This window comes from Oligoflexus sp. (assembly GCF_035712445.1).
GTDB lineage: Bacteria > Bdellovibrionota_B > Oligoflexia > Oligoflexales > Oligoflexaceae > Oligoflexus.
In genome coordinates this window covers 1-57,099 of the sequence record NZ_DASTAT010000129.1, presented here as the reverse complement: position 1 = coordinate 57,099, position 57,099 = coordinate 1, and the positions used below count along the sequence as shown (strand labels likewise).

The window sequence follows — 57,099 nt, the reverse complement described above, 5'->3', positions numbered from 1 at the left end:
TGCCGGATGGTGTGCTGGCGGATCGCGTGGGCGTGAATGTGGATTTTCGAACCGGCATCTGCCTTGTCCAGGGGGCGAATCCGGATCTGCGGCGTGAGATGCGCCAGGTGCTGATCTACAACAGTGCCAAGGGGCAGATGGATAAGATTCTGAAAGCGCCCGAGGGCCAGTATTTCAGCCAGGCTGTGTTTGGGCAGCGCGGCCGCAAGATCGTGGTTCTGAGCCGGAGCCTTCTGGATGATGGCGTGCAGTCCATTCGCGTGGGGGATGCGGCCACAGGTGAATGGCGCGAGCTGCCGATTGTCCGTGATGGTGAGAAGTCGGGAGAGAAAGCTTCCACTGTCGAAGTCTCTGCGGAGAAGCCGACCGAGAAGCCGGCTCCTGAAAAAGTCGAGAAGGCTGTGCCGGCCGCGACCAAGAAGCTGCCGGATTGAGCCTTATCAGCGGTTGCCCTTCATGGCCCGATGAATTTCCCGCTTGGCGTCTTTTTCTTTGGATGATTCGCGTTTATCGTGGGCTTTTTTCCCTTTGCCGAGTCCAATCTCAAGCTTCACATAGCGTCCCTTGAAATAAATTTTCAAGGGAACCAGCGTAAATCCCTTCTCCGAGATCGCGCGTTCGAGCTTTTTGATTTCCGCAGCATGGAGCAAAAGGCGCCGGGAGCGTCTTTCCATGTGGTTCATGATATTGCCGTGTGAGTAGTGCCCGATATGCACTTCACGCAGAATCGCTTCGGCGTTGGTCAGGTCCACCCAGCCATCGTTCAGATTGCAGCGTCCATCACGGAGAGCCTTGACTTCCGTTCCCTGGAGCGCAATACCAGCCTCGTACTTGTCCCCGATGTTGTACTCGTGGTAAGCCTTCTTGTTGCTGGCGATGAGTTTTATTCCCTTGGCGTCCATAGTATGCCAGGTTATTCCTCTTGTTGAACCGACAAACCAACAGCTCAATGTAAAGCCAAATGCACAAAAGTCCAGTTGAAAATCCAGATGAAAGCGGCGCCTTCCGGCCCCTCGGCCTGCCTGTTTCTTCGTATCATGCGGGGGAAAGGGCTGACGCGTACCTTGCCCGGCATTTTCCTTTCCTTTCGCGAGCCGGCTGGCAGAAGCGTCTGAAGACCAGTGAAGTGCTGGTGGATGGGGCCTCTGTCGGTGTGGCGTATAGGCTGAGAGAAGGGCAGCAGCTCGTCCTTCATCATCCCCAGACCGCCGAGCCTGAGGTCGATCGCGGCATCTATCCAATATGGCGCAAAGGTGCGGTCATGGCTGTTTTCAAGCCGGCTCCCCTTCCTATGCATGAGAACGGGGCGTATCGGAAAAATACTTTTTCCGAGCTGGTGAAGACTGAACTGGGTCCCGAGTGGGCCGCCGTTCATCGGCTGGATCGTGAAACCTCGGGTATTGTTTTATGCGGGGCCACGACCGCGGTGCGGAATCAGCTGGCGCGTTCCTTGGCCGAACGGAATCTTCACAAGGAATATCTGGCGATCACCCATGGCGTGAGCCAGGAAGAGAAGTGGATTGAAAAAGGTCCGATCGGGGATCTGACCAGCAGCGAGATACGGATCAAAAAATGGGTCGTGCCGGAAGGTCAATCGGCGGAGACGCATTTTCAAGTGCTGGAGAGGCGTTCGGATTTTACTCTTTTAAAGGCTCTGCCAAAGACCGGCCGCACCAATCAGATCCGTATTCATGCGGCCTATGCCGGGCTTCATTTGGTGGGGGATAGACTCTTTCATCCGGATGAGCAGGTGTTCCTGGAATGGTTCGTTCATGGGCTCACCGATAACGTCGTGAAGCAGACCGGGTTCCGCCGCTGTCTTTTGCATGCCGAGGCCTTGGCTTTCGTTCATCCTGAGGATGGCAAGGTTCATGAGGTGCGCTGTGGGATGCCGGATGATATGCGGGATTTCTGGGAGCAGCATCGGGCATAAAAAAAGGGGCTTTGCAGCCCCTTCGAAACTTCAAGCCGTAAAGCTTAGAACTTGTAGTAGAGTACAAGGTTGAAGTAAGTGTTCACTGCGGCCACCGCAACATTCTCACCTGTCAGCATACGCTCCTGCGATACACTCACGCCCACGGGAATTCTGGGCTGAAGACCGAGACCATCAAAGCCCAGCGCATAGCTGATGCTGGTGGAGCGCGATGCATTGTGCTGGGACACGCCGTCGTAATAGGTTTCAGGATCGAAGTTCCAGTTGTAATAGCCGAGAACCGAAAGGGTCGAGAGTGCAGGGGACAGAGCGCCGAGGGCATAACCAAGGCGGACATAACCCGTATTCAGAACACCCTTGCGGGAGACTTCGAAGTTGTTCGACACGCCATCGCCATCACCGGGAACGGCAGGGCTCAGGTCAGCGCCTTTCACGTTAGGGTCGGCTTCATTCAGCTTGTCTGGATCGACGAGGCTGTGACGCTTGTAGTTCGGGTTCTTCACATGCAATTCGGTCTGGTTGCTGAAGGAAACCATCAGAGGGTCGATGATGCGGTAGTCATACTTCAGAGCGAGGCCGAGAGTTGTGAAGCCGCTGCCTGTGCGGTTATAGGATTTTTCGTCGTCCGCTTCGCCGGTAGGAAGGCGAACGCCTGCACCCACCGAGAACATCTGCTCCTTGGTGTTATAGACGTTGAAAAGAGCGGCCAGCATGATGTCGCTGAGGCCGGTTTTGCCTTTTTGAGGCTTGGCGGCGTTGGTGATGAGGGAGTAGGCGGCGCGCTCAACCGGAATACCGCCTTTCACCGTATAAACTTCACCTGTGGGAAGCACAAGGCTCGAATCCGTTGGGATTGCGTAGGCTTCGTTGTTGATCTTGTTCAAACAGTCTTCATCGGTCGTGCACTGACCTTGGCTCTGAAGGAAGGGGACGACCTGATCCATCAGTTCCTTGTACTTCTTTGCATAGACTTTGCTCTTCGAGAACTTCTCAGCATTGATCGTCACATCCGCCGAGGCGATGGTGGGGACGAGGAGCTGAAGAGAAATCTTATCGGTTAAACCATATTCAAGTACGTAAGCATTGACGTTTATAACGGCGTCGATACCAACGTCTTTCTTGTTGCCACCTTCTTCAAAAGTCTGATTCCCTGCCACGTTGCGGCGAACGTAGCGGAAACGAGCGACTTTTTCCGGAAGTGTTTGCGCTTCACCAAGCATCACGTACTTGGCGGTTTCAGGATCCTTGCCGCGGCGTTTCAGAACCGCATCAGTGGTTTCCTTGCGGTTCTTGATGCGCTTTTCTTTCAGTTCCTTGACTTTATCTTTAACCTTGTCGCCCAGACCTTCTTCGGTTGGCGCAGTTTCGGTTGGAGTGCTTGGGGGAGTGGTGGTTGAATCAGCAGGTGTTTCCCCAGTTGGAGCCGGAGTCTCGGTCGGAGCCTGATCGGTTGCCGGAGCGGGTTCCGCTGGAGGAGGAGTCGGAGTCTCTTCATCCTGTGCCCACGCGTGGCTTGTGTGGAAGCCAAGGCACAGTCCTAGTACCAGGAGCTTGCTTGTAAGACGAGCCGTCCCACGGTGTGAAGCCACCATAGATTTCATAGAGGGCACTCCAAGAAATGATTCCATAGATGAAGACAGTTTATGTTGATTATAGGGCATGCTCATTTGCATTTCCAGTGGGGGGCTTATTCTTTTTTCATGCGGGACTTTTAGTCGATCCCATTCTGCTTTAGAATGGAAACATCTATAGCACCCATCCTTTCTTGTGCGAGGCTAAGTTATGGCGCTTAAGTTCGGCCGAATGACACTTATTCCGATCGGGATATTGGCTTCTTTGCCCTCGTGTGGCGAGAAAACTGAAAAGAACGAAGGTTTTATTCCGAAACTGAGCGAGATTACGAAAGAGGATGTGCTGACGGACGAGCAGAACGCGGGATCCTCTCTCTGGGCGAAAGTGGTCGATTCTTTAGGCATTACGGATATCGATCGCACTTCGGTTGCTTCGGTAACGGCCAGCTTGAAAGTTCCTTCGACGAAGATTACAGATTCGACCAAGGCGACCGCTTGGGCGGCTGCCAAAGCTGGAAAAGTTGTGGCTGATGCTTCGTCGCAAAAGTGTAGCTCCATCGATGCATTTGTGGATCTTGCCCCTGGGACGAATTATAGCATCAGTGGAAACGGTGCTTTCAAATTGGCTGGTACTGACGGCAAGACGCCTACCAAACTTCTCGATGGCACTCCTCTGAGCGCTGTTCCTGCTACTGCTAAAGTCTATCTTATGAAGTATAAACTTCAGGGTGATACCGCTTCGCGTAATGCGATTGTAACCATTCCTGATTTGACAGGAGCTCAACTTCTTACTGCGGGAGGCTCCACGGTTCAAGGCGCCCTGACAGTAGCTCCTGATTCCACTAGCGGTCATGGCTATCCTGTGGTTTTCTATGCACACGCAGGTGCAACCGGCCTAGCCTATGAAGAAATCGCTCAAACCTTTGGTGACATGCAGTCGAGCCACATTATCGTTGCTCCTGTGTTCCCAGGTGAACCTTTCTGTGTAACCTACGATACGGATGCCACCACAGGTTCAAAAATTCCAACCTGTACCGGTACGAATATTGGTGCAGCGGGTGTCGGTACTTCTGATCCCTATACGAATGACGTCGTTGATCTGATGGGCGCGTATGAGTGCATCAAGGCTAAGTCAGCTGCAACGGATATTCCCGTCCTTACGGCTGCAGGCGCTTCAGCTGGCACTCTCCCGGCTTTGAGCACCAAGTTTGCCAAGATTAGTGCCGATGTCTATGCCGCTGCCGGGACCTTGTCGACTCAGCTTGGTGGAACGGGCACTGCAAACGGTCTTAAAGCTGCAAAAGTCGCGGGAATGGCAACCTATCCTGTTTCCTACGCAGTTGGTTTGGGTCGCGGCGCTGCTGTTGCCAACTTGGCTGTAGCTCGTGGCGGCGCGATTAATTCCGTTATGTTTTCAACTGCAACCGACGAGACTACAGTCGCTGCGCAGACCGCTTTGACGACAGCCGGAGTTACTCCTGGTATGTTCAGCTGCTCGATCGCAGCTGCCCCTCAGTCGACCTTCACCGCAGGCTTGAACAAAATTATTCTGAATTATTGGGTGTCAGGTGGTTCGGATTTCCTGAATTCAAGCAAGCAGGCCGCCCTTGCTCGTATTCCTGGATTTGCCAACATCAAATCCAAAATTGATGCGATCAAAGGCAATGGATCGACGGAAGATGAACAGGCAGCTGCAATCGCCGCTTACATTGAAAGCATCGACACTACCTATCACATGGGTCTGATCCATGGCGGCCTTGCCAACTGGGGTAAAGTGCTTCGCTCCAACACAAAACTATTTGAAGCAGGCTATAAGCAAGCAAGCGACCCGACGGGAGCAGCGGCGGCTTCCACATCAGCAACCGCCACGCTTGCAGCAGCTCAAGGTTCTGGTTTAATCCTTCACGGAACATCGGATATCGTATCGAGTGTCTCGAATAGCCAGCTTTTCTCCGCTATTGCTGTGCAGACATCTACGGCTCTTGAAGCGGCTTCTCCTCGCGTAGTCGGCGGTGTGAACTGGTTGTCACTGGGTATCGCTCCCCCTGCAGAATACCCTGTTGATGGCACGCTTGATGTTGGTCATGTCTCCAATGCCAGCTTCCTGAAAGGCAAAGCTGTCGATGCCACGACCTCGACGATGACTTCGGATTCGAGCTACACCATCTCCAACTATGTTGATAAAACTCCTGTTGAAATCATCACGGCATGGCTTGCGTCCTGCGAAGCCACTGTGAACGCTGCAGCGAATTAATATAAAACAGGCCGAAAATAAAAATCCCCCAGCTTACCAGGGGGATTTTTTATTGGACGCAAATTAGAAACTCCTCTGCGCCCCCCAGCTCTCCGCCGCCCTCTGATGCACAGCCGCAAACGTCTGCCCGATCTGATCCATCAGCCCATCCGAACTCAAATCCTGTATCACCGGAATCTGCTCAATAATCTGTTTAATCCCCTGAATCCCGGCCACCTGAAAATAAAGCACCTGCATCATGTAAAAGCTCTGCTTATAAGCCACCTGTGCTTCCCCGCGATTCAGCTTCAAAAACCCGGCATCAAACGCCTGGGGTGAAAGAAAGGGGAAGGTCGTCGCTGCAAACCTATAAGTCCAGCAGAGTTCAGGGCACTCCGCGACCTGAGCCATCCCCTCCTGAAACCAGGCAGGAAGATTCCGATGCTGAGCATGTTCCGAGAGCACCGCATGCGTGATCTCATGCCGCAGAATCCGCGCAAAATCCTCATCAAAACTTTGAGCCTGCGGAATCGGAATCCGCACCCGTCCATCATAAAGCCCAGCCGTCCACGACGGGCTGTGAGCAATCCGACCAAAATTCTCACTCTGATGAAAAATCACTTCAATCGGCTCGGCCGGGTACGGTAACCCAAGCTGCAGATTCAGGGTCTCAATGGTCTTCTGCAGCACCTGCAGGCTCCCCGTCACCAGCCCCTGATGCTGCACCAGCTGATAACGCAAACGAATAAAGCCCGAGCTGAGTTCCCCCTGCCCGGCGCTTTCCTCGGCCTTGGCGTTCAAACTCGCCTCACGCTTCGCGAGTTCCCGCGTTTCCTCTTCGGTCAAATTTTGAAGGGCGGTCGCACGCTGCGCCAGCTCCCAGGCTTCCGTGGTTTCCCCGAGGGATTCTTTGACTTCAGAAAGAAGAATATAAGCTTCAGGATCGGATTTATTCTTATCGAGGTAATTTTCAAGGTAACTGCTGGCGTTGGCGAAATCCTTCTTCGCGTAAAGACAGTAGCCAAGCCCCTTAAGAGCCAAAGCCTGCGCGGTGTGATCAGGCGTCGATTCCAAAAGCGGCAAGGCCTCATCACAGTTTTTCGCCCGGATCAAAGCCCAGGCCCAACCGAGGCGAATGATAGGCAGCTGCCCCTTGAGCCATTCCCGATAACCATCGCTCAGATTCATATCCGCCAGCTGCTCACGAACCAGGCGATCCGCGTTGGCATAATCCCCGCTCAAAAAACTCCCGCGAACCAGCTTCTCCGCAGCCGCATCGCTTTCACGCGTGTTCGGAGCCGCAGCCATCGTCACCTCGGACGGGGCCAGCTCGGGAATTTTTTCAACAGAAAGAGGAAGGCTTTCCGTCTCGTGGACGGAGGACGTGTACAAACCATTTCGTTTTGACTGGTCCCCCGTCACCGCAAGAGCGGCGACAATTCCAAACTGACTTATGGCCTTTTGGCTGAAATTAAGCTTCAATCAGCTTACCCTGCTTATGAAGAGCGGCAAGTTCGGTGTAGCCACCGAGGAATTTCCCGTCGATGAAAATCATGGGAACTGTCCGATATCCATTATTTTCTTCCGAAAGCTTCTGCCGCAAATCAGGCTTGTCTTCCAGACTGATTTCCTCGTAAGGCACTTTTAACTGAGTCAAAAGTCGCTTGGCTTGCACGCAGTAGGGACAGACTTCTGTGGTGTAGATCTTGACTTCTCGCATGGTATTTTATCCTGATTTAAGGTACGGACAGGTTGCAAACCTTATTCTGGCCCGCATGAGGGAATTCTAATGAGCAGTGATCACCAAAGCAACATATTGTCCGTTTTCATAACCGAGATACTGGCTCAAGCCGCCCTCCGTCCTGAGTTCGCTTTTCTCGGGAAATCACCGAGTGAAGCCAAAGACCGGTTCCTTGGGATCACGCCAGGCGAAAATTCGGCGGTCGCGCAGATCGCGTCCGATGGACTCAATCTCGATCAGAAAAGTGCGCTGGAAATCCTTCTGCAGAAGGAATTGGCGGAACATGGCCTCTCGGCCACGATTTATTTCAAGCGCAAAAATTCTTTCGCGGATCGCATGGCGGCTCCGCAAAATCCCGGCACGCAGCCACCCCCGAATCGCGTGGGCCCTTTCGGTGTGAAGATGCAGCTGCGGCCCATCCCCGGCGTGAAAAAAGTCATCGCCGTGTCGTCAGGCAAGGGCGGAGTGGGTAAATCCACAGTGTCGGTGAATCTGGCCGCTGGACTCGCCGCGCAGGGTCAGGCCGTCGGGCTGCTCGACGCGGACCTTTATGGTCCATCAGCGCCCCTTATGATGGGCATTCATGGTCCCTTATCCATCTCGGCCGATCAGAAAATGATCCCTCATGAAAAACACGGCGTGAAGGTGATGTCCTTTGGTTTTATGTCGGATCCCTATCATCCTGTGATCTGGCGTGGGCCCATGATAGCCAAGGCCTTGGAGCAGCTCTTCTACCAGACCGTCTGGGGCGAGCTCGATTATCTCGTCATCGACCTGCCGCCGGGCACTGGCGATGTTCAGCTTACCCTTATCGAAAACATCCCGCTCCATGGAGGGATCGTGGTCTCGACTCCGCAGGCTGTCGCCTTGCTTGACGCCCACAAGGGTCTTTCGATGTTTGAAAAGCTCAAAGTCCCTGTGCTGGGCCTGGTCGAAAACATGTCTCATTTCCAATGTAGCTCATGCGGACACCTGGATGACATCTTTGGGCAGGCGCAGATCGAGGCCTTTGCTGAAGAGCGCAAGATCCCGATCCTAGGTCGCATTCCTTTGCACAGAAGGATACGCGAAGCCTCTGACGGCGGCATTCCCGTGGTGAATCTGGATCCGCAATTCGCTCTTTACTATATGCCAATCATCGAAGCGGTTCTGCGGAGTTAGGCGGGAATTCGCGCGCTGTCGGGATCCTTGACACCTGATTAAGTCCCGGCTCCTCAAGACACTGAAATGACTTGTAAAGAAGAGCGAAAGCGATTTGCAAAAATTTGGGGTGCAGTCAAATCAGAGGTTTGTGCATCTGGCACGGCCGCTGCAATAACTCTATCAGCCGGGTACCATCCCGGATGAAAGTTGGCTGAGTTTTCCCTAAGGTTTGAGAGAAAAAAGTTCAAACTACCCCGTTGTTGCTGCTCTTAATGCTCTTCTGAATCGCTGCAAAATACTGACCTCCGAACTCAGCCAGCTTTCATCCAACCCGGTCCTTACTTCGCTCCCAGTTGGACCGCCAGACTCGTCAGAACTTCCCGCAAAGAATCATCCTCCTTCGGATAATCCCCTGCTAAAAGCAGAATGCGTCCATCCGCTCCCTGAATCTTGTAAACACTGATCGCTTTCACAGGTCCAAAATCATCCTGCGCGCTCACAGGAATCTCCGACCACTGATTCGGTTTCGCGGCCTTGGCCAGACGTTGATAGACAGCGCTTTTTCCCTGGGCCGCTGACTGCGCTCCGCTTCGCCATGTGGCCAGGGCCTCGGTGGTCTTTCCAATGTTGACGAGGCATCCCGTTCCGCTGATCTGCGGCAGATACTCGCGCGCGATTTCAAGGGCCGTATCGCGATCAAAGCACAGGCTCATTCTCAAAAGCGCTTCGTTGGCTTTCGCAGTTGCCGTCAGAGAGGCGAGACTGCCGTTGTCGTCAGCTGGAACAAGGCGGCCCCCCGCACGCGCAGACGGCGTGGGCGCTTCGATCGGAATGTCATCCAAGGCCCCGTCCGAGGCAAAATCATCTATCGCAGGACCCTGCTCGTCAATGGACTCATCATCGCTGAAGCCCATGGCCAAGTCCTCAAGGGGGTCACTTATTTTCGCAGCTGGAGATTTTTTCGGTTTTTCCTTGTCAGCCGCGGGATTCAGATGAATGTTCGTATCTTCCGCCGTGTCGGCGCTGAACTCAAGGTCTTCATCGACCGCTGCATGAAGATCAATGCGCGTATCTTCCGGTTCATCATCGAAGTTGGGATCCCGGAATTCAGGCTCCGAACCTTCTTCGTGCACGGCCTTCCGGAGATGGACGCTGGTTTCCTCATCATCATCCGCGAATTCAAGTCCGGTCAGGTCCTCGGGCTCGTCGCCCAGGCTTGGCGTCATATCGGGTTTTTGGGCCATGCGAGTGGACTCGACGGGAGGCTTGAGTCTCGGGCCGGAAGGCTTGGCCGCCACAGGAGGCTCGGGTTCATCCAAAAGCGCAGAGGCATCATCACCGAAACTCAAATCATCAAGACTGGAGTCCTCGTCCAGTTTTTCCGATTCCGCGTCGGCATCCAGACTGAGGTCAGGCGTGTCACCGAGCAGGTCGTCTCCCGAATCATCGTCGCCGCTCGTTTCAAAGACAACGGCCGCAGCGGGTGATTCCTCATCAGAGGCGCTCAGCTCATCATCATCATCAGAAAATTCATCCATGGCCTCGGCTTTGGCAGCCTTCTTCGTCGGGGCTTTCGGCTCGTCATCCCATCCCGGTTCATCGGACAAGCCGCCTGCTGCGGATTCATCGTCCAAACCAAAATCGTCCATGGCTTCCTCATCGGCTGCCGCTGATTCATCATCCAGCCCAAACTCGTCCATGGCTTCAGTCCTGGCCGTTTTCTTCGCAGGCTTGACCGGCTCATCTTCCAGCCCGAAATCATCCGACGCGTCACCGCTCGCGGACGCTTCCTCATCAAGTCCGAAGTCGTCCAGCTCGTCGCTTTTCGCAGCTTTCTTAGGCTTGACCGGCTCATCATCCAGCCCGAAATCATCCGGCAGATCGGAAGCCTTGGCCTTCGCCTTTGCAGGAGGAGCAGGTTTCGCAGGGACATCATCGGCATCTGGCCACAGGTCATCGCCGATGTCGCTCCCAGCTTCCAGACCCTCCAACTCATCGTCGGAAGGAGCGGAAACGCTCCCCTTTTTCTTCGGCGCGTCATCGAAGTTATCGAAGGGATCGTCGACATCCAACCCGGCATCATCAATGGAGTCCGCATCAAGATCGTGGCCTTCCCCGGGTGCCAGCTCCAGGTCACCGCCTGAATCTTCCAGATCGATATCATCGAAGTCGCTGTTGCCGACGCCTTCATCCAAACCGCTGGCATCAATGCCGTTCAGATCGGAATTGTCATCCATGGCATCCATTTCATCATCGAGCGAAACCTCTTCCACCTGCTCTTCGCTATAGCGTTCCAAGGCCCCGCCGCGCGCTTCCGGAATTTCCACATCGCCTTCGTCGACAATCTTCTGCTTGATCCAGGCCGCGCCCGCATGATTCCGCAGAAAGTTCGACAAGGCCGTCGGCCGGGGCTTGAACTCGGGATTGAGTCGGCTCAGGCCTTCATGAATCTGGGACAGGGGCGCAATCACCGGGACCACTTCGAGCCCTGTGAAAAATTCCAGCTGCTTCAAGGTGCTCTTATCCAAAGGATCGGCAACAGCCACAGTGATGCGATGATGATCGACTTCAAGTGGCAGGACTTCGAGGCGTGACACCATGCGTCGGTCCACCTGCTCCACAATGCCGGGATCGAGGCGATCCAGCAGGTTTTTAGGTGCGACCACATACTTCGTGCGTTCCGCAAAGAACGCCGAGAGTTCATCTTCATCGAGAAGCCCAGTCGAGAGGATGCACTTGGCAAACGCCCAGCTCCCCTGACCACAGGTCTTGGTTATCGTGACGCGGTCCTGTTCGGTGAGAAAACCCTCTTTGACAAGAAGCGCGCCCAGACCGGATGCTCCCATAATCCCCTCGCTCCTCGGATGAATGACGCGAAAGACCCTGGCACAAGGCTCCCAGGGCCTGTAACAGCAGGACAATTCCAGGTGGATTGTGCTAGGCAAAGAACTTTAAGATCTATACTATCACATTTTTGCAAACTAGCGCTTTTATGCGTTAATTTGGCCGAAATAAAGAGGAATGTATGTCCAGCGAAAAGTCGAAAGAGTTGAATATCAAGGGACCTGATGCCTTCCAGGTCAAAGTTGGTGATTTTCTGGCCGGTATTGCCCAAAATCCCAAACCGCTTTTTGCCGTCATCGCTTTGCTGCTGGCCGCGCTGGCTGCTGGATATGGCATTCGTTATTTCATCGCGCATAAGGCCGACGGTCGTCGCGCCGAACTTTCGAAGATCGACGCCGTCTATGAAGACGAATTGAAAAATTACAACAAGCAGCGCGAAGCGCTGGAAAAACAGCGTGATACTTTGAAAGCCGCCCAACCGAAACCGGCGGCTGATGCCAAAGACGCCAAGCCCGTGGAAGACACTCCTGAAATCAAAGCCCTTGATCAGAAGATCACGGCTCTGAAACCCGATCATGCGGCGTCGTCGGAACAGTACAAAAAATATTTCGAAGAGCATAAGACCTCGGCCGAAGGCTGGGTGGCTGGCCTTCGTTATGCGGCCTTTGCCGCCGAGCAGAACAAGCTGGAAGACGCGCAAAAGGTTTTGGAAGAGTTGACGAAGAACGCCAAGTCGCATCCTATACTGGAAACACAGGCTCTGATGATGCTGGTGTCCATCCAAACCGATCGCGGTGAGCTGGATAAGGCACTTGAAAGCGCAGATCTGCTGATCAAAACCGTGGGCGATGATCTCAAGCCTCGCGCGCTTCTGACCAAAGCTCAGATTCAATATCTGAAAAAAGATTATGCGAATACCCGGACGACTGCGACCGAGGTTTTGACCAAGTATGAAAACAGTCCGGAAGCCGATCGCGCCCGCAGCCTTGTGGCTTTGCTCCCGGAATAACAAAGGTCGTTTCATGAAAAGCCTTCGTCTTGCTCCCTGGATTTTAACGCTCGCCTTGCCGGCTTGCACCCATACCGCAGCAGATACCCCAGCGGCAGCTCCTGACGCTAACGCTCCTCAAGCTACGGCCGCGGCCGTGCCTGAGGCTGTTACAGGCGATCAACCGGCATCCACGGCTCCCGTTGCGGGTGCTGCAGTGGAAGCCGGGCCTTCGGTTCCCGTCGCGACGCCTTCTGCGAAAGCTCCGGACGTTAAAGCCGGGACTGCACCAGCGGCGCCTGCGCCTCAAGCTTCGGTTTCCACGGAAGCCCAGCCCTGTTTGGACGTGAACACGCCGACCTTTACGAACTGTCGTCCGTTCCGTACCGGCATGATAAAAATGGCCCCCGAACTCGACGCCCAGAAACCGATAGGCGCGATCGATGAATCCGGCTGGACCATGGCCACCGATGTTCTGATTGGATCGGTCGATCCCGAGTGGGTCAGCGCCTACAATCTGAAATCGAAGTCCTTCGTCTGGTGGCTCAAGATTCCCGAGAGCATGACGGCTCCCGCGGATGTCTACGGCAGCTGGGCGATTATTCCTTTGCGCGATGGCCGTCTTTTGAAGGTGGAAACACAAACCGGCAAGCAGCTGTGGGAAACCCGCCTGAGCCGCTTTGTGACTGCGAAGACGACTCTGTCTGGAAACGTGCTCCTTGCCTATAGCACGGATCAGAAACTCTATGCGATCGACTTCCAAACGGGTCAGCATCTTTGGGTCTATGATACGGGCACCACCGCGAACCTTCTTCTGCGTGCCGGGGCTGGCCCCGTGGTTGCGGGATCGGAAGTGATCTTCGGCACCACCGAAGGCGATGTGCGCTCGGTGAGTTTGAACTCAGGCAAGGAAAACTGGAAACTGGATCCAAGCCGCGAGGACTTCCGCTTCAAGGATGTCGTGGGCGAGATCGGAATGGGCAATCATCAGATCTATGCAGCTCGGAGCGATGGACTGGTCTTCGCAGTGGATATACTCAATAAGCCGAATGATGTGCTGTGGAAGGAAACGTTTCCAAGCGTTACGGCCTCCGCTTATCGCGATGGCACCTATGTCGTCGGCTGTATCAATGGGGATCTGATCGCCCTGCAGGCCAGCACAGGCCGCCAGCTTTGGAAGGTCAACCTCGGAGCTTCCATCAAGACGATTACGATCGGGGAAAAGGCCATTTTCGTCGGCGGAAGCCAGGGCCGCATCACTGCGGTTTCGGGTGCCAATGGTCAGATCCTATGGCACGATGATCTGCAGGGCGTGCTTACGCGGCAGCCGATCGTCGTGGATGATGAGATCTACTTCGCAACCGGGCTCAAGGTTCTTTACAGCTATAAAGTGATGTAAAAAAGAAGGGGCTTGAAAGCCCCTTTTCTTATGTCTTCAAACAAGATCGTTCCGACCGCGGGCTTTCAATTCTTCCACGATCTTCTTCACATCCTGAGCCCGACTTTTCGGGCAGACCAGCACAGCACCCTTGGAAACCACGACGACCAGATCCTTGACGCCAATACAGGCGACGATTTTGGTATCGCTGTCGACGGTGATGCCTTCGCTATCTATGGCAATGACGTCACCATAGAAGAGATTGCCCTTCTCGTCGGTGGGGAAGCATTGATCCAGGGCATCCCAGCTGCCGACATCCTTCCAACCGATATCCGCTTCCACGACAGCCACGCGCTGGCTTTTTTCAAGAACGCCGTTGTCGATGGCTATGCTGGGGAGTTCATTATAGGTTCTTGCAAGTTCATTGCGAGGGACTTCATTGAAACTCCCAACGCCATACCCCTCAAGAAGTTGACGCAGCGAATGAAGTGATTGCGGCAGAAAGCTTTCAAGCTCATCAAGAATGGTATCAATACGCCAGGCGAAAATTCCTGAGTTCCAAAGAAAGCGTCCTGTTTTGATATAGGATTCAGCTGTGGCCCGGTCCGGTTTTTCACGGAAGCTGTTGACCTGATACACAGGAGCCTCGGGTCGCAGTCCCTGGCCCTTCTCGATGTAACCGTAACCCGTCTCGGGATACTCAGGAGTGATGCCAAGCAGAGTAAGTTTTTCCGCAGTCGCGGTCTGTATCATGCGATTCACAGCCTGCGTAAAGGCTTCGTGATTTTTAATCAAAGCGTCCGCATGGACAGAAATCATGATGGGGCGAGGGCCTTCCGCAGGAGCCATGCGTGAAATTTCAAGGGCAGCGAGAGCGAGTGCATGGGCTGTATTTTTCGCGGCTGGTTCAGCAAGAAAGTGCGCGCAACGTCCTTCGGCCTGGCGGCGCGTTGTTTCCATTTGATCCTGATGCGTTACGATCAGTCGTCTTTCCGGTGGTATCAAATGGTCCAGACGTTCGAGAGTTTGGACAAGCATTGTGGCGTCATTTGAGCCAATGCGACACAACTGTTTTGGTTCCAAATGCCGGGATTTTGGCCAAAATCGTGTGCCACTTCCACCAGCCAGGATTACTGCGTAAATATGGGCGTCTAGAGCTGTCAAGTTTGGTCTCCTCGCAATGCAGCGAAAGCTTCAGCGTGACTCCAGTTAAGAAGTCACATTGTAGTCCGCACTTGCGGAAAGGAGAAGGCGCTTTTTCTCAACGCTCATCAGGCAGTGTCGTCACATTATAATCGGCGGGCCGGGATTGCATGAGATGCTTCTTCAAAAACCTTCCCATGGCCCTCAGATACCGGGGCGCGGTGGGCACTCCAATCAGCGCTTCCGTCATCTCAATCCCGAAGCCTCGAATCACCTGGGCTTCACCTGACCCCCGGGTCGAGAGACTCTGAAACGCATCGTTGTAAACTGACGACAGCCACCAGAGTCCATAGACGCACATGGGACTCGTAGGATGGTTCGAAATGAAATCCTGCCAGCTGCTGATCAGCTCCTCCGTATCCCCTTCCAGGCTCAGCGCCAGCCATTCCTGTTGAACAGGAGAAGCCATCTCGGCTGTTTTCAAAAGCCGATCCTGAGTCAGGTCGTAGTCAAAAGCCGTAAACGCGAGATCGGTTTGGATCCGCTGCGCTTCCACCTTGCCGGCCAGGCCTTCATTGATGGGAATAGCCAGAAGGTTCTTAAACGAATAAAACTCCTTCGGATTCAGCTCCTCCGAACCCGCGGGCGCCAGCAGAAGATAAATCAGACCAGGATCATGGCTGATATGCGACAGCGAGCCATAGAACAGCCAGTCTTCCGGCAGATCCTTCCAGAATTGTTTTTTGATATCGGGCAGCATGTTGTGAATGCTGTTATCCTTCAGATTCCAATAAAAAATACCATCCTCATAGCGCTGCGATCCAAAAGCGGTGAAGACGACTTCCATGCCGCTCGGCAGCCACAGGAATTCCTCGACCATATCGTGGAAGGCCACCATATAAAAATCCGCGTTTTTCGGACTGCGGATCAGGAGCTGGCGCAGATGAAACTGCGGTTGAATCACAACGCTCGCGATCAAACCCGTCTCGGGGGACTGGGTGCCTTCCAAAAACGCCGGCTGATAAAACTGGGGAATGCTCTCCTGCAGGCCTTCGGCTTGAATGAAGGTCTCCGCTTTCTTGGAAATCGTGCTGATCGTGGGATCGACGCTGGTCTGGGGCCGGTTCTCCTGCTCGTCACGGCCGAAGGATTTGATCAGGTAATCCGTTTCCGTGAGCGGCAGATACTGAAGGCGCATCCCATAGTTATCATAGGGCGCCAGGCGCTGATTATGGGCTTCCGCAAGGGCGCGAACTTCCGCCAGCTGCAGGGGAAGGCGATGGTAATCCTTTTCGAAGCGTTCGATCCAATGCTGGAATTCTGCGAGGGTAGTTCGGGTTTTATTCCATTGCAAAAAACCGTGGGCAGCACTCAGACTGAGTGTGGTCCAGAAAATAGGAATGAACCAGCTGACGCTGAACGGGACTTTTTGCATGATTCCCAGATAGTGTATTATGGTAAGGGGATACTACCTTCACGTTATCATATTCCTGATTGAAGACAATGAAAAAGGCGGTGCTATGGGACAGTTCGTGCGCGCGCTCGGTCTGAGCGCAATTCTCCTGGCCACACGGAGTCTGTTCGCTGCTGAAATGGGCAACCTCAGCACGATTCAAACAGGCGAAAGCTCTCTTACGACCGTGACTGAACCGAAGGATGTGGCGCGCGTTCGCATCCCGCTGCGCTTGACCCGCTTTGAGCCCATCGTCGTGCAGAACGCGCAGGGCACGCGGCGCATGGAGCACAAGGCGATGGCCCCCGTGCCCTATACGCTGCGCGCCACCATCAATCGGAGCAATCATTTCTATTTAGCGGATTGGCACATCGAGACAGTTCCGATGAAATGGGAAAAGGAAACCCGCAATTGGCAGGTGGAAATCAAAGTCTATAAGCGCTATGGCCAGGAGCAGGAACTCGAAGAGTTCATCGGCACCCACTCCATTCAGGGCCGCCTTCTGGGAAGCGACAAACTCTTCACCCTGGAAGCCCAGAGCCGCCAGCAGTTCAATAACAAGCGCGGCAGCCCCGTCCTTCTGCTCGAAACCGGCTCCATCGCCGTTGAAAAGGGCAACGTCGCCCGCCGTACGCCCTGAAAAAAAGGCGTCTTTCCCCTTCGTTTCCCATCAGCTAGGATCGCTTCACCCGCGCGTTTCGCGGGTGGGAGTGACCCATGAGCGTCTATGAAGATATCGGTGAAGAACGGCTCGGCAGGATCGTGCGGACCTTTTACGACAGGGTCTTTCAGGATCCGATGCTCGCGCATTTCTTCATGAATTTGGACCATGAGCACCTGATCGCGATGCAGGTCGATTTTGTGCGCAGCATGCTCGGCGGACCGCAGCGCTATCGCGGCAAACCGCTGGAAGTCATTCATGATCCCATGATCATTCGACCGCCGCACTTTCGCAGGCGTCAGCGTATTCTGCAGGAAACAATGGAAGAGCATGGCCTTACGGCCGAGGTGGTGGCGTACTGGCTGAAGCAGGAGGAACGTCTGAAGCCTTTGATTATGAAGGATCAGACGTCCTGCGCCGACCCTTGAGCGTTATCTCAAGAGACGGCGAAGCAAGGAATCAATGCTGGGCCGCGAACTCTTTCTCGTCGGCCTTGTCACGGAAGAAGACCCGCAGAGGGACATCCCCGTATTCCAGTTCGGTCCGGAAGCGTTTGACCATATAACGCTTATAGGACTCCTGAATCTCATCCGCCACGTTGCACTTCACGACGATGGTCGGCGGGTTGATCGCAACCTGCGTCGCGAAATAGAACTTCACGCGCTTATTGTATTTTCTCAGAAGGGCAGGGGTGTGCTCCTGCACGGCACGCTGCATGCAGTCGTTGATCCGCGAGGTCGGCACGCGCTTGGAATAGGCCTCGACCAGTTCCTCGACCTTCGCCATGATCTTGTGAATGCGCTGATTCTCAAGGCACGAAGCGAAGAGCACAGGAACAAAGGGCATGTCCTGCAGCTTGTTGCGGATATTGACTTCATAGTTGCGGGCGGTGTTGGTTTCCTTTTCAGGCACCAGATCCCATTTGTTGACGACGATCAGAATCGGCTTGAATTTCGCTGCGGCCAGCTGAGCCAGCTTACAGTCCTGATCAGAAAGTCCTTCCAGGGCATCGATTACCAGGACGACGACATCCGCATCTTCCATGGCGCGAAGACTGCGCAGAACGCTCAGACCTTCCAGCTTATCGAAGATCTTTTTCTTCTTCCGAATACCGGCGGTATCGAGCAGGATATAGTTGCGCTTGTTATAGACGAGCGGCGTATCGATCGTATCGCGCGTCGTGCCCGCGACTTCGCTCACCAGCACGCGTTCTTCGCCGCACATGCGGTTCAGGATCGAAGACTTGCCGGCATTAGGACGGCCAATCAAAGCGATTTTAACGGCATCATTGTCTTTCAGCTTCATGGTCTTAAGACCACCAGCCTCGTTCAGATGCTCCTGGACTGTTTCAGAAAGCTCCCAGATGCCGCGGCTATGCGCAGCACTGATAATGTGCAAGTCTCCGAGTCCAAGCTCATGGAATTCCAGAGACAAACTTTGTTGCTCCTGGCCATCGATCTTGTTCACGACGTATTCCACGCGCTTGCCGAGCTGCTTCAAAAACTGCACGAGCTCGCGATCATGCGGATGCAGGCCCGTCTTCGCGTCGAAGACCATCATCACAAGGTCGGCATCGCGAATCGCCTGCTCAGTCTGCTCCCAAACGATATTGCGGGCAAAGGGCTGGTAGTAAAGATCATCGGTTTCGAAACCGCCGGTATCGACCAGGATATAACCATGGCCCAGGTCTTCATCGGTGGTGACGGCACCGTAGATGCGATCGCGCGTGACACCGGGACGGTCATCGACGATAGCCGTGGTGCTGCGCGTGAGTTTATTGAAAAGGGTCGACTTCCCAACATTGGGCCGGCCGACGATGGCGACGATTCCTGCGATCATGATGCAAACCTCTCCGTGTAGGCGAAGGGCATTTCCTGAGCCTTTGGTGGGTGAATAAGCCTTGGGCTTCAGACATTCGCTGGTTCATTGGACCAGGAGATACCCTCTAAACCTGATTGTTTCAACTCTGTCCATTTCTGTAAGGCTGCCCGGGCCGCTTCCTGCGAGGCGGATTTTTTGGAGGGGCCGTGTCCCATGCCCAGGCTCTTGCCGCGAAATAAAACTTCCACTGCGAAATCCAGCTGATGATCCGGACCTTCGCGTTTGATGACCTTATACACGGGTGCTTCCTTGAAAGCACCCTGAGTCAGCTCCTGAAGGCGGGATTTATAATCCTGCTGCGTCAAATCTGTCAGGGAAGACGTCAGTATTTCTCTGTATAAATCCAAAATGACGCGACTCACCGCATCAAAGCCCGAATCCAGATAAATCGCGCCGAAGAAAGCTTCCAGAGCATCGGCCAGGACTGAATCCTTATCGCGGCCGCCGGCCCTTTCCTCGCCGGGGGCCAGAAGAAGGCAGGACCCGATCTGCAGATTGCGACTGATGCGGGCCAGGGTGCTTTCGTTGACCAACGAGGCGCGAATCTTGGACAGCTGACCCTCGGGAAAACCCTCAGGCCGTTGCAGGAGAGCCGCGCTTAATACGAGGCTCAGCACGGAGTCGCCGAGAAATTCCAGGCGCTCATTCCAGGGCATGGGGACCGCTTTTTGGTATTTTTTCTGAACAAAGCGCGCCGCTGAACTATGAGTCATCGATTCCAGAAGGAGCCCGCGATTGTTAAATCCATAGCGAATCCGCCGACAGAGCTGCTCCATCATTCGCAGCTGAGCCGGGAATGCATCCTGGGCGAGATCCAATACATCAATAATATTCAATTGTTACAACTCCGGAATCGAGGGCGGCGAGCGGCCTGTGTGTTCGAATGCGCCATTATAGGTAGGAATAGGAAAGAATCAAGGCTTTCTTGATGCTTCCTCACTATGCGAGGATGGGGCCTTGCAACCAGGCAAGAACAGGCCTGGAGCAACGTGCTATACTGATGAAATAGTCATCCCTAAAAAGAGACCTGCAACGTGAAACGCTTTCTTCTTCTTCTATTCGGTCTTGGCCTTGGTTTCGCTGCTGGAGCTTTCTGGTTTTATCAGTCCTTGCCGGCCTGGTCCGAAGCTGCGCGTGAACTTGAGCAGCCCGTTGTGATCAAACTGGACCGCGGGACGCGCCTGTCTGAATTTGCGCGCACGCTCGAACAGGAGCAGCTGATCGATCACGCGCCTCGCTTTCGCTATTGGATTAAATTCTATCGCGACTATGGTCGTTTTCAGGCCGGTCAATATCGCTTTGAAGGATCCGTTTCCCCGAAACAGATCGTCGCGACCATCGAGTCCGGCAAAACCTGGCAGCCCCTGGAGCTGCAGTATGTGGTGCCCGAGGGCTTCACGCTCAAGCAGATCATAGATCGCCTGGTCGCCCATAAAGTGGGAACGAAAACGGAACTGGGAGCGCTCGCCAAGGATCCGGAACTTTTGCGCAAATACAACATCAAGGCTGAAAACGTGGAGGGGTATCTTTTCCCTGCCACCTATAGCTTCGTAAAAATGCCGACGCCCCGTCAGGCTTTTGAAAAAATGCTCGATACCTTCTTCGTCCAATTGCCGCCTGGGATCGAAGATGAGCTGGCCGCGCGGAAGCTCAGTCTGCATCAGGGGGTCATCTTTGCTTCACTCATAGAACGCGAAACGCAGCTCGATGAGGAGCGCGAGATGGTCTCTGAGGTGATCTGGAATCGCCTCAAGGATGGTGAACCCTTGGGTATTGACGCAGCTCTGATCTATGGCATCGTTGACTATCAGGGCGACATTAAAACCGTGCATCTCAAAGATGGCAAGAATCTCTACAACACGCGTATTCATAAAGGACTGCCACCGGGGCCCATCGGTGCCATTTCGATGACTTCGCTGCGAGCCGTGCTGAATCCGACTCGCCTGGGTTATCGCTTCTACGTCCTCGGTACAGATGGGACCAGACAGCACCGCTTTTCCAAGACCATGGAGGAGCATACTGTTTATGTAAAGCAGTTGATCCAGGCTTCCCAGAAACCATAAAATGTCTCAAGAACGCCGTACCATGAGGTGACAACTATGCCGAACAAAACCAAGAATGGGAAAAAGACCGCGACACCACCCGCACCCAAGCAGTCAAAAGGCGATGAGTCATCACCGAAGGATGGCCGCATCCATCATCGCGTGCCGGTGCAATTGCTGGTGGATTACCGGGCGAATGGCCACTATCTCTTCGACTTCTGCCGTGACCTCGGGGCCGGTGGAGTCTTTATCGAAACCAAAAATCCGCTGAGCCACGGAAGCGTGGTTGAATTGACCTTCACACTTCCCGATTCCAAGGAAACCCTGGAAGCCAAGGGCCGCGTGATCTGGGTGCAGACCGAGGTGCCTGACAAAAATTTGACGCCTGGCATGGGTGTCCAATTTGAAAGCTTTACCGCGGAGCAGCGCAGTCTTTTGCAAAAATTCGTCGATCGTTATTCCAACCAAAGCCCCAACAGTCCTTCGGGAAAATCCGCCTGAAATCTGCTATGAACTGGAATAAGGCCCGGAGTGCGGGCCTTGCGGCAAGCTCAGGGGCGCAACCTTGAGCCATTTGCCGTGAAAACAGCCCTTGGAAATACCCAAGCTGATTTGTTAGGATGCCTCACGTTGTAGGGACAAGGGGGAGTAGCATGCATTTGATATGGAAGAGGCCTGATGGTTTCCATGGGGCTGCGCCTCAGGATTTTTCAGTACTCGAGTTGGGTGGCCATTCACGACTTTGGCTGCATAACGTCGACAAGGATCAGTACCCCTTTCGCATCGCAGGCGGTTGGGAAGAGAACGAAGGCACGGTGCTTCTCAATAACCTCGTCAACCTTTTACCCAAGGGCGACAAGGAATGGATGGAGTATCTGAATCGCGCCTATGATCACTCGATGAAAGATGATCGCAAAGCTTTCGTCGATGAAATGACCGTATGGCTGCGGGACCTGACCAGCTGTGCGAAGGGCGATACCTGGGAAACGGAAATTCTGCAGCAGGCGCTGCGTCTTACCGTAGATAAAATCAGCGCTTTGCGCGATGGCTTCATCAAGCAAACTTAAATCCTTCGTAGCGGATGGCCCCTGCGGGTCGTCCGGCCTTCTTTTGGTACGAATTCCCAAAGCTCGGCGCAGACTTGCCTCGCGGTTTCGCGAAGCTTCTGCCCTGACGTAATAATTTGCCCGCCTTTGCCCGCTTTTCTAAAGATTTCCCTTCAAGCTTCCGAATCTTACATGACGTGTCTGACTGGTCAGGCATGCAGAGCAGGAAGCCTCTATGAAAAGAACAGAAGTCCTTGCGATCCTTGGTATTTTGTCCCTTTCAAGCCCGGTCCTGGCCCAGGGCGCTGCCGATGAAAGGGTGATGATTCATAGCCTCGGCGCAAGCCAGAAGGCTGACTTCGGTTTCGCGGATCGAGGGATCGCTCTGCAGAAAGGCCCCCTGCGGCCCATGAGCCTTCGCGGGAAGACGGACGCCATGCTGCAGAACTGGGGACTGAATCCTCGCATCACGACTCGTCAGAAGAGTTATTCCGGCCTGAACCTCGCGGCCGGCAAGGCGATCGAGACTGTGGATCTGCGCTTCTCGGTCGATGGTATTCCGCTCTGCCAGTACCAGATCAAATCCCATGAGACCGTCGGTGGGGATATGGCCGTTTTCGGCAGGATGCCCAAGCTTGACGTGAACGCCCAGTACGATCTCGCCAACTGGCCCGCGGACAATCTTGTGCGCAATATCGTGGCGGATACGCTCGCTCAGAACGGTATCGCGACCAACTTCACGAAAAATCACGCCGAAGCCTGTCTTTGGGCGGAAAACGGTCAGCTTTATCCGGTCTGGGTCTGGGAAGTCGAGGCCGATCGCCTGAACTATACCGTGGTCGCCGATGATCTGCGCAGTTTCAAATTCCAGGCCAAGCATTTCCATGCCACGGGCAAAGCCCGAATCTATCCCCACAACGTCCTTGACCTTGAGCTGCAGGAATTCACGCTGCGCTCGATGAAAGAAACGGGATACCTTGAAAACGCCTACTTCGTCACCGAAGTGGATTCTCCTTTCACCTATGCGACCAGCGCGAATTCGGATTTCACAGCCTTCGGTCCGACCTCGGATGCCTTCGAAGAGATCTCGCTCTTCACCAACGCCAACCGCGCGCTTGAGTGGCTCGAAACCATGGGCTACAAAAATTTCGGCACGGTTCCCATCCGCATTCAGGTGCATGCTGAATTCCAGGGTGATACGAATAACGCCCTTTATCAGCCTGGCGCCACCTTCGATACGATTTTCGTCGGCGATGGGGATGGCACGATCCTGCAAAACCTCTCTACCGATTCCGATGTCGTGGGTCATGAACTGGGTCATCATGTGGTCTATCATACTGTTACGGAAATCGCCGGCGAGTCGCTTGTTCTGCATGAAGGCCTTGCCGATTATTTCAACTTCGCCCGCACCGGTAATGCCTGTCTCGGCGAGAGCATCTGTCCTGATACCGCCTACGGCAACAAGATCTGCTATGTGCCCAAGAAGTGTCTCCGCACCGGCGAAAACGCTTTGAAATACGGTGGAGCGGATCTGCCGCGTGAAGCCCATCAGAAGAGCCAGTTCATCTCGGGCATGCTCTGGGATCTTTATGCGAAAGACGGCATCGCTTTGGAAGACGTCACGCACATGGTGCTGAAAGCGATCGATCTGCTCGTCGACGATAGCGGTTATCAGCACTTCGTCGTCGGCATGATGCTGGCTGACAGGGCCCTCTTCCAGGGCGGCAAATGCAGTCTGATCTATAGCCGCGCCGTGGAGCGGGGCCTTGCGCCGTTTTTGACCGACATCACCTGTGATTCCGTGCAATCGACTCCTGCCGGAGCCACGGCCGTCACCGATGTCAGCGGCGTGGAAAAAAGCGGCAGCGTGGCGAACACCACTCCGACCGTCGCGGGCACGACCTCGCGCAGTTCGAAGAAGTCGGTTTGCGGTGTTCTGATGGGATCGTCCGCAAATGGACAGGTATTTTCATTCCTGCTACTATTTATTCTACCTTTGATACCAGCAATGATTCGTCGATCCACTCGCAAATAGCGGTGTGGGACCTCTGCCTGTCCCATACCGATGAGGAGCCAAGGAATGCGCCCTCTCTGGACTATGGGACTTCTACTCGCCACGTCTTTTTCAGGGAAAATCTTCGCGGCCAAAGCAGTCACCATTGATGTCACCGTGCACTGGGAAGGCCGTGAACTCCATGCGCCCAACGTCGATGCCCTGGAACGCATGCGGAAGACTTTTCCGGATATCCCCCTGACTCATTTCGTGAATCCGGCTTATTTTTTGGATGAAGCCAAAGCCGCTGATAACTTGAACGCGATGCAGCGCGTGTTCGGGACTCAGGATGAAGTGGGACTTTACCTGGCACCCGTGGAAAACCTCGTCCAGGAAGCCGGCGTGATCCTGAAGCTCGCGCCCTCGTTCTGGGGTTATGCGGACGAAGGCGAAATCTGTGAAAATGATTGCGGCCTCGATGTGCCGCTGACTGTCTACACCCGCGAGGAAACGCTGCGGATTCTTTCCGCCGCCCATCGCACTCTGATCCAGGCGGGTTTTTCCAGCCTGAAGAGCTTTACTGTCCGCGGTTGGATGGAAGCTCCCTTCCTGACCCAGCTGGCCGGGTCCTTTGGCTATCGCTTCGATCTTTCACCCGTCGATCCCGAGCTTGTTGCGCCCAAGCTTCGTGAATTCCCGCTGAGCGCGTGGGTGGCGGAACGCTGGAGCATGCTCGTGCAACCCGATGCAAAAGCCCTGCAGGCTCTTGCCGGCAGCCATCCTTTGGTTCTGCCCGTACCGCAGCGCGGCGGGATTATGGAACTGAATGAGCAGCGCGAGATCCTCGCGCGTTTTGATAAGCAGCTGAAAGAGGGGAGGGAGGACGAGGTCTTCACTCTGGCCCTTTCCGCCGAGGCTGCCTTCCAAAGCTGGCCGAAGCTTCGCATGGTCCTGCAAAGTCTTCAGGAAAAGGCCAAAAAGCAGGGCATCACGCTGCGCTTCACGACCGTCTCGGGCGTAAAAAACAGTCGACCAACGGCCGCAAATATGCGTATATCGCACAGGTTCTCCCGTCAGGCGGAGGCCAGAAAGTAAGGGAGAGCGCCCGTGTACGTTGATGTTCATAGTCATTTAACCCATGAAGATTTTGCGAACGACCTGCCCGAGGTCATCGCGCGTGCGGAAGCGAGCGGACTTAAGGCCATCGTCGTGAACGGGCTGGAGCCTGCCTCCAATCAGCGCATTCTGGAACTGGCAGAAACCTATCCCCTTATCAAACCTGCGCTGGGAATTTATCCGATCGACGCGGTCAATGATATCGTTTCCGATCTGCCCTTTCCCATCCGCAAATTCCATGTGCCCGACGCGGTGGCCGGCATTCGACGTGAAGTCGCGGCGGGTCGCGTCTTTGCCATTGGTGAGTGCGGCCTGGATGGTTACTGGGTTGGAGAGGAAACCTTCGCGGCTCAGGAGAAGGTCTTTGAAGAACTCATAGGCATCGCCCTTGAATTCGACAAGCCTTTGATCATTCACACGAGAAAGCGGGAAGAGCGGGCCATGGAAATACTCGCGGCGCATGGCGTCAAGCGGGTGGATTTTCATTGCTATGGCGGCAAGAGCAAGCTCGCTCTGCGGGCTGCCGAGCAGCATGGCTGGTATTTTTCCATACCCGCCAATGCACGGAAAAACGAGTCGTTCCGAAAACTCCTGAAGGAACTTCCCCAGGAACTCGTGCTGACGGAAACCGATTGCCCTTACCTTGCGCCGGAGCGCGGCGAACGCAACGAACCGAAGAATGTCGTGGGAACCGTGGCTTTGATGGCGGAACTGCGGGGCTGGTCCGAAGACCAGGCCCGCGAGCAGATTTGGACGAATTTCAAGAGGCTCTTTCAGGTCTGATCAGATCCAGATCGCAAGGCCGAAGCTCAGGCTATCCGTGCTGGTTTGAATTTCCTGAAGATCAAGGGAACCACCGGAAGCCGAGTGGCGGATGGTGGAGTGCTTGCCTATCACCTGAACCGAAAACATCTGGCTCAGGAAATAATTGAAGCCCATATTGTAGTAGTGTCCGGTGCCGACATAGGCGCCGCTCTTATCATAATTCTGATAGTCCATCTGCGAGGCGATCACGCCCAGACCAAACTGAATGTTGGTGATGGGGGCGCTGAAGGCAAAGGTGATTTCACCCGAGAGTTTGCTGCCGCGCATGTTTTCAAGGCTCGTATCCCGTGAACGCATATTCAAAAGCGTATGGGACAGGCTGAACTGCGTGAACTTGAAGAGTTCGATGCCGACTCCATTGCGAATGCCATAGCCTCGCCAGGTTTGATTCACGGCTTCAGGCTGACTTTTAAAGGACTTTTGAACCTTGCCGAATTCACCATCCACGGACTGAAAGAGAAATACATTGGCCCGTTCTGACGAACGGTTGCGATCGACGAGGGAATGCGACTGAGCCTGGGCCATCTGGGTGCCCAGGAGCAAGGCCAAGCCTGCCAAATAATTGCGAATACTCATAACTTCCTCTCCACAAACAGCAGTTCCATTTCAACCGGATAGAGCAGCGACGGGGACACAGGATACGGAGCAATATCCATGCCTATATGACTTGTCAATCATGACGGCGAGATAATAATTTTAAAAACTGTTTAAAGACGTGACAGGTGGGCGTTTGCGGAAGTCGTTTCTGAATTTTGAAGTCCCGTATGGGTCCTTGCGTTTCTTTGAGGAATCCGTTAAAAACCAACCCAATTTCCAGGTGATTCAACCACTTATCAGCGTCCCCAAGGTGGTCCATGGATTTCTGTGAAATTTACTTTGATAACGGTTTTTCACCGTCCTTGTAAACGTCCTAAATTATCCACAGTCTCTGTGAATAATATGGGGTCCATACCCTTGTGCCCCGCGCTGCTCCGGTAGTCGATGGGAAAGATGAATTTTTGCGCAGCCATCTTGAGCCCTTTGAAAGCCTCTTCTATCAAGCCCTGCAGGATGTTAATTAAATCTGAAGTGAGTCTCACTCCGTCCGCAATCTGACATTTCTGAAGGAGTATGCGTCATGGCGCGCTACACAGATATCCGTGTGTCGTCTGTACTTGGCAATTCCCAATTACTCGATGGGGGGGCGATGTTTGGAAATGCGCCCCGCCCCCTCTGGGAGCGTTGGGCCAAACCGGACGCGTTGGGTCGCATTGGACTGGCTTGTCGCTGCATGCTGCTGGAATGGGGCGGTGTCAAGATGCTCTGCGAAACGGGAATCGGTGCTTACATGGAACCGGCTCTTGCGGAACGCTACGGTCTGGTGGAATCCGATCATCGTCTTCTGGCCAATCTCGCGACGCTTGGAGTGAAGCCGGAGGATATCGACTACGTGATCCTCTCCCATTTGCATTTCGATCACGCAGGGGGTCTTTTGCCCGCCTACGCGGATATTGTGAAAGGGCATGATGAGCTGGTGTTTCCCAAGGCTAAAATCGTGGTGGGGCGCGAAGCCTGGAATCGCGCGCTCAAACCTCATCCGCGGGATCGCGCCTCGTTCATCCCAGGCCTGAGCGAGAAGATCGAGAAATCGGGGCGTCTGGTCATCGTCGAGGGCGATTCCCTTCCCGAATTCCCAAGGGAGCAGCTCTTCTTTCGCTTCAGCCATGGTCACACGCCCGGGCACATGCATACGGTGGTTCGTGGACCGAAAGAGACCATCATTTTCGCGGGTGATTTGATTCCGGGCAAGGCCTGGGTCCATCTGCCGATCACCATGGGCTACGATCGCTTCGCCGAGCAGGTGATCGACGAAAAAGAGGAACTCTATTCCGTCGCCGTTCCGGAACAGTGGAATATTTTTTACACGCACGATTGGAACGTGGCGGCGAGCCAGGTGATCCGCGATCCCAAGGATCGCTACGTGCCGACTCATGAGCACGCGGAGCTGGTGCGTTATACTCTTTAGGGATCCGGCATTTAATAAGCAGGCAAAATCTTCTACTCCGTCAAAGGATCTGCGACAATGGATAGTATTCATTGTCAGATTTGGACGAGAAGGGGAAGCCTGCATGGAGATAGGCAATTTTGTGCGTTCGGAACGCAAAAGGCAGGGTCTCACCCAGCAGCAGCTTGCGGCACGTTCCGGGGTCGGACTGAACTTCGTGTATCAGCTTGAGAAAAACAAGGCTTCCGTGCAGCTGGATAGTGTGAATCAGGTGCTGCGGGCGCTGGGTTATCAGATTGGTGTGATCCGCGATTTCAGGCCCTGGGATCAGGACTTTGTGCAAAGGGCCGGCGCAACCGCTGCGGCTGATGATGAGGGGCTAGAAGCGGGTGATCGGTTCCTTCCTCCGACTGATCTCTGATCCGCTCCTGCAGCGGCCGCTCCCTTGAAAATGCAGACGCCGGACCGAGTCCTGATAAAGATTCATGAGGGCCTGGCCGGGCTGCATGCTGGCGAGACTCGTGGCCACCTTCTGCATGCGTTCCTGAAGCTCCTCGCTCAGCCGGCCTTCGCAGTAGCTTTCCTTATAGTGCCGATTCGGGCTTGGCAGGATCGAGGATAAAAAGAGGGCTTCGGCCGTGGTCAGCTGCGCCGGTTCCTTGCCGAAATAGGTTTGGCTCGCGCGTCGAATGCCGTAAACGTTCGGACCGAATTGAATGATGTTCGCATAGACTTCCAGGATGTCCTGCTTATCGAGGGTCTGTTCCAGAGCCCAGCTGATCAGAAGCTCCTGCAGTTTCCGGCTTAAAACTTTTTCGTGGCTCAGGTAAAAGTTTTTGACCATCTGCATCGTAATGGTCGAACCTCCGAAGAGGACCTTTCCGGCTTTCAGGTTGGCCTGAAACGCGGCAGTGAGAGCACTGGTCCTGACCCCTTCATGCTGCCAGAAACTCGCGTCCTCGGCGGCGATCACCCCACGCAGGAAATCTTCCGAAATTTCGCTGATCGGCACAAAGTCCTGACCGCGCATGGCCTGGACGCGGGCGCGGATATCAGACTTCGTGAACTTTTCAGGAACATGAGCGATCCTGCAGGCAAAGTCCTGCTTGCCGCTTGGAAATTCGATGGCCCGGCCTTTTCGCGGAAGGAGTTCGACATCGGCTGTGAGTTCGATCTGGCCTTTGACCTGAAAGCCCTGCAGAAGGGGAAAGGCATGCCGGGGCAGGATGTCGAGAATATCCTGGCAGTCGGTTTCCGCAAGTTTCCAGTCGAGCCGCCAGGGATCGTCCATCATGGGTTTCAGAAGATCATTCTTCACGAGGGTGAAGGTGCTTTTCATCTGGGCTTTCTGCGCGGACTGCAGGACATAGATCAGACCGCGCCGCACGGAAAGCGAGCCGCGATCGGGATTGAAGTCGCCCTGCGCGCGGATGGTGAAGGGCCAGGGGCCCACTTTTTCGCCGCTCAGGAGCGGGTGGTTGATTTCAAGATTATTGCTGGCGATTTGAATATCGAAGTCAAGGTCCTGAGCTTTTCTCAGGCCGGACATTTCGAGTTTCAAAAGGAGCTCCAATTTATCCTTGGGCTCTATGGAACGCAAATAAGGCTGCCAGCGCGAAGGTATGCCCATGCGCTTATGCCGAAGTTCAATTGAGTCAAAGTCTTCGCTGATCGCGCCCTGAAGCTGCCAGGGTTCGCTGCCCTGTTCGCGTGCGGTGACAAAGAAGGGCAGCCGGCCCTGTTTGGGCTGCAGGATAAGCTGGCCGTCAAGGCCCTGCAGGATTTCGCGTCCGCGATAGTGAAAGCCCTTCAGCTGCATTTCCACATGCTGCTCCTGGGCGGACAGGGAGGCGTCCAGGCGATTGATGGCGAGTATGGATTCACGCTGCGCATCCAGAACTTCCAGCTTAACTTTTCGCAGCTGGAGGTTTACGCCCGGTTTCAAAAGTCTTTGCAGGCTCGTCAGGGAGGCTGCACCGGCCTGCGCCGCGGAAGGTGCTGCGCTGCCGTTCCCGGCTGCGACCGCTGCGGGAGACCTCAGCAGAGTCACCCGCGCATGATCGAGTATCACCCGCTCTGGTCGGCCAAATCCCGGCCCTGGCCAGAGTTTGAATGCGACGTCCACGGTTCCGAAAACCCGCATGCGTGGGGATGAGCAGGAGAGTCCTTCGACGCGAAAGCCATTCCACGCGAGGCTGATGTCATCGTAGTGGATTTTAAGATCGGTTTGTTTCAGGATACTGGCGAGTTTTCGAGTTGCGTAAGCCTTGGCCTTTGGTTTCAACCAGACTTCGGTAGCCAGAACAGCAAAGCAAAGCCCTGAAAACAGGGCCAATCCTGTCAAAATTTTTGCGGGACGCAGCATGGGATTCCGTGGAGGAAGAAGTTGGTGCTTCCATTATAGCACGCCCTCCGCCCCCACCGTCACCCAGTGGCTTCCGTCACCCCGCTTCGCGGGGCCAGGATCAACCTTTGACGACGAAGTTCAGGATCTTTCCAGGAACATAAATTTCCTTCACCAACTCCTTATCAATCATATGCTTCGCGACCGAATCCAAGGCCTTGGCCTGCGCAAAGACCTCGGCTTTATCCGCAGTCTTCAGCACTTCTATCGTCCCCCGCATCTTTCCGTTCACCTGGATCGAAAGCGTCACGGTATCATCCACGCATTTCGCAGGATCAAACGACGGCCAGGGCACATAGGTCATCGACTCTTTCCCGCCGTAACGCGACCAGAGTTCTTCCGTCATGTGCGGCGCATAGGGATTCAAAAGAATCATCATGGCCTTGGCTGCATCCGGACCGATCGCAGGCTCCTTCATGCCCATATTCACAAGCTCCATCATCGCGGCGATCGCCGTGTTGAAGCGCATGTGCTCGGTATCCTCGCCCACTTTCTTGATGGTCTTATGCAGCTGCTTATCAAAGGCTTCGCTCGGCGTGCCTTGTTTTTGCGCCAGCTCACCATCCTGTGTGACCATAAGACGCCAGAAGCGCGCGAGGAAGCGGTGCGTACCCACGATGCCATCTGACTTCCAGGGTTTCACAGCTTCCAAAGGCCCCATGAACATTTCATAAAGCCGGAACGCATCCGCGCCCCACTGCTCGATGACATCATCGGGATTCACGACGTTGCCGCGACTCTTCGACATTTTCTCGTTGTTTTCCCCCAGGATCATGCCCTGGTTGACGAGCTTCTGGAAAGGCTCCTTGGTGGAAACCAGACCGGCATCATAAAGAACCTTGTGCCAGAAACGGGCATAAAGCAGGTGAAGAACCGCATGCTCCGCGCCGCCGACGTAAAGGTCGACCGGCATCCAGTACTTTTCCTTTTCCTTGTCCCAGGCCGCGTGCTTGTTCTGAGGATCAATGAAACGCAGATAATACCAGCACGATCCCGCCCACTGGGGCATGGTGTTGGTCTCGCGGCGCCAGGTCCTGCCGTCGCGCTCGTATTTCAACCAGTCCTTGGCTTTTCCAAGCGGCGATTCACCATTCTTCGTTGGCTTATAGTCATCCAGATCCGGCAGCACCAGCGGCAGCTCGGCTTCGGTGATGGCAATCTCGTTGCCGTCTTTATCAAGAGCAATAGGAATGGGTTCGCCCCAATAGCGCTGCCGGGAGAAGAGCCAATCACGCAGCTTATAGGTAATCGTGCGCTTGCCGATGCCGATCTTTTCCAGATGCTGCACCATCGCTTCGATGCCCTGAGCCTTCTGCATACCGTTCAGGAAACCGGAATTGACGATCGTGCCATCACCCGTATGCGCGGCCTCCTCGATCGGTTTATCACCGCCGTCCAGGACCCGCACGATTTTAATACCGAATTTTTTCGCGAACTCATGATCCCTTTCATCATGACCAGGAACGGCCATGATCGCGCCGTGACCATAGGAAATCAAAACATAGTCGGCGATATAAACCGGAATCTTTTCATTGTTCACGGGATTGATCGCATACGCGCCTGTGAAGACACCCGTCTTCTCGGTGCTGGTCATGCGCTCGCGTTCGGCCTTGTTTTTCGCATGCTCCACGTAATCACTGACGGCTTTTTCCTGCGCCTTAGTCGTGATTTTCGCAACGGCGGGATGCTCAGGAGCCAGAACGAAGAAGGTGGCGCCGTAAAGCGTATCCGGGCGCGTCGTGAAGATCTTGATCTTCTCGTCATGCCCATCGACAGCGAATTCAATCTCGGCGCCCACGCTCTTGCCGATCCAGTTGCGCTGCATTTCCTTCAGGGATTCCGGCCAATCCAGGCCGTCCAGGTCCTCAAGGAGTTTATCCGCATAGGCCGTGATCTTCAGAATCCACTGGCGCATCGGTTTTTTCACGACGGGAAAGCCGCCGACTTCCGATTTGCCGTCGATCACTTCCTCATTCGCAAGGACAGTGCCGAGCTCTTCGCACCAGTTCACAGCCTGCTCTGCCTGGTAGGCGAGGCCTTTTTCATAGAGTTTCAGGAAGATCCACTGGGTCCACTTATAGTAATTGGGATCCGTGGTATTCACTTCGCGGTCCCAGTCATAGGACAGGCCAATGGACTGAATCTGACGGCGGAAGTTATCAATATTCGTGATGGTGGTATCGCGCGGATGGGTTCCCGTTTTCACCGCGTGCTGCTCGGCGGGCAGACCGAAGGCATCCCAGCCCATGGGGTGCAGCACGTTGAAGCCCTTCATGCGCTTATAGCGAGCCACGATATCGGTGGCGGTGTAGCCTTCGGGGTGGCCGACATGCAAACCTGAACCGGAAGGATAGGGGAACATATCAAGCACGTAGTACTTGGGCTTGGTGGAAAGGTCAGGCGTCTTGAAGGTCTTGTTTTTTAACCAGTGATCCTGCCATTTTTTTTCCACGTTCTTGTGGTTGTAATCGTGTTGACTCTGCTCCATAAAAGGCCGCCTCCTTGGGTCGATCGCGATTCCAGAGGACACACCTTAGCATCGGAGCCGGGACTTGTTCAAAGGGAGATGGCGAGTGGCAGCCGGGGCTCTGGCGTGCCTGACCCCGGGCTTCACATCAAACTGGCATCCTTCAGTTATGCTGAAACTTGAACTGGATGTAGGTAATGAAAAAATCGAGGACCAGAATGGTGACGTAGGAAGACACCACAGCCTGCGTGGTGGCACGGCCCACCCCTTTGGCGCCGCCGCGAGCGCGGTAGCCTTCAAAACAGCCGATCGAGGAGAAGATAAAGCCGAAAAGGGCCGCCTTCTGCATGCCCATGAAAAGATCTTCCGTATCGACGATCCATTCCAGCCTGGAAAAAAAGTCGGCGACGTCAATCTCGTAAAAGCTTACACCGACCACAAACGATGTTACGACCCCGGCGAAGACCATGAGGATGGCAATCAAAGGCATGGCGATCATGCTGGCCAGGATGCGTGGGGCCATGAGATAGGCAAAGGGGTCGACCGACATCACTCGCATCGAATCAATCTGCTCGTTCACCTTCATCGAAGCGATCTCCGCGGCCATGGCCGAGCCCGCCCGCGCGGTTACGAGGAAGGCTCCGACGATCGGTGCCAGCTCACGAGCCAGGGCAAAGCCGGTAGAAGCCCCAATCAGGGATTCCGCGCCGAAGATGGCGAAGATTTCACCCAGCTGAAAGCCGAAGATCCCGCCGACCATCACGCCTGCCATCACGGCAATCACAAAACTGCGGCTCCCCACAAATTCCAGCTGGGCCAGAAGAAGCCGGACATTGATGCTGGGGGGCACCATCCGCATCAGGGATTGCCCGACAAAAAGCATATAATTCCCGAAAAGATGGACAGTCTTCTCAACTATCCCGCCGATAAAGTTGGTTGCGGGTACAATTGGCACCGACTTACCCCCGTCCTTGGTTTTGTATGTCCACTTGACTATAATGCAAGAATAGCCCCTCGCGACCCCATGGAGTTTACCCGTGAAAATCATCGGCAGTCTCGGCGTTCTCGTCCTGCTTCTGATCAGTCAGTCTCTGCACGCGGTGTGCGCGAGTCTGGTGCGTGGTCAGGTTATGCTTGATATCCAGTCCTGCAGCAACGTTGTGCCTGAACAGGCCTTTGCGTCGTCTGAGCCTAAGTATAACTTCATCAGGGATTTACCACCACCCCAGCGTAAGGCATTTCTGGATTCCTATCGCGGCCTTTCCGTCAAAGCAAAGGTGGCTCGATCCTTTGCCGTGCGCAGTGGTTTAAGTCCTGAGCAGGGCGCGCTTTCAGGCGAAACCATCAAGGCCTTCATACCTCCGCAGACTTTGAATTGCGGCGCAGTCCATGGCAAACGCGTGCAGGCCGTCATGGATGAAGTCTGCTGCGAAGGCGGCGGGGACGCGCCCTGCCTGCTCGGGACGAGTTATATGCTGAAGAAGGCGGCGGTGCTCGGCGGCGCCAATTCCAAAGCCGGGCACAGCGACAGCCATCTGTCCAAAAACCCTGAATACATTCAGGCCCAAAAGCTTCTGGCTCAGAAGGACTATAAGAAAGGCACAGCGATTCTTGAGAAGTTGAACTTCAATGATCAGCTCGATGTGCAGGGAAGGTTCCTGCTGTCAGCCGCATATCGCGACATGGACAAGTGCCCCAAGGCCATCCCGCTTTTGGAGATGCTCTATCAGAAGTTTGAAAAGAACGATTTCTGGACCGACGACGAACCCTATATCCGCCGCGCGAACTTCCTTTATGCCCGTTGTCTTTCCATGCAGGAAAAATCAGGTGAGGCGGTGATGATCCTGCAGGGGTTTCTGGTCGAGCCCAGGAAATTCAAGAAGGAGATCCTGGAGTCGCTCTCTCATCCGGACTTCGGCTATATCAAGACATCCAAGGCCTATTTGGAATATAAGGCTGCGGCTCAGCGCGCGCTTGCGGAAAGGCACTGAGCCCTTGCGGTCCTATTGATTCCTGGTGATCAGAAACTCCTGAAAGGCCAGCATCGCCTGATTTCTGTGGCTGATGCTGTTCTTTTCCTTCGCTCCCAGCTCGGCAAAAGTCTCGTCATAACCATCCGGCACAAAAATCGGATCATAACCGAAACCCTCGGAGCCACGCGGGGCCGCGATGATGCGACCTTCGCAGCGTCCTTCGAAATAATGCGCCACGCCCTCGGCATCCAGATAACACAGAACGCAGACAAAGCGGGCCCGGCGCTGCTCTTCGGGAACGCCATTCAGAACGCGCAGGAGTTTATAAAGGTTATCCCGGTCGGTCGCGCCTGGGCCGGCGTAGCGCGCCGAGTAAACGCCCGGCGCTCCTTCCAGCACATCCACTTCCAAACCCGAATCATCAGCCAGGACAGGTGAAGGGGTGCGCGTGCGCAGCGCCTTGGCTTTGATCAGCGCGTTGGCGCGAAAAGTCGTGCCGTTTTCATCCCAGTCGAGCTGCGGGTCCAACTCACTGCTGGGCGCCACCCGCCATTCTGCGCCCAAAATGGCCTGTATTTCCTGCGCCTTATGCGCGTTCCGCGTCGCTAAGTAAAGTGTTGGCATCTGGTCTTCCCGCTGTGGTAAATAAGAGCGCTCAAAGTACTCAAGCTATCTCACCTGGAGGTCCTCGTGAAGGCCGAAGATATCATCTCCCGCATTCAGCAAAGCATCCCGTCCGCTCAGATTAAAGCCTATGATATGACAGGTGGCGGCGACCATTGGCAGCTCACCATCCAGGCCAAGGAATTCAATGGCCTCAATCTCGTTGAGCAGCATCAGCTGGTCTATAAAGCCTTGGGTGAGTGGATGCATGGGCCGATTCATGCCCTGAGTTTGAATACGCGGGCTGCGGATTAATGGGCCCCGTAAGGCCCCAAAGCTAGTCGGGACGCCGGCTCTGGCGACGAACCATCTCCTGCATCTCGGCTTTCTTTACCAATTGGTAGATTTCGGGCGAGTTTTGCAGCCAATGAAGGAGAGTTTCCTTGAGTTCCGCTTCCATAGTGGGTAATACGGCAAAGATACCCATTTCACGAAAATAGCTCACAATCATTTTCTGAAGCTGTTCTGGCTCAACACGCCAGTTTTCCGTGACGTTGGTAATGGATTTCTCCGTAAACCGCGTGGCCACAAAGATTTCGATTGGTAAGGGTTCGGTGAGCATAGCAGCATTCTCCTTCTGCGCTACATCAACTTATTCATCGGAATAATGATGAGTAAATAAAGCGTAGTCCCTTGTCGGCGAACAGTGGCGGGGTTTGCACGCGTGTTTGCGGAGATTGTTTGTGTTTCCCTTCAGTTTTGTATAAGAATTCAGCAAATAGCAGGTTTCGCGTGATCCACAGCCAGGAATAGGCCTCGGTTAAGGCAGAGAGGGGCCCCCTGGTGTTCCAAGATGGGCGCGCACACGTTAAGGGGGTAACATGGGAACTCGGGCTGAAAAAAAGGCAAAGACACGCAAGAACATCATCGGGGCTGCGCTTTCTCTCAGCACAAGCAATGGATTTGCCTGTTTGAGTTTGCGCGAGGTAACACGGAGCGCTGGCATCGCGCCCACGTCGTTTTACCGACACTTCAAGGACATGGAAGACCTGGGACTCGCCCTGGTCGACGAGGTGTCACTGACTCTTCGTCAACTTCTGCGTCAGGCTCGTCGACGCGCACGCGTTCGTCGTGGTGTGATTCGGACGTCCGTGGAAACCTTCATGGAGTATCTGGAGCATAACGAACAGCATTTCCGGCTTTTGATCGGGGAACGCCTCGGTGAGCAGAAGGGTTTCCGCAAGGAGATCAAGAAAGAAACAAGACGCTTCGTCGAGGAACTGGCCGAGGATATTCAAAAGGAATCGGAAGCCTCACGTCGTGAGATCATCAACCCTGATCTGGTGGCGGAAACCATGATCACGGTCGTGTTCAATATCGGAATGGAAGCCCTGGAATTCCCGCCCAAGCAGCGCGTTGAATTTGCAGAACGCATGGTGCAGCAGCTGGAGATGATCCTTCTGGGCGCGGAAGCGATGTCGAAAGGCTGGAAAGCCAGTTCGGGTGAGCGTTTGCCCCGAGCCGCGGTCGCCGACTTCGGTCCCATGGTGGAAGATGCTGAGTACGCAAGGGCACCCATGTAACATGAAGTGAGGCCTGGGATGACCTGGCCTCTTTTTTAATGCTGGGGATTTAAAAGATCGAGATGGGCTTTGATGCAGCGGACGTGCTCCTGAAGCTGACCGCGATCGCGGTAGGGCGCTTCATTCAGCGCCAGGAAGTAGCGACGCCTTAAGGCCTTTTCCAGGCGGATGCAGCTCGTTAAGTTGGTGCGCCTTGCCATGTACTCGGGCAGGTGGCGTCCGATACGGCTGGCAAAAAGAGAAATTTCCGACGGAAAAGAAAACTTTTCTTTATCCGGGATTCCCCGGTTGCTTATAATCATCACAGTCAATGCTTGAGCGTGGTTCTGATGTTCCGTGGCAAAACGCTCCGCGTCGATGGACGGAATATTCAGGGCGCAATGCTGATAAAGTTCGACCGCCCCCAGTTCCATCAGAAGAGTCTGATTGAGGAGTCGGATGTAATCATTATTTTCAAAGAGGCTGACGTTGGGCATCGAACGGGATCGGGGAAACCGCAGGGTGATCATCGACCCCGCATCCTGAGCAAGCCATCCCAAAGAGTTCATGAGCGACCTCCCGAAAGAGCAGTCCTTATAGCGCATGCCCGTCAAAATTTCAAAGTCTTTCTAAAAATGAATTATATCGGGACATTAAAAGAGAAAGACGGGCGGCACAATGAGGGCCGTGCTTCCAAACTAGCTTGCTTCGATCTATCACGCAAGAGGCAGAGCCGCCCGATTGCCTGGCTGGCGCTCTTGAGCTAAGGTTATCCGCATATCTCTTAATTGAGGGGATTTTACATGTCATTCGAAGATGAACGCAAATTTCTGCATGATGTCGCCAATCCCCTGTCGATTGCTCATGGCAATCTCAAGATAGCCCTTCGGAAAATGGATGGCCTCAAGGACCAGGGGGCCGAATATCGGGAAGTCCTGGAGCGCCTCACCAAAGCCATGGAAGCCTGTGAAAAAATGGCAAAGCAGGTCGGCGATCGGCGCCAGACTCTTCTGGATAAAGAACAGAAGCCAGCGGCCAGCTGACGATGGTTGCCAGTTGACGATGGCTGCCCGACCGCTGAAGCTTCTACGAAGCTTTCTTGGCAAATTCCTGAATCAAGGTCAGCAGGTGATTGAAATCAATCGGCTTGGTTTCATAGGCGATGCATCCCACGGCGATCGCCTTCTCGCGATCCTCCTGGAGGCCATTGGCGCTGACGCCGATTACCGGAATATCGCGGGTTTCATGCGACTCTTTCAGCTTTTTGACAGCCGTCCAACCATCCATGACCGGCATGCGCATATCCATCAAAATCAGATCGGGTCTTTCGCGAAACGCCATCTCCAGGGCGGCTTCGCCATGGGCTGCGGTGAGCACCTGGAAGTTTCGCTTTTGCAGTCTCCTGACGAGCATATCACGATTCATTTCGTTGTCTTCGACGACGAGGATCACGAAAGCCATGGCAAACTCCGGCTTCTTCAATAGGTCCAGCCACTTAAGCTAAACCGGTATAATAAGTATACCTTCCTTTATTGTCCCAAATTCATGAACAAATGGAAACCATTCTAAACTTCGGCAAGGCTTATCCCGATAATCTCTGCAGGCTAGAGCATGAGAGCTAATTACAGGTTGAGTGACAATGGACAGGGTTTGTCTTTTGGTAGACATCGATCTTCAAGGGCTGGATCAGACCTGGGCAGAACAGGCTGAAGGCCACTCCTATCCATTGAAGCTGAGCTATGTGACCATGGACGAAGTGCGTCCGATGTTTGAAACAGGGTCTGTCGGGGCGATGATCATTTTCGCGGAAAAATCCCATCCCGATGTCATGGGCTGCCTTGAGCTTTTCAAAAAATACGTGGGTCCTCTCGCCGAATTCCAGGCGATCGTTGCGAGCGACCCCGATCCTGAATACATGTCCGAAGTTTTTGAATTTGGCATTGAAAAATTCTTTCTGCCCGAAAACTGGGCCCCTGAAGTGGAGGCTCTCTGTGAGCATGTGGCCACACGCCTCACCGATCGCAATGGCATCGAAAGCAAAGCCATCAAACTGAATCATAGCATTGTCTATGGTGACCAGGCCCAGATCAATCAGTCCCAGGATGCGCTCGGTGATGCGCATAGCTGGGATTATGTCGCGGCCTATGTGAAAGCCAATGCCCTGCAAGCCGTCGGCAAGTTCAACGAGGCGGCGGAAGCCTTCCGTTCGTCCCAGAATATGAACAAAATGTTCCGTCAGGCTTCGAGCGGTCTGGGCGAAAGCCTGCTAGTTCTTGGCAAAGTGGACGAGGCCATCGAAATTCTGGAGCGTCTCGAAAAGCAGAATCCGCGCCATGTGGAACGCAAGGCTCATCTGGCGACGGCCTATATGGAAAAAGGCGACAAGGCCAAGGCCGAGTCCCTGCTCGCAGAAGCGGAGGCTATCTCTGCGGATCATCCGCGCCTTCTCGAAGCGCGCGCCGAGATTTTGCTGGTGGAAGGCAAGGTCGGCGAGGCCTTTAAAATGATGGACAACCTTCATGATGTGGGGCCTTTCTTCGCGGCCAAGCTGAATGAAATGGGCATCAAGCTGTCCCAGCAGGGCAAAGGCAAGAGCGCCATGGCCCTTTATAAAAAAGCGCATAAGATCGTGCGGCATGAGCTGCAGTATAAGATCAGTTTGAATGCGGCCCTGGCCTGCTACCGGATGGGTGAATATCAAATCGCCCTTCAGTATCTCACCAGGACGGAAAAAGAGTTCGGAGGACGGTACGAGAAGGTCGATAAGATCCGCGGGGCTATCAAGAAGATATTGAACAAGGGAACCGCGAAACAAGTGGGCTAACGGGAGAACGGCGCAATGGAGTTCGCCAAAGGACTCACACCACACACGATACTCATACTCGTTGACAAGCCTGAAAAGATTGTCACGATGGGCGCGCTGTTCAATAAAATGAACTTCAAGGTCGTGACGGCCGTCAGCCTCTATGATGCGCTGAAACAAATTGATCAGGAGATGCCGCATCTCATCATCTGCGATGCGATCATCACCGATGGCACGGCCGGCAACCTCTATGACCGCATGCAGCAGCAGCCCCTGTTCAAGGATATTCCCGTCCTCGTGCTCGTGGCCAGCAAGACCAAAGAGCAGCTGGGGCCCTTGAAGGGCCGAAAGTTCGCTGGCTTCATGCTCGGTAAATTCGACGGAAAAGCGCTGACCGCCAAGGTGAAGGAAATCCTGGATGGTCATGGCGATATCTCACCCTTCTTTGTCGCCGCGGAGCAATGCCAGCTCGCGGGGGATTGCACGCTCGCCATCAATGCCAAGGTTATTGGTCGGGTCGGTGATCAGATGGTCTGTCAGTCAGAATCGGAAGTCGACGGTGAGGCTGCGCTCCTGGTTCAGCCGACGGATAAGGCCAAAGGACCTGCGCTTTTGAAAATGGGCAGCAATGTTCACCGCTCGGGCGTACTTTATAACCTCTTCCCCATGAACGTGGTGCGTGGCAGCGGCAAGAGTTGGATCAGCATGCTGCCCGAAATCAATCTGGATCATATGGAAACGCAAGCGGATGGTCGCCGGGTGATGTTCTACGATCCCAAACCGGAGCGTTTCGAACAGTTTAAAAAAGTGCTGGCCGGTTATGATATCGAATTGGTCTATGCCGGCAATTTGCAGTCCGCCGCGGCCATGATCATCCGTGAAGCGGATGGATCGCTCGGCTGCGTTTACCTGGACGAGCTGCCTGCCAATTCCTCTGGCATTGCCATCAAGGAAGCGATTGCCAAGATGAACGAGAAGGCCCGGCCACCTGTGATTGCTGGCACGACCTCGCTCAATGCCAAATCCACCAAGGAAATCCGTTTCCTGAAAAAGCCCTTTGGCCTTGGGATGCTGGTCGAAACAATGGATCAGGCCATCAAATCCAAGACGAATTTTGCGGAAGGCGCCAGCGCCAATATCGAAGTGCAGTATCAAACCCCGGCCAGGCTCCTCGGCCTCGACGAAACCGGGGGTATCGTGCAGCTGAAGTTCCCGGTCGTGAGCGGCAGCAAACTCTTTCTGCAGCATGCTGTACTGAATGAGATGTTGGGTGGTCAAGCCGAGGTTCGCATCATCAGCGTCAACCGACTGGAAAACAGCAATGTCTGGCAGGCGAAGTTCGAAAGCCTGAGCGCTCAGGGCAACAAGTCCCGCTACTGGGAACGCCTTTCGAAACAGATCGGCCAGAGGCTGATCAGCGAATCCGCTTAATCCCCGAAAAAGGTCTGAGCCCTTCCCATCAATTTCCGAAAAGCTTTGCGATCCTTCTCTTCAATCGCGTGCCGATAGGCGTCCAGCAGGGTTTGAAATTCCTGGAGCAGCATCGGCGTTTCATCATTCAGGGCCTGGATGTCGTAATAGAGGTCCTGATTCTCGGCCACGACTTTGCCTGTCACATGGGTTTGCTGCAGAAAGGTCGTGCCGCCCATGCTTTTCAGCTTCTGCAGCGATTCACCCGAATCGCTGAGGACACCGGCATATAGGAGGTTGATCAGATGCGAGGAGCCGAGGACATAGCTCATCACGCGATCATGCTCCTGCAGGTCAAGGGTGATGAGCTGCGCTGAAGTCTGCTGGAAGTGCAGCTGCATGACCTCTTCCGACACAAGGTTTTGAGCTGTGCAGAAGATGATGTTCTTGCCGGCCAAAAGTTCCGCATCCGGGCCGAACATCGGATGAATGGAAGCGATGCGAAGACCCTGGGCCGCCGCCTCCAGAACCGAGTCGATGACAGGGGATTTCAGCGAGCAGATCTCGATGATCAGGCCCCGCGGTTTCAGATCGATGAGTTTTTTCAGAATGTCATCGGTCGCTGTCATCGGCGTGGCCAGCACAATCAAATCAAAATTGTTGATGCTGGACGCGAGGTCCTGAACCAGCGGATAATTGTGCTCGGTTGCGCTGTCCGGATCGTGAACGGAAACAGAGAAGCCCATGGATTCATAGAACTGGGCAAACCATTGACCCATCTGACCGCCGCCACCGATCACGACGGCTTCCTGGCCCAAACCTGCGGGCATGGTCACGCTCTTACGCTTCAGCTCGTCCTGCCTGAGCACGGAATATTTGATGATGGTCGTCATCAGATCCTCCGCCAGCGAGGGATAAAGTCCAAGCTGCGCCGCCTGATCGCGTGATTTTTCTATGATCTGCTTTTCAACCCGGAAGTCTTTGACCGGGAGATTATGCTTTTGCTTATACGAGCCAATTTTCTGCGCGAGCTGCATGCGTTCAGCGAGCAATTCCAGAATTTTTGCATCTATATCACGGATGCCCTGGCGCCAGGGTTCCAGCTCGTTTTGATGGCTCATGGAGTCCTCTATTGTCCAGCAATTTGACAGGCGTAAGCGCCTTGGGATGAAACCTTCTCATGATTCCACGTTAACCTTTGAAAATCAATGGAAGGGATTTACTCACAACTGGCCTTCAAATTGCAAAACACAGTGCGGTAGGTCCTGCTGTGGAGGCTCCTGTGAAGATGCTGAGTGGACTGCGGAATTCGATCCTGACATTTTTGGCTTTGATATCAACACAAGTCTGGGCGCAAACGCCAACCCAGTGCTTGCAGGAAAACGTCGCGCTGGAACAAAGTGCCGCCTGGCTGCAGGCGCTGACCGCGATGCCCACACCCCCTTTTGTGCCTTTGATCACCCGCGGCGAGGCCCGCTTTGTGAATACCGCGGCCCTTCTTTCGGAAGTCGCCCCTGTTTCACCAAGGTCTATTATTCTCAATGATATTGAAGAATTACGATTCATATCCACGACCCTGGCCGGCACCCCGCTCGTGCTGATTTTGAAATCAGCCCCCGATTGGACGGCTGAAAAAAGTCGTAAGGTCGTGGCCGTAGCCCGCACCCTTAACATTTCCCTCTCTTTGGTGTGGCTCGACGAAAGTCAGGTTCCCGCGCTGCTGGCCAGCACCATCGCAGAAGCAAACGGCCGTATCATTCGCCTGAATGAACTGACCCGGGCTGTCCTTGAAAAATTCTGCGTGGCGTCCTAAGTCCCTGTTTCGCCGCGTTCACGAGCGGCCACCACTGCCTGCCATGAGACAGCTTTTCGGACATGTTGCGTCCGAATCGCCTCGCTGCCATCCAGATCCGCAAGCGTTCGTGCGACCCGCAGACTTCTGAGGATCGCGCGGTTGGAAAGTCGCAACGGGATAAAGATATCCATGAGAGCTTCAAATTGCTGAGCCGAGCAGGCCGAGGCTGCCGGCATCTGATCGGCGCTGATTTCCGCATTGGCGCGAACGCCGAGTCCCGCATGACGGGCGGCCGCGAATTCCGCACAGCGCGCGACGCTCTCGCGCAGTTTCCCCGTTTGACCTTTCGGTGCATTCCCAGGACTTGCAAAGAGTTGGATTGCCGGTTGCTCCAATTCCGGTACATTAAAATGAATATCAATCCGATCCAGGATAGGTCCCGAGATGCGGGCCCAGTAGGCCACGAGACGATTGCTGGGACAGCGGCATTCATGACGTTTGGATCCATACCAACCGCAGGGGCAATTGTTGCAGGCCGCAAGGAATTGAACACGCGCCGGCCACTGACATTTTTTTTGAGCCCGCGAAATATTCACAAGGCCATTTTCCAAAGGTTCTCGTAAAGCCTCCAAAAGATCGCGGCGAAATTCCGGCAGCTCATCCAGAAAAAGAACGCCTCCATGGGCAAGACTCAAATCACCCGGTTCCACTGCTGTTCCCAGGAGGGCCTGCGGACTTGAGCTATGATGCGGATGACGGAAGGGAGGCCGCCCCTTCAGGATGGGAATGGGTACAAAGTTTTGATACATGCTATAAGTTTGGAGCGCCTGAAAATGTTCCTGCCGATTCATGGGCGGAAGTATGGAAGGCAGCCTCGTGATGAACATCGACTTGCCGGCGCCTGGACTTCCCCGCAGAAGAAGGCTATGCCGCCCTACAGCACAGGCTATCGCCAGCTGTTTCATCTCGGCCGGCAGATGCATATCGTCGAAATCCACAGACTCTGCCGCCTTTTCTCGCTCCTCATGATCCTCATTTCGCCGCAAAGGTCGTTGGTCCTCGTAAAGCCAGGCGAGGACATCGCGCAGCTGCTCGAAGAATAGAAATTCGACGGAGGTCTGCGCGTCGGTGAAGAGCCTTTGCATCGCCTCAATCTCGGGAGCATTCGCGCTCGCCAGGACGATGCCTTTCAATCCCAGTTTGATGGCGGCCAGGGCTAAAGGCACAGCAGCACGGATCGGTCGCAGCTGACCATCCAGGCTGAGTTCCGCTGCAAAAAGATAATCCGCGGCCGTATGCAGAGGCGGCTTTTCACTGGCAAGGCAGGCGAGGCTCAGGGCAATCGGCAGATCAAAATGGTTGCCTTCCTTGCGCAGGTCAGCCGGAGCCAGATTGATCAGAATACGTTTATGGCCCAGTTTGAATCCCAGCTTTTCCAGCGCGGTTTTGGCACGTTCCTTTCCATCCCGTAGAAGATCACTGGTATTGCCGACCAGCTGCAGGCCGGCAAAGCCGCTCGTTGTGCAGCATTCCACGTCAATGATGATGGGATTCGGACCTTCCAAAGCGGCGGTCCGAGTCAAAGTCTGCATGCGGAATCCTCCTCGGCGCTGACCTTAGCGGGATCTCGGGGAAAAAGGAGCTGACATCTTCCCGTCCTTACTGACATTGAATGCGACCTTGTGCTAGTCTGGGGGGGCTTTTCGACCTGTTTGTCCGAACCTTTTGGAGTTATCAAAAGTATCATGACGGTATCATCCAATCCTTTGTCTTCGATTGATTTCGGCCGGACGACTCTGTCCCAGGCTTTGTATAAGGCGCTTGTCACCATCACGGACAACGCGGTTCCGGATGCGATCACACCGGCTCTTTTGTATGCGGCTTTGGAGCGCCCACCCGAGGCGCACCTCGGTGATTACGCCTTGCCCTGTTTCCGCATGGCCAAGGATTTGAAAAGAAAGCCGCCCGAAATTGCCGCCGCGCTTGCCAGTGCTTTGCCCGAAGCCAATCCGGAGTGGATTGAGAAAGTGGATACTGTCGGTGCATTCTTGAATATCACGCTGCGGCCTGCGGCCCTGGCGAAGACCCTTGTGCCCTCGCTGCGGCAGGGCGAATATTTTTCGCGGCTCAAGGCGGTCGATCGTCCTCGGGTGATGATCGAGTATTCACAGCCGAACACCCATAAAGCTTTTCATGTGGGTCACATGCGGAACGTGGCCCTTGGAGATGCCTTGGGTCGTGTTTACGAAGCCTGCGGCTATCCCGTGGTGATGGCCAACTATATCGGGGATGAAGGCGCGCATATCGCCAAGTGTCTCTGGTATATTCACAAGACGAAGCAAAAAGCTCCAACCGAGCGTCGCGGCGAATGGCTCGGGGAAATGTATAGCCAGGCGACCATAGCGCTCGAAGATGCCCCGGCTGATCAGCTGCCTGCACTGAATGCGGAAGTTTCCCAGGTCCTGCGTTCCATCGAATCCAAGCAGGGCCCTGTCTATGAAGAGTGGAAGGAAACACGCGAATGGTCGCTCGCTGACTTCAATGAAATCTATAACTGGATCGGCGCGCGCTTCGATCACTGCTTTTATGAATCGGAAGTGTCGGAAGAAAGCCAGCGCATCGTCGACGATTATCTGAAGGCCGGGGTTTTCGCTCCTTCAGATGGCGCGATCGGACTTGACCTGAAAGAGGAGAAACTGGGCTTCGTCATCGTCCGCAAAAGCGATGGCAACACCACCTATGCAACCAAGGATCTGGCCCTGGCCCGAGTCAAGTATCGGCAGTTTCAGATTAAAAAATCCATCTATGTCGTCGCCTCGGAGCAGAACCTTCATTTCAAGCAGGTCTTCCGCACGCTGGAAAAAATGGGTTTCAGCGAAGCCAAGGATTGCTTCCACCTGAGTTATGGAATGGTCACGCTGCCTGACGGCAAGATGTCTTCGCGGAAGGGCAACGTCATCAAATTCCGCGATCTGCGCGAGCGCATGGAGCAGGAACTCGACAAGAACCTCGATAAATATCGCGGGGAATGGAGCGAGGCCGAGATCAACGACATTCGCCGGAAGCTCGCGGTCGGTGCCATCCGCTACGGGATGATCTGCTCTGATCCGGCCAAGGATATCGTCTTTGATTTGCCTGACTGGCTGTCATTCGAAGGCAATACCGGCCCCTACCTCATGTACACATACGCCCGGACCCGCTCCATTCTGCGCAAGGCGCAGGAGCAATCCTTCACCCCCGATCATGCGCATCTTGAGCTTTTGCAGGGGCCTGAAGAACGGGAGATGCTCCGTTATTTGAATGATCTGAACAGCGTGATTCAGCAGACTCTGGATCAGAATAAACTGAGTCTTCTCTGTCATCACGTTTACAATACCTGCAAGGTCTATAACCGCTTCCTGGCCAACGTCCAGGTGCTGAAAGCGGAATCGAACGAAGCCCGTAGCGCGCGTCTGGCCTTGCTCGATGCTTTGAGCCGGGCGCTGAAATACAGTCTTGAACTCCTGGGCATCGAACCACCGGAAAGGATGTGATTCATGGATCGACTCAGAATCGCCGGGGCCAGCATCAACCAGACTCCCATGGATTGGGAAGGCAATGTCGCAAGGCTCACGAGCCTGATTCGCGAGGCCCGGGTACAGAAAGTTCAGGTGATGTGCTTTCCCGAACTTTGCATCACCGGCTATAACTGCGAAGACACTTTCTCTTCGGTGCACACGGCCCGCCGCTCGGTCCTTGCGTTGGAGCAGCTGATCCAGGAGACGGAGAACATGACCGTGGTTTTCGGTCTGCCTGTCTATCATCGCGGCAGCATGTGGAACTGTGCGGCAGTGGTGCAGAATCAAAAGCTGCTCGGGATCAATCCGAAAAAACTTCTGGCGCGGGAAGGCATTCACTATGAATCGCGCTGGTTCCGCCCCTGGCCGTTTCATCGGGTCGATACCATTTCCCTTCTGGGGCAGAACGTTCCCTTCGGAGATGTGACCTATCAACTCGGCAATCTGCAGCTCGGCATTGTGATCTGTGAAGAAGCCTGGTCAGCGGAAGGAACCGCATCGGACGCGTCCCTGAGTCGCTGCGAACTCGTGGTGAATCTGAGCGCCTCGCATTTTGCCCTGGGCAAGGCCCGCGTGCGGGAAACGCTGGTCGCTGATGCCAGCCGGGCTTTTCAGGTTCATTATCTTTATACCAACCTTCTGGGTCTGGAGGCCGGCCGCTCCATTTACGATGGCGAGATCATCCTGGGCGAATGCGGCCGTATCAGCAGTCGCTCGGAACGTTTTCAGTTGAGTGACGGCTGCCTTTTGATTCGCGACGTCGACCTGGACATGGCCCGGGTGTCCAAGCTCAAGAGTCGATCGGTCCTGGACAACAGCATTCCCGAGGAAACCGAACGCGTCGTCGCAGGTCAGCCCATCATAAGTCTGGGCAAGACCGCGACGGAAATTCCCCAGGCTTATTTGGGAAACACCGTTGATCCCTATAACAGTCCCGAACTCGAATTTTTGCAGGCCGAAAAACTGGGCCTCTTTGATTATCTTCGCAAATCAAAAAGCAAAGGCTTCATGATCTCGCTCTCGGGCGGCTGTGACTCCAGCGTCATCTCCGTGCTCTGTGCGCACATGATCACGGAAGCTTTGAAAGCCCTGGGCCCCGACGGTCTAAGTCGCCGATTGAATTGGACGTTGCCGGCGGGCGACGCGAAGGATCCGAGGAGCTGGATTCGCGAGCGAGTCAGCACGATCTATCAAGGCACGAAGCAAAGCGGTGATGTCACGCGCGCTGCTGCTCATGAATTGGCCAAGGCCCTGAACACCGATCACTACGAAGTCGCGGTTCAGGATCTGGTTGATGCATACGTAGGCAAAGCGGAGGCCTTGGTGGGGCGATCCCTTGAATGGCAAAAGGATGATCTGCCTTTGCAGAATATCCAGGCGCGGGTTCGTGCGCCCATGGTCTGGCTGATGGCCAACCTGAAAGGCTTTCTTCTTCTGGCGACCAGTAACCGCAGTGAAATCGCTGTGGGTTATGCTACCATGGACGGAGACACTGCGGGCGGGCTGGCGCCGATCGGCGGCATCGACAAGCATTTTCTAAGGAAGTGGCTGCGCTGGGCCGAGCATGAATGCCCGCTTGGTTTGGGCCGCATTCCCGCCTTAAAATTGGTCAACGAGCAGGAACCCACAGCCGAGTTAAGGCCGCAGGCCGCGGGGCAGAAGGACGAACTCGACCTGATGCCCTACGAAATTTTGAACGCCATCGAAGCCGCCTTCGTTCGTGATAGAATGGAACCAGAGTCCTTACTCAATACCTTGAGAGAACGGTTCACAGCCTATTCCGAGAAGCAGCTGCGGGATTTCCTTGCACGATTCTATCGTCTTTGGAGTCAGAACCAATGGAAGCGGGAGCGTTATGCCTCATGCTTCCATCTGGACGATTACAATCTGGATCCAACGTCATGGTGCCGTTATCCCATCCTTTCGGTCGAATTAAAGATCCCCGATTGAGCCCCGGGCAAGGGGAAAACTGCAGACCCTAAGTTCTCGATAATATGGCTGAAATGGAGGGATTCCGGGGCCGCCTTGGAATCCTTCTAAAGAATCGGGCTCACAAACCCGAAATGTCTTCATAAGCCTTTCGTCGAGATTCAAACAATTAGGGGAGTCTGCAAAGATGAAGTTCACCTCATTCAAAAACCAAAAAGGCTTCAGCCTTGTCGAGCTGATGATCGTTGTTGGTATCATTGGTATCCTTGCCACCCTCGCTCTGCCTCGCTTTAAGCAGTTCCAGGCCAAAGCGAAAATGGGTGAAGCGAAGAATATTCTTTCGCACATCTTTACTCTGCAGCAGACTTACTCCCTCGATAACAACCAATACCGAACAGTCGAACCACTGGGTGCAGGTCTTGGCTCGCCTAACCAGGGCAATACCTGTATCCCAACAGTCGGTGGCGGAGCGGAGTTGATCGGCTTCCGTCTTGACCCTTGTCAGAACAACGCTCCTGTTCCGCGCTATCAGTATTCCGTGCCTACAGCAACGGCATCGGCTTTCATTGCTCAGGCCATCACAGGCGCCGCCTTGAACAACCGCGTGTGTCCCGGTAACCTCGCCCACCATTATGCAATCAACCAAACCAACGTCGTTTACGGTGGCACTGGCACAACGCCCATCACGATCCAAAACCAAAACACGAACGCTCCTGAACCTTCTGTTGGTGCTGTTTGCCCCAACTGATTTCATGAGAACGATTTGCAAGAGCCGGCACCCTTTGCCGGCTCTTTCTTTTTGCCAGCCGATTTGACCCGAAACCCCTCCGCCTTGTGCTTTTCCTTCCAACTCGCTATAGCTGGCTTTGTCGTGCCTTGCAGGCTCCCCCGGAGCAGGGTAGGATGCGGCGAAACCATCAGAGCCTTCCGCGTAAGCAGTCGAAAAGGCTAATTTCCAAGCGGAGGGCCGCGAGTCCAAAGAAGGAGCGGTACTATGGCCTTGATTCCCTTGAGAGCATTGCTTGACCACGCGGCAGAACACAACTACGGCGTCGCCGCCTTTAACGTGAATAATATGGAACAAATCCAGGCCATTATGGAAGCCGGTCGGGAAACCGATAGCCCCGTGATCATCCAGGCCTCGCGCGGCGCGCGTAAATATTCCCAGGACGCCTACCTTGTCGGCCTGATGAAAGCCGCTGTGGAACTCTATCCCGAGATCCCCATCGTGATGCACCAGGATCACGGCAACAGCCCGGAAACCTGCTTTTCTGCCATCCGTAATAACTTCACATCGGTGATGATGGACGGCTCGCTGAAAGAAGACGGCAAAACCCCTGCTGATTTTGAATACAACGCCCGCATCACCAGGAAGGTTGTGGATGTAGCCCACGCGTTCGGCGTTTCGGTGGAAGGTGAGCTGGGTTGCCTGGGTTCCTTGGAAACCGGAAAAGGTGAAAAGGAAGACGGCCACGGTTTCGAAGGCACCCTCAGTCATGACGAGCTTCTGACCGATCCTGAAGAGGCTGTGCGCTTTGTGGAGCTGACCAAGGTCGATGCCCTGGCCATTGCCCTGGGTACCAGCCATGGTGCTTATAAGTTCACTCGCAAGCCCGATGGCAAGATCCTCGCGATGGATCGCGTGCGCGAAATCCACCGTCGTCTGCCCAACACGCACCTTGTGATGCATGGTTCGTCGTCGGTGCCTCAGGACCTTCAGGATATCGTCAATCAATTCGGTGGCAAGCTCAAGCAAACCTGGGGCGTGCCGGTCGAAGAAATCCAGGAAGGCATCCGTCACGGCGTTCGTAAAATCAACGTCGACACCGACAACCGCCTGGCAATGACCGGCGCTATCCGCAAAGCCTTTGCCGAGAAGCCCGAAGAATTCGATCCTCGCTATTACAACACGCTGGCACGTGAAGCGATGAAGAAGGTCGTGAAGGAACGCATGATCCAATTCGGTCAGGCGGGCAAGGCCTCGAAAATTCGTCAGGTGACCCTGGCGGAAATGGCGAAAATCTACGGTTAATGACCCTTGAGGCTCGGGATCCGGGTTCGCCCTGGTCCGGGGCTTTTCAGGGCCGTCAGGAGACAACGTATGCTATGGACCCTCTGGGTTGGCCTCGGCGCTCTCTTCGCGGCGATCGGCGTGGGCCTCGGTGCCTTCGGAGCCCATGCTCTGAAAGTGCGGCTAAGTCCCGAAGATCTTGCGATTTTTGAAACGGGCGTCCGCTATCAGATGTACCACGCGCTGGCCTTGATTGGCATCGGCGCAGTGGCCATGCGGATCGATTCGGCCCTTGTGAAAGGGGCGGGTTGGGCCTTCGTACTCGGCATTCTGGTTTTTTCCGGGAGCCTCTACGCTCTGGTCGGAACCGGCGTGCGCACGCTCGGAGCCATCACGCCTATCGGTGGCGTCGCTTTCATTGCCGGCTGGTTGATGCTGACAATCGCGGCCTTTAAGGCGCAGTTTTGACTAAAATGCGGGGCTGAAAAAGCCCTCATTTTTCGCAATCGCGGTCCACGCTTCCGGAAAAGTCTCTGCTAGAAATTGTGACGTACAGCACAATCTATCTGGGGGAAACTCTATGGAACAGTCCAAAGTGCAGTCTGCAATCACTTCCGAAGCCAACACCACATCCGCGAATAAAATCAAAGTTCTTCCCGCTGCCGTCATCAAGGAAATCGAGCAACAGAATAAAGCCCGTCGACTGATGGGACTCAGCGCGATCGATATCAAGATTCGCAACTGTCTGCATTGCGGTGGTCTCTTTCAATCCGCCGGTCGTCGGACCTGTGGCTGCAATACCATCCATACGTCCAGCCTTGCGGGCGTCGAGATCATTTGATGAAGCAGCGGGTTTGTCACAGCCCGCTTCGTTACCTTCCGCCCGTGTATTTCCGAACAGCCTGAATCAAGCTCGCTCGATCGATCGGTTTCACGAGGTGATCCTGAAATCCTGCGGTCAAACTGATTTCGCGATCGCCCGTCATCGCATGGGCGGTCAGAGCCAGCACCGGCTTGCCATAGTCATGGGACTTGAGATAGCGCATGGCGCCCACGCCGTCGAGTTCCGGCATCTGAATATCCATTAGCACGATATCGTAGTCATGCTCGGTGGCAAGTTCCACGGCCTGAATCCCGTTGGCCGCGGTTTCGATGAACGCGCCTGCCGATGTTAGAAAACTGCCGATATAGGTGCGGTTGTCAGGATTGTCATCCACCACGAGAATGCGAAGCCCCTTCAGTTCCTGCGGAACGAGCTCTTTCAAAGTTGAAGGCGGAAGGGCAGCCGCCTCGGATCGCGGCGCCGCGTTTCCCACATCAATCGTGAAGGAAAAACTGCTGCCTTCCCCGACCACCGATTTCACCAGCTGCAGATCCCCGCCGAGCGCCTGCGCCAGACCACGGGACACGGCAAGCCCAAGCCCTGTGCCTCCAAACCGTCGCGTCGTGGACGAATCCGCCTGCAGGAAGGGTTCAAAGATCCGGGCCTGCTGCGCCTCGGGAATGCCCATCCCCGTATCAGCGACGGTGAAGCAAAGCTGGGCACGACCGCCCTCGGCACGAACGGACGACATGCGGATTTCGATCCGGCCGTGATCGGTGAATTTGATCGCATTGCTCAAAAGGTTGATCAGGATCTGCTGGAGTCGCGTGGGATCTGAATGCACGAAAGTCGGCAAATGCCCGGCTGCAGCCAGAATCAGGCGCAGATTTTTTTCCTGGGCTTTCAGCTCCAAAAGGGAAATGACCTCCTGAACGAGAGGGATCACTTCGAAATCAATGTGCTCGACTTCCAGTTTTTCCGATTCGATCTTCGAAAGGTCAAGGAAATCATTGATCATCTCTGCCAGAAGTTGTCCATTGCGCACGATACGCTGGAGGCAATCCGTTCGCTCTTCATCGTTGACCGTCTCTTCCGCCAGAAGTTCAGCAAAACCAATCATGGCGGCAAGAGGAGTTCGAATCTCATGGCTCATGTTCGCCAGAAAGCGGGATTTGGCCTGATTTGCGGCTTCGGCTTCACGCCGGGCCGCGCGTTCACGTTCGTAAAGGCGGGTCCTTTCAAACGCATGGGCGCACTGATCGGCGAAGGTCAAAACGAAGCTCTGAAAATCCAGAGTGCAGGTCCATGGATCCTGGAATTCAAGACTGATGACGCCCAAAAGGTCCTGATTCAAAACCACTGGAATCGCGCAGAGACGGTCCCTCTCATTTTGAGGGAACACAGGATTGCCCCGTGCCGCCTTGCGCGCGATCTGCAGATGGTCATCCAGCGCCTCATCCGCGGCATGGGCCAGGATCAATTCCAGTTCCGATTCCGGGCCCCGATAGACGCAGATAGAGTGGGCTTTTAGAATCTGGCCTGCGAAGTCCCGGATGACTTCAGAAAGCTGCTCCAGAGTGATCGACTGGGCCAGCTGAAGTCCAGCATCACGGAGCTGCGTGGCTTTGATCTCGGCTCTCTTCTGCTCGGTCGTGTCAATGACCGTGCCGCTGATCCTTAAGGCTTGCCCTTGTTCATTGAAGAACACTTCGCCTCGGCCTATCACCCATTTCACAGTGCCCTCGACAAGAATGCGATGCTCGTTGCGAAACTGCCCGTCCCCTCGGGATTCCAGAGCGTCCCGAACCAATTGCGAGGCCTTTTCCTTGTCGTCTGGATGAATTGCGCGGAAGTAATCGTCGATGCGCACCGGAAGATCGGATGAAAAGCCATAGATCTGCTTGGCCCGATCGGACCAGAACAGTTCGTTGCTTGGGATATCCCACTCCCAAATGCCGATTCCGCCGGCATCCGACGCCATGCGCAGGCGCTCTTCGCTGCGCTGCAGAAACTCGCGATTTTTGACTTCGCCTGTGACGTCTTTTTGCATGCCCCAGGCACAGATGAGCCTTTGATTTTTGACGATGCCGATCAGATTGTTACGAAAATGCAGAATGCGGCCGTACTTGTCATGTTCCACGGAGTCCACATCGGAAAGCTTGTAATCATTCCGAACAAAGGCCTGAAGATAGAGCTGGTTCTCTTCCTTTTCGGGAATCAGGAATTCATTCAAGCGCACACCGATAAGTTCGGAGCGATCCGCATAGCCATACATCCTTGCCATAGCTTCATTGCATTCAGCGAGGTAGCCGTGGTTCAGCATTTGGTGAATCTGCTGCGCTACGGGCAGACGGATATCAATGGGTTCATCGAGTTCAAAGCGCCAGATTCCTTCATGGCTTTGTTCCACGAGCTCCCGATACCTATCGTAACGTCTTTTCACCTCGTCCCTGAGTTCTTTTTGTCCTGAAATAGCCTGAAAAGGAGAAGGCGAACGCGGAAGAGGGCGACGTACAGCCCGAAACTTTTTCATATTAAATACCTTTGACAGGGCGGCAAGGTGCCCGCTTATGACTGCCCCGATGATACGCTTGTGAAGTCGGTGATCGCCATATACTAAGGTCAAAAGGGAAGCCTTGGCAACCTCGTCTTCCCGGAACCTTGCGTACCAGCATCAGGTCGACATCTTTCGCCCATCTTCAATCTTTTTGAAGCGCCCTAAACTGGAAGTGGAACCCTGCGGAAAGCCAATATGCGTCTTTGGTTTCTGATCGATTAGGAAGTTTTCGATCCTGGTTCCCCTTATCGGCTGATCGAGGCTTTTCTCAGCACTTCGTAACATCGAACATTGAAGCGATTCGCGCGCGCCATCAATCTCGGTCTTATGTCAGCTCAAGAGAACGGGCCTTATCGGAAACCAGCCGAATTGATTTTTGACAGAGGGTTCAGTACAAAATCCAAAGAGGATAGGATTTCCGGACAAGGCGTGGGCATGGACGCACAAACGCTCGTGCGCATGCCATAAAGCTGCTTGTGGGCGCCAGCTGGCGAAATCCTGCGCAAGAGCCATGCGATCAATCAATTCCAAAGAGAGTCCCCAGCCGCTTACTTTGTGCATAAGGATTCCAAATGGATATACGCTGGCCCTGATTCTTTAAAAGATCAAATCATAGGAATCGTTCAGGGCTACACCTATCCGGAGCCGCTCCGCACGCGTCTGCAGGATCCTCAGTATCAATCGAAGCAGATTGTCCTGGTCAGCGATGAGGGCACTCAAAGGCAGATTCGCATGCTCGCGTCCCATCGGGTGAGCGTTGTTCCTTCGGAACGACTTGTCTTTTGGTATACTGCGCGGCAGATGGGTTTGGAAGCGGAATTCAAGGATGCTGGTGTTCTGCAAATGCCCGACGATCCTGGGCCTTTCTTATATTGGAATCGTTCATAAGAACAAGCCAAAATCAAAAAACATCCAGCAGGGGTTGGATGAAGGACTCGATGCCATGAAGAACGATGACAGGCTCAGGGCCATACTGAAGAAGTATAATCTTTAGCCTCCTCCTATAGTCGATCCCGCCTGTAGTTCCGCGAGAACATGCGTAATTGCCTGTAACATCATTCTTTGGCCTGACACCTGAACCCTGTGCTATCGTCGAGCTGAAGTCCCTGTTGGCAAGAGGAGCAGCTATGGAGTCCACGCCTTTCGAGTCCGGGTCAGAAGCCGTTGCGGCTCATTATGATAACCTTGATCGTTTCTATCGTGATATCTGGGGTGAGCACGTTCATCACGGATTTTGGGAATCGGGTCAGGAGTCCACCGAGGAAGCTGTTCTGCATTTGAGCCATCGCGTGGCGCAGCTGGCCCAGATTGGTCGGGGTGATGAGGTCCTGGATGTGGGCTGTGGCTATGGCGGGACGTCTCGGATTCTGACGCGCGAATATGGGGCTCATGTTACGGGCTTTACGCTGTCACGGCAGCAATATGAGTACGCTCTCGCGCAAACCGAAGCGGATGATGCGCTTGAATTTTACTGCAAGGATTTCATGAAGCATGACCTGCCTGACAATCACTACCAGGCGCTGATTTCGATTGAATGCCTTGAGCATATGCAGGACAAGGCAGCCTTCTTTCGGAAAGCCTTCCAGGTCCTGGAGCCAGGGGCCCATTTTGCCATCTCCGTCTGGTCAGAGTCGGAGACAGCCTCGGCCTGGCAGAAGAAAAATCTTTTGCAACCCATCTGTGAAGAGGGCCGCTTGCCTGATCTTCTGACCGGAACGGAATGGAAGGGATTAATTGAAGAAGCGGGCTTTCAGCTGACCTGGCAGCAGGATGTGACAAAGCAGGTGAAGAAAACCTGGGCGATCTGCTGCAGCCGTCTTATGAAGAGACTGGTGACCGACAGTTCCTATCGCCAGTTTCTTTGGAAGAATCCGGTGCGGGATAAAGTCTTTGCGCTGACGCTTTTCAGACTTTATGCCGCGTTTGAGTCGCGCGCGATGAGTTATTGGATCCTGGCCGGGCAAAAGCCAATGCTCAGTTGATCAGGGAATCATCGGGAAGACCCTCATTGCGGTGTTCATGCGCTTTCATGGCGGCTATGCAGATGGTCATTGGGGCTTTTTCACCCAGGGCTGCACCGGAATGCACGAAATCGGCTTTTTGCAGATAGCGGATAAAATCGGCCGGGCTGGACCAGCCTTGCTTGTCGCCGACCAGGGCAAACCAGCCATTTTCCACAGGCAAAAGCGTAATGCCGAGTTTTTCCACGATTTCCCAGGCAGCTGCGATATCCTCGCTGTAGGAACGCAGGGGCCGCGTCTGGCCTGTGGGCAGTTGCTCCCGAATGGCTCCCGTTTTTTCATGAAAAACTCCATGACCGAGAATCTCGCTGGCCATAAATATATCTATTTCGCGGCTGCTCTTTTTCATGCTATGTCACCTTGTCACATGATAGTCCCAGTGAAGGGACTTTAACTTGCGCGCGGTGACAAGTCCACCTCTTCGGCGGCCCATACTTTGCGTTTTTCCCAAGGGTCCAGCCATGCCCAGGAGCCGCTTTACGAGTTTTCCAGCATCCACTGATGCATGGCCTGGGTCACGATCAAACGAAAGCGCCTCAGGTGGGACAGCACAGTGTTTTGATTCATCGCGAGCGATTCCACGATCTCCAGGATCGTTTTGTGCTCAAGATAAAAGAGCTTGGCAATCTCACGCCGCGCCTCGTGCTTATGACAGCGAATCAAGTCCTCAAGAACGTCCATGTGCTTTTCGAATTGGCTCAGACTCACTTCGAAGAGAGTCCGGCTTTCCGGAGACTCGATTTCATGATCGTAGCATTCCAAGGACACAAAGCGCTGGCGCTGCCGGCTCTGCGCGCGGGATTGATTCACGCACTGATTATAGGCGATGGTTTTCAGCCAGCCCGAGATCGCTTCCAGATCGCGCAAGTAGGAGCGTTTGTTCCAGGCCAGAAGAAAAATATCCTGCACCAGATCATCTGCTGCCGCGTCTCGGAAATTAAACTGCCGCACAACTTTGCGAACCATGGCTCCATGAGTTTTATAAAGCCGGTTGAAGTTAAGATCTGAATCCTGGCTGGCTGCCGCTTGCATGTTACCCTCGGATCATTGAAGAACACTAACGCTTTCCGATGAGGGCTTAAGCAAGGAGCCTGCCATGGTCTAGACGCCTGAAAACCTTGAACGATTGTTCGCACGGCTGGAGATTTTCTTCATTTTCGGAGAACAGCTTCCCGGATTCCAACAGAATCCGGGATTCTCTTTCAAGGT

General features: G+C 54.4%; 53 protein-coding genes (1 of these 53 only partly in view). 31 read left to right on the top strand and 22 right to left on the bottom strand.

All coding sequences use genetic code 11. The annotated features are described in order from the left end of the window. Positions 1 to 434, top strand: the final stretch of a protein-coding gene (locus VFO10_RS27335; protein WP_325145193.1) for a hypothetical protein. 874 nt of this gene lie to the left of the window's left edge; the window shows 434 of its 1,308 coding nt (coding positions 875-1,308); its start codon lies off the left edge, out of view; its stop codon occupies positions 432 to 434. A gap of 6 nt (positions 435 to 440) precedes the next feature. Here VFO10_RS27335 and smpB read toward each other — a convergent pair whose 3' ends face one another. Further along, positions 441 to 902, bottom strand: coding sequence for an SsrA-binding protein SmpB (gene smpB / locus VFO10_RS27330; protein ID WP_325145192.1), 462 nt, complete (start codon positions 900 to 902; stop codon positions 441 to 443). A gap of 59 nt (positions 903 to 961) precedes the next feature. On the opposite strand from smpB, the gene VFO10_RS27325 reads away from it, so the two are divergent. Continuing rightward, positions 962 to 1,933, top strand: a complete 972-nt coding sequence (locus VFO10_RS27325; RefSeq protein WP_325145191.1) for an RluA family pseudouridine synthase — start codon at positions 962 to 964, stop codon at positions 1,931 to 1,933. A gap of 44 nt (positions 1,934 to 1,977) precedes the next feature. Here the strand turns inward: VFO10_RS27325 and VFO10_RS27320 are convergent, their stop codons facing one another. After that, the gene (locus VFO10_RS27320; RefSeq protein WP_325145190.1) at positions 1,978 to 3,534 is read right to left on the bottom strand and encodes a transporter; all 1,557 of its coding nucleotides are present in this window, start codon (positions 3,532 to 3,534) and stop codon (positions 1,978 to 1,980) included. A gap of 181 nt (positions 3,535 to 3,715) precedes the next feature. On the opposite strand from VFO10_RS27320, the gene VFO10_RS27315 reads away from it, so the two are divergent. Beyond that, a complete protein-coding gene (locus tag VFO10_RS27315; protein WP_325145189.1) occupies positions 3,716 to 5,758 on the top strand; it encodes a hypothetical protein in 2,043 nt (680 codons plus the stop codon). A 63-nt stretch (positions 5,759 to 5,821) separates the two neighbouring features. Here VFO10_RS27315 and VFO10_RS27310 read toward each other — a convergent pair whose 3' ends face one another. Both VFO10_RS27310 and VFO10_RS27305 read right to left on the bottom strand, forming a co-directional pair. Beyond that, positions 5,822 to 7,129, bottom strand: coding sequence for a hypothetical protein (locus VFO10_RS27310; RefSeq protein WP_325145188.1), 1,308 nt, complete (start codon positions 7,127 to 7,129; stop codon positions 5,822 to 5,824). A 79-nt stretch (positions 7,130 to 7,208) separates the two neighbouring features. Next, positions 7,209 to 7,457 (bottom strand): glutaredoxin domain-containing protein, encoded by a 249-nt coding sequence (locus VFO10_RS27305; protein WP_325145187.1) that lies wholly within the window; start codon positions 7,455 to 7,457, stop codon positions 7,209 to 7,211. Between the two features lie 69 nt (positions 7,458 to 7,526). Between VFO10_RS27305 and VFO10_RS27300 the strand changes: the two genes are divergently transcribed. Beyond that, the gene (locus VFO10_RS27300) at positions 7,527 to 8,639 is read left to right on the top strand and encodes an Mrp/NBP35 family ATP-binding protein (protein ID WP_325145186.1); all 1,113 of its coding nucleotides are present in this window, start codon (positions 7,527 to 7,529) and stop codon (positions 8,637 to 8,639) included. A gap of 320 nt (positions 8,640 to 8,959) precedes the next feature. Here VFO10_RS27300 and VFO10_RS27295 read toward each other — a convergent pair whose 3' ends face one another. Then, positions 8,960 to 11,467 (bottom strand): hypothetical protein, encoded by a 2,508-nt coding sequence (locus VFO10_RS27295; protein WP_325145185.1) that lies wholly within the window; start codon positions 11,465 to 11,467, stop codon positions 8,960 to 8,962. 179 nt (positions 11,468 to 11,646) lie between these two features. On the opposite strand from VFO10_RS27295, the gene VFO10_RS27290 reads away from it, so the two are divergent. Together VFO10_RS27290 and VFO10_RS27285 are read left to right on the top strand one after the other, a co-directional pair. Next, entirely contained in the window at positions 11,647 to 12,474 is an 828-nt protein-coding gene (locus tag VFO10_RS27290; RefSeq protein ID WP_325145184.1) for a hypothetical protein, read from the top strand. Positions 12,475 to 12,487: 13 nt separating this feature from the next. Beyond that, complete coding sequence (locus tag VFO10_RS27285) at positions 12,488 to 13,852, top strand: PQQ-binding-like beta-propeller repeat protein (protein ID WP_325145183.1); 1,365 nt, start codon at positions 12,488 to 12,490, stop codon at positions 13,850 to 13,852. A 36-nt stretch (positions 13,853 to 13,888) separates the two neighbouring features. Here the strand turns inward: VFO10_RS27285 and VFO10_RS27280 are convergent, their stop codons facing one another. Further along, a complete protein-coding gene (locus VFO10_RS27280; RefSeq protein ID WP_325145182.1) occupies positions 13,889 to 14,995 on the bottom strand; it encodes a mannose-1-phosphate guanylyltransferase in 1,107 nt (368 codons plus the stop codon). A 97-nt stretch (positions 14,996 to 15,092) separates the two neighbouring features. Beyond that, positions 15,093 to 16,409, bottom strand: coding sequence for a hypothetical protein (locus tag VFO10_RS27275; RefSeq protein ID WP_325145181.1), 1,317 nt, complete (start codon positions 16,407 to 16,409; stop codon positions 15,093 to 15,095). 85 nt (positions 16,410 to 16,494) lie between these two features. On the opposite strand from VFO10_RS27275, the gene VFO10_RS27270 reads away from it, so the two are divergent. Both VFO10_RS27270 and VFO10_RS27265 read left to right on the top strand, forming a co-directional pair. Continuing rightward, positions 16,495 to 17,067, top strand: a complete 573-nt coding sequence (locus tag VFO10_RS27270; protein WP_325145180.1) for a hypothetical protein — start codon at positions 16,495 to 16,497, stop codon at positions 17,065 to 17,067. A gap of 77 nt (positions 17,068 to 17,144) precedes the next feature. Then, positions 17,145 to 17,516, top strand: coding sequence for a group 1 truncated hemoglobin (locus tag VFO10_RS27265; protein WP_325145179.1), 372 nt, complete (start codon positions 17,145 to 17,147; stop codon positions 17,514 to 17,516). Positions 17,517 to 17,547: 31 nt separating this feature from the next. Here VFO10_RS27265 and der read toward each other — a convergent pair whose 3' ends face one another. After that, positions 17,548 to 18,927 carry a ribosome biogenesis GTPase Der gene (der, locus tag VFO10_RS27260; protein ID WP_325145178.1) on the bottom strand — a complete coding sequence of 460 codons (1,380 nt, stop codon included), beginning with the start codon at positions 18,925 to 18,927 and terminating at the stop codon, positions 17,548 to 17,550. Positions 18,928 to 18,995: 68 nt separating this feature from the next. Then, entirely contained in the window at positions 18,996 to 19,805 is an 810-nt protein-coding gene (gene rnc / locus VFO10_RS27255) for a ribonuclease III (RefSeq protein WP_325145177.1), read from the bottom strand. Positions 19,806 to 20,003: 198 nt separating this feature from the next. Here rnc and mltG point away from each other — a divergent pair, with 198 nt between their 5' ends. From mltG to VFO10_RS27225, 6 genes are all read left to right on the top strand, one after another. Then, positions 20,004 to 21,032, top strand: coding sequence for an endolytic transglycosylase MltG (gene mltG / locus VFO10_RS27250; protein WP_325145176.1), 1,029 nt, complete (start codon positions 20,004 to 20,006; stop codon positions 21,030 to 21,032). A 36-nt stretch (positions 21,033 to 21,068) separates the two neighbouring features. Next, a complete protein-coding gene (locus VFO10_RS27245) occupies positions 21,069 to 21,512 on the top strand; it encodes a TIGR02266 family protein (RefSeq protein WP_325145175.1) in 444 nt (147 codons plus the stop codon). 152 nt (positions 21,513 to 21,664) lie between these two features. After that, complete coding sequence (locus VFO10_RS27240; RefSeq protein ID WP_325145174.1) at positions 21,665 to 22,078, top strand: hypothetical protein; 414 nt, start codon at positions 21,665 to 21,667, stop codon at positions 22,076 to 22,078. A 214-nt stretch (positions 22,079 to 22,292) separates the two neighbouring features. After that, on the top strand, positions 22,293 to 24,092 hold the full coding sequence (locus VFO10_RS27235; RefSeq protein WP_325145173.1) for a hypothetical protein: 1,800 nt from the start codon (positions 22,293 to 22,295) through the stop codon (positions 24,090 to 24,092). Positions 24,093 to 24,137: 45 nt separating this feature from the next. Continuing rightward, on the top strand, positions 24,138 to 25,145 hold the full coding sequence (locus VFO10_RS27230) for a hypothetical protein (RefSeq protein WP_325145172.1): 1,008 nt from the start codon (positions 24,138 to 24,140) through the stop codon (positions 25,143 to 25,145). 12 nt (positions 25,146 to 25,157) lie between these two features. Further along, positions 25,158 to 25,949 (top strand): TatD family hydrolase, encoded by a 792-nt coding sequence (locus VFO10_RS27225; protein WP_325145171.1) that lies wholly within the window; start codon positions 25,158 to 25,160, stop codon positions 25,947 to 25,949. Here the strand turns inward: VFO10_RS27225 and VFO10_RS27220 are convergent, their stop codons facing one another. Then, positions 25,950 to 26,567 (bottom strand): hypothetical protein, encoded by a 618-nt coding sequence (locus VFO10_RS27220; protein WP_325145170.1) that lies wholly within the window; start codon positions 26,565 to 26,567, stop codon positions 25,950 to 25,952. Positions 26,568 to 27,126: 559 nt separating this feature from the next. Between VFO10_RS27220 and VFO10_RS27215 the strand changes: the two genes are divergently transcribed. Next, the gene (locus VFO10_RS27215; RefSeq protein WP_349259391.1) at positions 27,127 to 27,996 is read left to right on the top strand and encodes an MBL fold metallo-hydrolase; all 870 of its coding nucleotides are present in this window, start codon (positions 27,127 to 27,129) and stop codon (positions 27,994 to 27,996) included. A 103-nt stretch (positions 27,997 to 28,099) separates the two neighbouring features. Further along, on the top strand, positions 28,100 to 28,396 hold the full coding sequence (locus VFO10_RS27210) for a helix-turn-helix transcriptional regulator (protein ID WP_325145168.1): 297 nt from the start codon (positions 28,100 to 28,102) through the stop codon (positions 28,394 to 28,396). On the opposite strand, the gene VFO10_RS27205 is transcribed toward VFO10_RS27210, so the two are convergent. The 3 genes from VFO10_RS27205 to VFO10_RS27195 form a co-directional block, all read right to left on the bottom strand. Then, positions 28,355 to 30,340, bottom strand: coding sequence for a biosynthetic peptidoglycan transglycosylase (locus tag VFO10_RS27205; protein WP_325145167.1), 1,986 nt, complete (start codon positions 30,338 to 30,340; stop codon positions 28,355 to 28,357). The two genes, VFO10_RS27210 and VFO10_RS27205, sit on opposite strands and share 42 nt — an antisense overlap. Before the next feature lie 100 nt (positions 30,341 to 30,440). Continuing rightward, a complete protein-coding gene (gene leuS / locus VFO10_RS27200) occupies positions 30,441 to 32,867 on the bottom strand; it encodes a leucine--tRNA ligase (RefSeq protein WP_325145166.1) in 2,427 nt (808 codons plus the stop codon). A 142-nt stretch (positions 32,868 to 33,009) separates the two neighbouring features. Continuing rightward, a complete protein-coding gene (locus tag VFO10_RS27195) occupies positions 33,010 to 33,729 on the bottom strand; it encodes an ABC transporter permease (protein ID WP_325145165.1) in 720 nt (239 codons plus the stop codon). A 154-nt stretch (positions 33,730 to 33,883) separates the two neighbouring features. On the opposite strand from VFO10_RS27195, the gene VFO10_RS27190 reads away from it, so the two are divergent. Beyond that, complete coding sequence (locus VFO10_RS27190) at positions 33,884 to 34,837, top strand: hypothetical protein (RefSeq protein ID WP_325145164.1); 954 nt, start codon at positions 33,884 to 33,886, stop codon at positions 34,835 to 34,837. Between the two features lie 12 nt (positions 34,838 to 34,849). On the opposite strand, the gene rdgB is transcribed toward VFO10_RS27190, so the two are convergent. Then, positions 34,850 to 35,443 carry an RdgB/HAM1 family non-canonical purine NTP pyrophosphatase gene (gene rdgB, locus VFO10_RS27185; protein WP_325145163.1) on the bottom strand — a complete coding sequence of 198 codons (594 nt, stop codon included), beginning with the start codon at positions 35,441 to 35,443 and terminating at the stop codon, positions 34,850 to 34,852. 66 nt (positions 35,444 to 35,509) lie between these two features. Between rdgB and VFO10_RS27180 the strand changes: the two genes are divergently transcribed. Further along, a complete protein-coding gene (locus VFO10_RS27180) occupies positions 35,510 to 35,737 on the top strand; it encodes a BolA/IbaG family iron-sulfur metabolism protein (RefSeq protein ID WP_325145162.1) in 228 nt (75 codons plus the stop codon). Between the two features lie 22 nt (positions 35,738 to 35,759). Here the strand turns inward: VFO10_RS27180 and VFO10_RS27175 are convergent, their stop codons facing one another. Further along, a complete protein-coding gene (locus tag VFO10_RS27175) occupies positions 35,760 to 36,044 on the bottom strand; it encodes a hypothetical protein (RefSeq protein ID WP_325145161.1) in 285 nt (94 codons plus the stop codon). Positions 36,045 to 36,303: 259 nt separating this feature from the next. Here VFO10_RS27175 and fabR point away from each other — a divergent pair, with 259 nt between their 5' ends. Next, positions 36,304 to 37,005 (top strand): HTH-type transcriptional repressor FabR, encoded by a 702-nt coding sequence (fabR, locus tag VFO10_RS27170; protein ID WP_325145160.1) that lies wholly within the window; start codon positions 36,304 to 36,306, stop codon positions 37,003 to 37,005. 35 nt (positions 37,006 to 37,040) lie between these two features. Here fabR and VFO10_RS27165 read toward each other — a convergent pair whose 3' ends face one another. Next, positions 37,041 to 37,553 (bottom strand): hypothetical protein, encoded by a 513-nt coding sequence (locus tag VFO10_RS27165; RefSeq protein WP_325145159.1) that lies wholly within the window; start codon positions 37,551 to 37,553, stop codon positions 37,041 to 37,043. 234 nt (positions 37,554 to 37,787) lie between these two features. Between VFO10_RS27165 and VFO10_RS27160 the strand changes: the two genes are divergently transcribed. After that, positions 37,788 to 38,027 carry a hypothetical protein gene (locus tag VFO10_RS27160; protein WP_325145158.1) on the top strand — a complete coding sequence of 80 codons (240 nt, stop codon included), beginning with the start codon at positions 37,788 to 37,790 and terminating at the stop codon, positions 38,025 to 38,027. A 43-nt stretch (positions 38,028 to 38,070) separates the two neighbouring features. On the opposite strand, the gene VFO10_RS27155 is transcribed toward VFO10_RS27160, so the two are convergent. After that, positions 38,071 to 38,445, bottom strand: coding sequence for a response regulator (locus tag VFO10_RS27155; protein ID WP_325145157.1), 375 nt, complete (start codon positions 38,443 to 38,445; stop codon positions 38,071 to 38,073). Between the two features lie 196 nt (positions 38,446 to 38,641). Between VFO10_RS27155 and VFO10_RS27150 the strand changes: the two genes are divergently transcribed. Next, the gene (locus tag VFO10_RS27150) at positions 38,642 to 39,808 is read left to right on the top strand and encodes a tetratricopeptide repeat protein (protein ID WP_325145156.1); all 1,167 of its coding nucleotides are present in this window, start codon (positions 38,642 to 38,644) and stop codon (positions 39,806 to 39,808) included. Positions 39,809 to 39,823: 15 nt separating this feature from the next. Then, positions 39,824 to 41,218, top strand: a complete 1,395-nt coding sequence (locus tag VFO10_RS27145) for a hypothetical protein (RefSeq protein WP_325145155.1) — start codon at positions 39,824 to 39,826, stop codon at positions 41,216 to 41,218. Here the strand turns inward: VFO10_RS27145 and VFO10_RS27140 are convergent. Next, positions 41,215 to 42,318, bottom strand: coding sequence for a bifunctional chorismate mutase/prephenate dehydrogenase (locus VFO10_RS27140; protein WP_325145154.1), 1,104 nt, complete (start codon positions 42,316 to 42,318; stop codon positions 41,215 to 41,217). The genes VFO10_RS27145 and VFO10_RS27140 overlap by 4 nt on opposite strands. Before the next feature lie 161 nt (positions 42,319 to 42,479). On the opposite strand from VFO10_RS27140, the gene VFO10_RS27135 reads away from it, so the two are divergent. Next, entirely contained in the window at positions 42,480 to 43,010 is a 531-nt protein-coding gene (locus tag VFO10_RS27135; protein WP_325145153.1) for a hypothetical protein, read from the top strand. On the opposite strand, the gene VFO10_RS27130 is transcribed toward VFO10_RS27135, so the two are convergent. Further along, on the bottom strand, positions 43,007 to 44,584 hold the full coding sequence (locus VFO10_RS27130) for a YifB family Mg chelatase-like AAA ATPase (RefSeq protein ID WP_325145152.1): 1,578 nt from the start codon (positions 44,582 to 44,584) through the stop codon (positions 43,007 to 43,009). The two genes, VFO10_RS27135 and VFO10_RS27130, sit on opposite strands and share 4 nt — an antisense overlap. 153 nt (positions 44,585 to 44,737) lie before the next feature. On the opposite strand from VFO10_RS27130, the gene argS reads away from it, so the two are divergent. The 6 genes from argS (at position 44,738) to VFO10_RS27100 (ending at position 51,330) form a co-directional block, all read left to right on the top strand. Next, a complete protein-coding gene (gene argS, locus VFO10_RS27125) occupies positions 44,738 to 46,525 on the top strand; it encodes an arginine--tRNA ligase (protein ID WP_325145151.1) in 1,788 nt (595 codons plus the stop codon). 3 nt (positions 46,526 to 46,528) lie between these two features. After that, on the top strand, positions 46,529 to 48,499 hold the full coding sequence (gene nadE / locus VFO10_RS27120; protein ID WP_325145150.1) for an NAD(+) synthase: 1,971 nt from the start codon (positions 46,529 to 46,531) through the stop codon (positions 48,497 to 48,499). 166 nt (positions 48,500 to 48,665) lie between these two features. Further along, complete coding sequence (locus VFO10_RS27115; protein ID WP_325145149.1) at positions 48,666 to 49,226, top strand: prepilin-type N-terminal cleavage/methylation domain-containing protein; 561 nt, start codon at positions 48,666 to 48,668, stop codon at positions 49,224 to 49,226. Between the two features lie 246 nt (positions 49,227 to 49,472). Beyond that, a complete protein-coding gene (gene fba / locus VFO10_RS27110; RefSeq protein WP_325145148.1) occupies positions 49,473 to 50,510 on the top strand; it encodes a class II fructose-bisphosphate aldolase in 1,038 nt (345 codons plus the stop codon). 69 nt (positions 50,511 to 50,579) lie between these two features. After that, positions 50,580 to 50,957 (top strand): DUF423 domain-containing protein, encoded by a 378-nt coding sequence (locus VFO10_RS27105; protein WP_325145147.1) that lies wholly within the window; start codon positions 50,580 to 50,582, stop codon positions 50,955 to 50,957. 112 nt (positions 50,958 to 51,069) lie between these two features. Further along, positions 51,070 to 51,330 carry a hypothetical protein gene (locus VFO10_RS27100; protein WP_325145146.1) on the top strand — a complete coding sequence of 87 codons (261 nt, stop codon included), beginning with the start codon at positions 51,070 to 51,072 and terminating at the stop codon, positions 51,328 to 51,330. 31 nt (positions 51,331 to 51,361) lie between these two features. Here VFO10_RS27100 and VFO10_RS27095 read toward each other — a convergent pair whose 3' ends face one another. Then, the gene (locus tag VFO10_RS27095) at positions 51,362 to 53,845 is read right to left on the bottom strand and encodes an ATP-binding protein (RefSeq protein WP_325145145.1); all 2,484 of its coding nucleotides are present in this window, start codon (positions 53,843 to 53,845) and stop codon (positions 51,362 to 51,364) included. Between the two features lie 498 nt (positions 53,846 to 54,343). Between VFO10_RS27095 and VFO10_RS27090 the strand changes: the two genes are divergently transcribed. Together VFO10_RS27090 and VFO10_RS27085 are read left to right on the top strand one after the other, a co-directional pair. Beyond that, positions 54,344 to 54,757 (top strand): hypothetical protein, encoded by a 414-nt coding sequence (locus VFO10_RS27090; protein WP_325145144.1) that lies wholly within the window; start codon positions 54,344 to 54,346, stop codon positions 54,755 to 54,757. A gap of 239 nt (positions 54,758 to 54,996) precedes the next feature. Beyond that, complete coding sequence (locus VFO10_RS27085; protein WP_325145143.1) at positions 54,997 to 55,851, top strand: SAM-dependent methyltransferase; 855 nt, start codon at positions 54,997 to 54,999, stop codon at positions 55,849 to 55,851. Here the strand turns inward: VFO10_RS27085 and VFO10_RS27080 are convergent. Both VFO10_RS27080 and VFO10_RS27075 read right to left on the bottom strand, forming a co-directional pair. Continuing rightward, the gene (locus tag VFO10_RS27080) at positions 55,844 to 56,239 is read right to left on the bottom strand and encodes a BC1872 family protein (protein ID WP_325145142.1); all 396 of its coding nucleotides are present in this window, start codon (positions 56,237 to 56,239) and stop codon (positions 55,844 to 55,846) included. The genes VFO10_RS27085 and VFO10_RS27080 overlap by 8 nt on opposite strands. A gap of 128 nt (positions 56,240 to 56,367) precedes the next feature. Beyond that, complete coding sequence (locus VFO10_RS27075; protein WP_325145141.1) at positions 56,368 to 56,922, bottom strand: sigma-70 family RNA polymerase sigma factor; 555 nt, start codon at positions 56,920 to 56,922, stop codon at positions 56,368 to 56,370. Positions 56,923 to 57,099: the final 177 nt, after the last annotated feature.

Bases quoted from the DNA above. Each gene is read 5' to 3' on its own strand.
- VFO10_RS27140 (WP_325145154.1), bottom strand. From the start codon at position 42,318: ATGAGCCATCAAAACGAGCTGGAACCCTGGCGCCAGGGCATCCGTGAT.
- VFO10_RS27205 (WP_325145167.1), bottom strand. From the start codon at position 30,340: ATGCTGCGTCCCGCAAAAATTTTGACAGGATTGGCCCTGTTTTCAGGG.
- VFO10_RS27145 (WP_325145155.1), top strand. From the start codon at position 39,824: ATGGAGTTCGCCAAAGGACTCACACCACACACGATACTCATACTCGTT.
- VFO10_RS27230 (WP_325145172.1), top strand. From the start codon at position 24,138: ATGCGCCCTCTCTGGACTATGGGACTTCTACTCGCCACGTCTTTTTCA.
- VFO10_RS27115 (WP_325145149.1), top strand. From the start codon at position 48,666: ATGAAGTTCACCTCATTCAAAAACCAAAAAGGCTTCAGCCTTGTCGAG.
- leuS (WP_325145166.1), bottom strand. From the start codon at position 32,867: ATGGAGCAGAGTCAACACGATTACAACCACAAGAACGTGGAAAAAAAA.
- VFO10_RS27075 (WP_325145141.1), bottom strand. From the start codon at position 56,922: ATGCAAGCGGCAGCCAGCCAGGATTCAGATCTTAACTTCAACCGGCTT.
- rdgB (WP_325145163.1), bottom strand. From the start codon at position 35,443: ATGCCAACACTTTACTTAGCGACGCGGAACGCGCATAAGGCGCAGGAA.
- VFO10_RS27080 (WP_325145142.1), bottom strand. From the start codon at position 56,239: ATGAAAAAGAGCAGCCGCGAAATAGATATATTTATGGCCAGCGAGATT.
- der (WP_325145178.1), bottom strand. From the start codon at position 18,927: ATGATCGCAGGAATCGTCGCCATCGTCGGCCGGCCCAATGTTGGGAAG.
- VFO10_RS27085 (WP_325145143.1), top strand. From the start codon at position 54,997: ATGGAGTCCACGCCTTTCGAGTCCGGGTCAGAAGCCGTTGCGGCTCAT.
- VFO10_RS27320 (WP_325145190.1), bottom strand. From the start codon at position 3,534: ATGAAATCTATGGTGGCTTCACACCGTGGGACGGCTCGTCTTACAAGC.
- fabR (WP_325145160.1), top strand. From the start codon at position 36,304: ATGGGAACTCGGGCTGAAAAAAAGGCAAAGACACGCAAGAACATCATC.
- VFO10_RS27290 (WP_325145184.1), top strand. From the start codon at position 11,647: ATGTCCAGCGAAAAGTCGAAAGAGTTGAATATCAAGGGACCTGATGCC.
- VFO10_RS27210 (WP_325145168.1), top strand. From the start codon at position 28,100: ATGGAGATAGGCAATTTTGTGCGTTCGGAACGCAAAAGGCAGGGTCTC.
- VFO10_RS27305 (WP_325145187.1), bottom strand. From the start codon at position 7,457: ATGCGAGAAGTCAAGATCTACACCACAGAAGTCTGTCCCTACTGCGTG.
- VFO10_RS27195 (WP_325145165.1), bottom strand. From the start codon at position 33,729: ATGCTTTTTGTCGGGCAATCCCTGATGCGGATGGTGCCCCCCAGCATC.
- VFO10_RS27315 (WP_325145189.1), top strand. From the start codon at position 3,716: ATGGCGCTTAAGTTCGGCCGAATGACACTTATTCCGATCGGGATATTG.
- VFO10_RS27270 (WP_325145180.1), top strand. From the start codon at position 16,495: ATGGGACAGTTCGTGCGCGCGCTCGGTCTGAGCGCAATTCTCCTGGCC.
- smpB (WP_325145192.1), bottom strand. From the start codon at position 902: ATGGACGCCAAGGGAATAAAACTCATCGCCAGCAACAAGAAGGCTTAC.
- VFO10_RS27300 (WP_325145186.1), top strand. From the start codon at position 7,527: ATGAGCAGTGATCACCAAAGCAACATATTGTCCGTTTTCATAACCGAG.
- VFO10_RS27160 (WP_325145158.1), top strand. From the start codon at position 37,788: ATGTCATTCGAAGATGAACGCAAATTTCTGCATGATGTCGCCAATCCC.
- VFO10_RS27245 (WP_325145175.1), top strand. From the start codon at position 21,069: ATGCCGAACAAAACCAAGAATGGGAAAAAGACCGCGACACCACCCGCA.
- VFO10_RS27235 (WP_325145173.1), top strand. From the start codon at position 22,293: ATGAAAAGAACAGAAGTCCTTGCGATCCTTGGTATTTTGTCCCTTTCA.
- VFO10_RS27325 (WP_325145191.1), top strand. From the start codon at position 962: ATGCACAAAAGTCCAGTTGAAAATCCAGATGAAAGCGGCGCCTTCCGG.
- VFO10_RS27220 (WP_325145170.1), bottom strand. From the start codon at position 26,567: ATGAGTATTCGCAATTATTTGGCAGGCTTGGCCTTGCTCCTGGGCACC.
- VFO10_RS27295 (WP_325145185.1), bottom strand. From the start codon at position 11,467: ATGGGAGCATCCGGTCTGGGCGCGCTTCTTGTCAAAGAGGGTTTTCTC.
- VFO10_RS27265 (WP_325145179.1), top strand. From the start codon at position 17,145: ATGAGCGTCTATGAAGATATCGGTGAAGAACGGCTCGGCAGGATCGTG.
- VFO10_RS27130 (WP_325145152.1), bottom strand. From the start codon at position 44,584: ATGCAGACTTTGACTCGGACCGCCGCTTTGGAAGGTCCGAATCCCATC.
- fba (WP_325145148.1), top strand. From the start codon at position 49,473: ATGGCCTTGATTCCCTTGAGAGCATTGCTTGACCACGCGGCAGAACAC.
- VFO10_RS27165 (WP_325145159.1), bottom strand. From the start codon at position 37,553: ATGAACTCTTTGGGATGGCTTGCTCAGGATGCGGGGTCGATGATCACC.
- VFO10_RS27285 (WP_325145183.1), top strand. From the start codon at position 12,488: ATGAAAAGCCTTCGTCTTGCTCCCTGGATTTTAACGCTCGCCTTGCCG.
- VFO10_RS27175 (WP_325145161.1), bottom strand. From the start codon at position 36,044: ATGCTCACCGAACCCTTACCAATCGAAATCTTTGTGGCCACGCGGTTT.
- VFO10_RS27155 (WP_325145157.1), bottom strand. From the start codon at position 38,445: ATGGCTTTCGTGATCCTCGTCGTCGAAGACAACGAAATGAATCGTGAT.
- VFO10_RS27105 (WP_325145147.1), top strand. From the start codon at position 50,580: ATGCTATGGACCCTCTGGGTTGGCCTCGGCGCTCTCTTCGCGGCGATC.
- nadE (WP_325145150.1), top strand. From the start codon at position 46,529: ATGGATCGACTCAGAATCGCCGGGGCCAGCATCAACCAGACTCCCATG.
- VFO10_RS27240 (WP_325145174.1), top strand. From the start codon at position 21,665: ATGCATTTGATATGGAAGAGGCCTGATGGTTTCCATGGGGCTGCGCCT.
- argS (WP_325145151.1), top strand. From the start codon at position 44,738: ATGACGGTATCATCCAATCCTTTGTCTTCGATTGATTTCGGCCGGACG.
- VFO10_RS27100 (WP_325145146.1), top strand. From the start codon at position 51,070: ATGGAACAGTCCAAAGTGCAGTCTGCAATCACTTCCGAAGCCAACACC.
- VFO10_RS27275 (WP_325145181.1), bottom strand. From the start codon at position 16,409: ATGCAAAAAGTCCCGTTCAGCGTCAGCTGGTTCATTCCTATTTTCTGG.
- VFO10_RS27095 (WP_325145145.1), bottom strand. From the start codon at position 53,845: ATGAAAAAGTTTCGGGCTGTACGTCGCCCTCTTCCGCGTTCGCCTTCT.